This is a genomic window from Mesorhizobium sp. WSM4810 (genome assembly GCF_055811235.1).
The window spans coordinates 47,463-103,944 of record NZ_JBVVQV010000018.1 but is presented as its reverse complement, the minus strand read 5'-3'; the positions used below and the strand labels follow the sequence as shown (position 1 = coordinate 103,944).

52 protein-coding genes and 1 pseudogene (1 of these 53 running past the window's edge) are annotated in these 56,482 nt (G+C 62.3%); 16 read left to right on the top strand and 37 right to left on the bottom strand.

Annotation, left to right across the window (positions count from 1 at the left end; genetic code table 11):
• From AC0L3O_RS23695 to AC0L3O_RS23685, 3 genes and pseudogenes are all read right to left on the bottom strand, one after another.
• Positions 1 to 444: pseudogene (locus tag AC0L3O_RS23695) on the bottom strand (SLC13 family permease) (it extends 905 nt beyond the left edge of the window).
• Positions 445 to 669: 225 nt separating this feature from the next.
• On the bottom strand, positions 670 to 2,190 hold the full coding sequence (locus tag AC0L3O_RS23690) for a malonate--CoA ligase (protein ID WP_473533797.1): 1,521 nt from the start codon (positions 2,188 to 2,190) through the stop codon (positions 670 to 672).
• Positions 2,191 to 2,212: 22 nt separating this feature from the next.
• Positions 2,213 to 3,607 (bottom strand): malonyl-CoA decarboxylase, encoded by a 1,395-nt coding sequence (locus AC0L3O_RS23685; RefSeq protein WP_128245231.1) that lies wholly within the window; start codon positions 3,605 to 3,607, stop codon positions 2,213 to 2,215.
• Positions 3,608 to 3,806: 199 nt separating this feature from the next.
• Between AC0L3O_RS23685 and AC0L3O_RS23680 the strand changes: the two genes are divergently transcribed.
• From AC0L3O_RS23680 to AC0L3O_RS23670, 3 genes are all read left to right on the top strand, one after another.
• Positions 3,807 to 4,457 carry a GntR family transcriptional regulator gene (locus AC0L3O_RS23680; protein WP_128245230.1) on the top strand — a complete coding sequence of 217 codons (651 nt, stop codon included), beginning with the start codon at positions 3,807 to 3,809 and terminating at the stop codon, positions 4,455 to 4,457.
• Positions 4,458 to 4,725: 268 nt separating this feature from the next.
• Positions 4,726 to 5,199: a hypothetical protein gene (locus AC0L3O_RS23675; protein WP_473533798.1), complete on the top strand. Its 474-nt coding sequence runs from the start codon at positions 4,726 to 4,728 to the stop codon at positions 5,197 to 5,199.
• A gap of 103 nt (positions 5,200 to 5,302) precedes the next feature.
• Positions 5,303 to 7,378, top strand: a complete 2,076-nt coding sequence (locus tag AC0L3O_RS23670; RefSeq protein WP_473616778.1) for a sigma-54-dependent Fis family transcriptional regulator — start codon at positions 5,303 to 5,305, stop codon at positions 7,376 to 7,378.
• Positions 7,379 to 7,565: 187 nt separating this feature from the next.
• Here the strand turns inward: AC0L3O_RS23670 and AC0L3O_RS23665 are convergent, their stop codons facing one another.
• The 8 genes from AC0L3O_RS23665 to AC0L3O_RS23630 all read right to left on the bottom strand — a co-directional run bounded on the left by AC0L3O_RS23665 (position 7,566) and on the right by AC0L3O_RS23630 (position 16,546).
• The gene (locus tag AC0L3O_RS23665) at positions 7,566 to 8,609 is read right to left on the bottom strand and encodes an NAD(P)-dependent alcohol dehydrogenase (RefSeq protein WP_027156423.1); all 1,044 of its coding nucleotides are present in this window, start codon (positions 8,607 to 8,609) and stop codon (positions 7,566 to 7,568) included.
• A gap of 38 nt (positions 8,610 to 8,647) precedes the next feature.
• Complete coding sequence (groEL, locus tag AC0L3O_RS23660; protein ID WP_473616777.1) at positions 8,648 to 10,279, bottom strand: chaperonin GroEL; 1,632 nt, start codon at positions 10,277 to 10,279, stop codon at positions 8,648 to 8,650.
• Between the two features lie 77 nt (positions 10,280 to 10,356).
• A complete protein-coding gene (locus AC0L3O_RS23655; protein WP_473616775.1) occupies positions 10,357 to 11,157 on the bottom strand; it encodes an iron-sulfur cluster assembly protein in 801 nt (266 codons plus the stop codon).
• A 5-nt stretch (positions 11,158 to 11,162) separates the two neighbouring features.
• Positions 11,163 to 12,185: an amidohydrolase family protein gene (locus AC0L3O_RS23650; protein WP_128245224.1), complete on the bottom strand. Its 1,023-nt coding sequence runs from the start codon at positions 12,183 to 12,185 to the stop codon at positions 11,163 to 11,165.
• 73 nt (positions 12,186 to 12,258) lie between these two features.
• Positions 12,259 to 12,630: an MmoB/DmpM family protein gene (locus tag AC0L3O_RS23645; RefSeq protein ID WP_023799649.1), complete on the bottom strand. Its 372-nt coding sequence runs from the start codon at positions 12,628 to 12,630 to the stop codon at positions 12,259 to 12,261.
• A 17-nt stretch (positions 12,631 to 12,647) separates the two neighbouring features.
• Positions 12,648 to 13,706: an aromatic/alkene monooxygenase hydroxylase subunit beta gene (locus AC0L3O_RS23640; protein WP_023799650.1), complete on the bottom strand. Its 1,059-nt coding sequence runs from the start codon at positions 13,704 to 13,706 to the stop codon at positions 12,648 to 12,650.
• A gap of 50 nt (positions 13,707 to 13,756) precedes the next feature.
• A complete protein-coding gene (locus AC0L3O_RS23635) occupies positions 13,757 to 14,818 on the bottom strand; it encodes an NADH:ubiquinone reductase (Na(+)-transporting) subunit F (protein WP_128167864.1) in 1,062 nt (353 codons plus the stop codon).
• Between the two features lie 54 nt (positions 14,819 to 14,872).
• The gene (locus AC0L3O_RS23630; RefSeq protein WP_287237061.1) at positions 14,873 to 16,546 is read right to left on the bottom strand and encodes an aromatic/alkene/methane monooxygenase hydroxylase/oxygenase subunit alpha; all 1,674 of its coding nucleotides are present in this window, start codon (positions 16,544 to 16,546) and stop codon (positions 14,873 to 14,875) included.
• 557 nt (positions 16,547 to 17,103) lie between these two features.
• Between AC0L3O_RS23630 and AC0L3O_RS23625 the strand changes: the two genes are divergently transcribed.
• From AC0L3O_RS23625 to AC0L3O_RS23610, 4 genes are read left to right on the top strand one after another with little or no spacing between them, the layout of a single operon-like run.
• Positions 17,104 to 17,580, top strand: a complete 477-nt coding sequence (locus tag AC0L3O_RS23625) for a hypothetical protein (RefSeq protein ID WP_473616774.1) — start codon at positions 17,104 to 17,106, stop codon at positions 17,578 to 17,580.
• Positions 17,577 to 17,903, top strand: coding sequence for a hypothetical protein (locus AC0L3O_RS23620; protein ID WP_473616772.1), 327 nt, complete (start codon positions 17,577 to 17,579; stop codon positions 17,901 to 17,903). The genes AC0L3O_RS23625 and AC0L3O_RS23620 overlap by 4 nt, the downstream gene beginning before the upstream one ends.
• Positions 17,904 to 17,917: 14 nt before the next feature.
• Positions 17,918 to 19,045, top strand: coding sequence for a WD40 repeat domain-containing protein (locus AC0L3O_RS23615; RefSeq protein WP_473616771.1), 1,128 nt, complete (start codon positions 17,918 to 17,920; stop codon positions 19,043 to 19,045).
• A gap of 32 nt (positions 19,046 to 19,077) precedes the next feature.
• Complete coding sequence (locus tag AC0L3O_RS23610; protein ID WP_473616769.1) at positions 19,078 to 19,251, top strand: hypothetical protein; 174 nt, start codon at positions 19,078 to 19,080, stop codon at positions 19,249 to 19,251.
• A 273-nt stretch (positions 19,252 to 19,524) separates the two neighbouring features.
• On the opposite strand, the gene AC0L3O_RS23605 is transcribed toward AC0L3O_RS23610, so the two are convergent.
• Both AC0L3O_RS23605 and AC0L3O_RS23600 read right to left on the bottom strand, forming a co-directional pair.
• On the bottom strand, positions 19,525 to 21,693 hold the full coding sequence (locus tag AC0L3O_RS23605) for an amylo-alpha-1,6-glucosidase (RefSeq protein WP_473616768.1): 2,169 nt from the start codon (positions 21,691 to 21,693) through the stop codon (positions 19,525 to 19,527).
• A 77-nt stretch (positions 21,694 to 21,770) separates the two neighbouring features.
• Positions 21,771 to 22,865: a glycosyltransferase family 4 protein gene (locus AC0L3O_RS23600; protein WP_473616767.1), complete on the bottom strand. Its 1,095-nt coding sequence runs from the start codon at positions 22,863 to 22,865 to the stop codon at positions 21,771 to 21,773.
• Between the two features lie 175 nt (positions 22,866 to 23,040).
• Here AC0L3O_RS23600 and AC0L3O_RS23595 point away from each other — a divergent pair, with 175 nt between their 5' ends.
• From AC0L3O_RS23595 to AC0L3O_RS23565, 7 genes are all read left to right on the top strand, one after another.
• A complete protein-coding gene (locus AC0L3O_RS23595; protein ID WP_023799660.1) occupies positions 23,041 to 23,187 on the top strand; it encodes a hypothetical protein in 147 nt (48 codons plus the stop codon).
• Between the two features lie 58 nt (positions 23,188 to 23,245).
• Positions 23,246 to 23,446 (top strand): hypothetical protein, encoded by a 201-nt coding sequence (locus AC0L3O_RS23590; RefSeq protein ID WP_473616765.1) that lies wholly within the window; start codon positions 23,246 to 23,248, stop codon positions 23,444 to 23,446.
• Between the two features lie 324 nt (positions 23,447 to 23,770).
• A complete protein-coding gene (locus tag AC0L3O_RS23585) occupies positions 23,771 to 24,526 on the top strand; it encodes an ABC transporter ATP-binding protein (RefSeq protein WP_128167870.1) in 756 nt (251 codons plus the stop codon).
• A complete protein-coding gene (locus AC0L3O_RS23580) occupies positions 24,519 to 25,265 on the top strand; it encodes an ABC transporter ATP-binding protein (protein WP_128167871.1) in 747 nt (248 codons plus the stop codon). Before AC0L3O_RS23585 ends, AC0L3O_RS23580 begins: the two co-directional genes overlap by 8 nt.
• 53 nt (positions 25,266 to 25,318) lie before the next feature.
• Complete coding sequence (locus AC0L3O_RS23575; RefSeq protein ID WP_473616794.1) at positions 25,319 to 26,506, top strand: ABC transporter substrate-binding protein; 1,188 nt, start codon at positions 25,319 to 25,321, stop codon at positions 26,504 to 26,506.
• A gap of 69 nt (positions 26,507 to 26,575) precedes the next feature.
• Complete coding sequence (locus tag AC0L3O_RS23570; protein WP_023799665.1) at positions 26,576 to 27,463, top strand: branched-chain amino acid ABC transporter permease; 888 nt, start codon at positions 26,576 to 26,578, stop codon at positions 27,461 to 27,463.
• A complete protein-coding gene (locus tag AC0L3O_RS23565; protein WP_473616764.1) occupies positions 27,463 to 28,446 on the top strand; it encodes a branched-chain amino acid ABC transporter permease in 984 nt (327 codons plus the stop codon). Before AC0L3O_RS23570 ends, AC0L3O_RS23565 begins: the two co-directional genes overlap by 1 nt.
• A gap of 95 nt (positions 28,447 to 28,541) precedes the next feature.
• On the opposite strand, the gene AC0L3O_RS23560 is transcribed toward AC0L3O_RS23565, so the two are convergent.
• From AC0L3O_RS23560 to AC0L3O_RS23505, 12 genes are all read right to left on the bottom strand, one after another.
• Positions 28,542 to 29,396, bottom strand: coding sequence for a PCC domain-containing protein (locus AC0L3O_RS23560; RefSeq protein ID WP_473616763.1), 855 nt, complete (start codon positions 29,394 to 29,396; stop codon positions 28,542 to 28,544).
• Between the two features lie 10 nt (positions 29,397 to 29,406).
• Complete coding sequence (locus AC0L3O_RS23555; RefSeq protein WP_023799668.1) at positions 29,407 to 30,165, bottom strand: SDR family NAD(P)-dependent oxidoreductase; 759 nt, start codon at positions 30,163 to 30,165, stop codon at positions 29,407 to 29,409.
• A 10-nt stretch (positions 30,166 to 30,175) separates the two neighbouring features.
• Positions 30,176 to 31,801 carry an acyl-CoA synthetase gene (locus AC0L3O_RS23550; RefSeq protein ID WP_473616761.1) on the bottom strand — a complete coding sequence of 542 codons (1,626 nt, stop codon included), beginning with the start codon at positions 31,799 to 31,801 and terminating at the stop codon, positions 30,176 to 30,178.
• On the bottom strand, positions 31,798 to 31,977 hold the full coding sequence (locus AC0L3O_RS23545) for a hypothetical protein (protein WP_128167876.1): 180 nt from the start codon (positions 31,975 to 31,977) through the stop codon (positions 31,798 to 31,800). Before AC0L3O_RS23545 ends, AC0L3O_RS23550 begins: the two co-directional genes overlap by 4 nt.
• Positions 31,974 to 32,825 carry an IclR family transcriptional regulator gene (locus AC0L3O_RS23540; RefSeq protein WP_287172635.1) on the bottom strand — a complete coding sequence of 284 codons (852 nt, stop codon included), beginning with the start codon at positions 32,823 to 32,825 and terminating at the stop codon, positions 31,974 to 31,976. Before AC0L3O_RS23540 ends, AC0L3O_RS23545 begins: the two co-directional genes overlap by 4 nt.
• Before the next feature lie 8 nt (positions 32,826 to 32,833).
• A complete protein-coding gene (locus AC0L3O_RS23535; protein WP_287258575.1) occupies positions 32,834 to 33,637 on the bottom strand; it encodes an SDR family NAD(P)-dependent oxidoreductase in 804 nt (267 codons plus the stop codon).
• Between the two features lie 80 nt (positions 33,638 to 33,717).
• Complete coding sequence (locus tag AC0L3O_RS23530) at positions 33,718 to 34,734, bottom strand: TRAP transporter substrate-binding protein (RefSeq protein WP_128167878.1); 1,017 nt, start codon at positions 34,732 to 34,734, stop codon at positions 33,718 to 33,720.
• Positions 34,735 to 34,763: 29 nt separating this feature from the next.
• The gene (locus tag AC0L3O_RS23525; RefSeq protein WP_031255137.1) at positions 34,764 to 36,608 is read right to left on the bottom strand and encodes a TRAP transporter large permease; all 1,845 of its coding nucleotides are present in this window, start codon (positions 36,606 to 36,608) and stop codon (positions 34,764 to 34,766) included.
• Positions 36,609 to 36,899: 291 nt separating this feature from the next.
• Complete coding sequence (locus AC0L3O_RS23520) at positions 36,900 to 38,477, bottom strand: ABC transporter transmembrane domain-containing protein (protein WP_473475174.1); 1,578 nt, start codon at positions 38,475 to 38,477, stop codon at positions 36,900 to 36,902.
• Positions 38,456 to 39,538, bottom strand: a complete 1,083-nt coding sequence (locus AC0L3O_RS23515) for a P-loop NTPase family protein (RefSeq protein WP_473616760.1) — start codon at positions 39,536 to 39,538, stop codon at positions 38,456 to 38,458. Before AC0L3O_RS23515 ends, AC0L3O_RS23520 begins: the two co-directional genes overlap by 22 nt.
• Before the next feature lie 122 nt (positions 39,539 to 39,660).
• Positions 39,661 to 39,855: a hypothetical protein gene (locus AC0L3O_RS23510; protein ID WP_287258589.1), complete on the bottom strand. Its 195-nt coding sequence runs from the start codon at positions 39,853 to 39,855 to the stop codon at positions 39,661 to 39,663.
• Positions 39,842 to 40,075 (bottom strand): AbrB/MazE/SpoVT family DNA-binding domain-containing protein, encoded by a 234-nt coding sequence (locus tag AC0L3O_RS23505; RefSeq protein WP_287258351.1) that lies wholly within the window; start codon positions 40,073 to 40,075, stop codon positions 39,842 to 39,844. The genes AC0L3O_RS23510 and AC0L3O_RS23505 overlap by 14 nt, the downstream gene beginning before the upstream one ends.
• A 153-nt stretch (positions 40,076 to 40,228) precedes the next feature.
• Between AC0L3O_RS23505 and AC0L3O_RS23500 the strand changes: the two genes are divergently transcribed.
• The gene (locus AC0L3O_RS23500; RefSeq protein ID WP_091589922.1) at positions 40,229 to 41,173 is read left to right on the top strand and encodes a lipid kinase; all 945 of its coding nucleotides are present in this window, start codon (positions 40,229 to 40,231) and stop codon (positions 41,171 to 41,173) included.
• A gap of 131 nt (positions 41,174 to 41,304) precedes the next feature.
• Here the strand turns inward: AC0L3O_RS23500 and AC0L3O_RS23495 are convergent, their stop codons facing one another.
• From AC0L3O_RS23495 to AC0L3O_RS23480, 4 genes are all read right to left on the bottom strand, one after another.
• Positions 41,305 to 41,559 (bottom strand): hypothetical protein, encoded by a 255-nt coding sequence (locus AC0L3O_RS23495; RefSeq protein ID WP_167366272.1) that lies wholly within the window; start codon positions 41,557 to 41,559, stop codon positions 41,305 to 41,307.
• Positions 41,560 to 42,069: 510 nt separating this feature from the next.
• The gene (locus AC0L3O_RS23490; protein ID WP_287258349.1) at positions 42,070 to 42,855 is read right to left on the bottom strand and encodes an ABC transporter ATP-binding protein; all 786 of its coding nucleotides are present in this window, start codon (positions 42,853 to 42,855) and stop codon (positions 42,070 to 42,072) included.
• On the bottom strand, positions 42,849 to 43,916 hold the full coding sequence (locus AC0L3O_RS23485; RefSeq protein WP_027156395.1) for a FecCD family ABC transporter permease: 1,068 nt from the start codon (positions 43,914 to 43,916) through the stop codon (positions 42,849 to 42,851). Before AC0L3O_RS23485 ends, AC0L3O_RS23490 begins: the two co-directional genes overlap by 7 nt.
• Positions 43,906 to 44,988, bottom strand: a complete 1,083-nt coding sequence (locus tag AC0L3O_RS23480) for an ABC transporter substrate-binding protein (RefSeq protein ID WP_287258573.1) — start codon at positions 44,986 to 44,988, stop codon at positions 43,906 to 43,908. The genes AC0L3O_RS23485 and AC0L3O_RS23480 overlap by 11 nt, the downstream gene beginning before the upstream one ends.
• A gap of 161 nt (positions 44,989 to 45,149) precedes the next feature.
• Here AC0L3O_RS23480 and AC0L3O_RS23475 point away from each other — a divergent pair, with 161 nt between their 5' ends.
• Positions 45,150 to 45,938, top strand: coding sequence for a class I SAM-dependent methyltransferase (locus tag AC0L3O_RS23475; protein ID WP_473616759.1), 789 nt, complete (start codon positions 45,150 to 45,152; stop codon positions 45,936 to 45,938).
• A gap of 44 nt (positions 45,939 to 45,982) precedes the next feature.
• Here the strand turns inward: AC0L3O_RS23475 and AC0L3O_RS23470 are convergent, their stop codons facing one another.
• Genes AC0L3O_RS23470 through AC0L3O_RS23435 form a run of 8 tightly spaced genes read right to left on the bottom strand, consistent with a single transcriptional unit; the run spans position 45,983 to position 56,263 of the window.
• Positions 45,983 to 47,605 carry a GMC family oxidoreductase gene (locus AC0L3O_RS23470; protein WP_473530587.1) on the bottom strand — a complete coding sequence of 541 codons (1,623 nt, stop codon included), beginning with the start codon at positions 47,603 to 47,605 and terminating at the stop codon, positions 45,983 to 45,985.
• Positions 47,602 to 49,116 carry an FGGY-family carbohydrate kinase gene (locus AC0L3O_RS23465; protein WP_473616757.1) on the bottom strand — a complete coding sequence of 505 codons (1,515 nt, stop codon included), beginning with the start codon at positions 49,114 to 49,116 and terminating at the stop codon, positions 47,602 to 47,604. The genes AC0L3O_RS23470 and AC0L3O_RS23465 overlap by 4 nt, the downstream gene beginning before the upstream one ends.
• Before the next feature lie 25 nt (positions 49,117 to 49,141).
• A complete protein-coding gene (locus AC0L3O_RS23460) occupies positions 49,142 to 49,984 on the bottom strand; it encodes a class I fructose-bisphosphate aldolase (RefSeq protein ID WP_473616756.1) in 843 nt (280 codons plus the stop codon).
• Positions 49,957 to 51,693, bottom strand: a complete 1,737-nt coding sequence (locus AC0L3O_RS23455) for a glycerol-3-phosphate dehydrogenase/oxidase (protein WP_473616755.1) — start codon at positions 51,691 to 51,693, stop codon at positions 49,957 to 49,959. Before AC0L3O_RS23455 ends, AC0L3O_RS23460 begins: the two co-directional genes overlap by 28 nt.
• Before the next feature lie 18 nt (positions 51,694 to 51,711).
• Positions 51,712 to 52,707 (bottom strand): aldo/keto reductase, encoded by a 996-nt coding sequence (locus AC0L3O_RS23450; protein WP_473616753.1) that lies wholly within the window; start codon positions 52,705 to 52,707, stop codon positions 51,712 to 51,714.
• On the bottom strand, positions 52,704 to 53,684 hold the full coding sequence (locus AC0L3O_RS23445) for a sugar-binding transcriptional regulator (protein ID WP_128167893.1): 981 nt from the start codon (positions 53,682 to 53,684) through the stop codon (positions 52,704 to 52,706). The genes AC0L3O_RS23450 and AC0L3O_RS23445 overlap by 4 nt, the downstream gene beginning before the upstream one ends.
• 28 nt (positions 53,685 to 53,712) lie before the next feature.
• On the bottom strand, positions 53,713 to 54,702 hold the full coding sequence (locus AC0L3O_RS23440) for an ABC transporter permease (RefSeq protein WP_128172110.1): 990 nt from the start codon (positions 54,700 to 54,702) through the stop codon (positions 53,713 to 53,715).
• Between the two features lie 19 nt (positions 54,703 to 54,721).
• The gene (locus AC0L3O_RS23435) at positions 54,722 to 56,263 is read right to left on the bottom strand and encodes a sugar ABC transporter ATP-binding protein (protein WP_473616752.1); all 1,542 of its coding nucleotides are present in this window, start codon (positions 56,261 to 56,263) and stop codon (positions 54,722 to 54,724) included.
• Positions 56,264 to 56,482: the final 219 nt, after the last annotated feature.

Below are 56,482 nucleotides of genomic sequence, written 5' to 3'. Positions count from 1 at the left end.
CGCCCGCCTGTGCACCGTGAATAACCATCAATCCCATCATGACCGGATTGATGCGGTACTGGAACGCAAAACCCAGCGCCACCGGGGCCAGGATGGCGACCGCCGCAGGTCCGAGCGCACCGAACCCGGTGATGACGGCCGCGACCAGGAACATGACCCAGGGAATCCACGCCACATGTCCGCGCACCAGTTTGACCGCGCCCTCGACCAACCAATCGATAGTACCGTTGATCTGGGCGATGGCGAACAGGTAGGTAATGCCGACCAGTGTCAGGAAGAGGTCGCTCGGGAAGCCAGCAAATATTTCCGCCGGCTTCATCGCCATGACGAGCGAGCCGACCAGAAAGGCGCATGCGAAGGCGAGCGCGCCCATATTGATCGGCTGCATGGTGGCGATCACGAAATGCCGATCAGCAGCGCAATCGACAGAATCTGGATGTTCATAGCTTCCTCCCTCGGGAAACGCCTTCAGGCGCCCGTTCTCATTTCCATCGGTGGTAAATCAGCCTGCGTTGGTCTCGCTCCCAAGCACCAACGCAGGGTCGTCAGCGCCTCCTAGAGCCGGATGATTTCAGGTCAAGTCGACCTGAAATCTGAATCCGGCTCTAAATCAAAGAGATAGAGCATGATGTCGTCCGAAAACCGCTTCACACTTTTCGGCATCATGCTCTAGGAGGCGGGCATGTAAAGGTTGCTGAACCGGTCGCGCAGAAGGTTCTTCTGCACCTTTCCCATGGTGTTGCGCGGAAGGTCCTCGGCGAAGATCACCCGTTTCGGCTGCTTGTAGCGCGCGAGGCGGTCGCGCAGCGCGTTCAGCACGGCCTTTTCGTCCATTGTGGCACCGGGCTTGAGCACCACGATGGCCGTCACCCCCTCGCCGAAATCCGGATGTGCAATGCCGATGACCGCACTCTCGGCGACGCCGTCGAGTTGATCGATCTCACCCTCGACTTCCTTCGGGTAGATGTTGTAGCCGCCGGAGATCACCAGGTCCTTGTCGCGGCCGACGATGTGGAGATAGCCCGCCTCATCGATCTTGCCGAGGTCGCCGCTGATGAAATAGCCGTCCTTGGTGAACTCCGCCGCGGTCTTTTCAGGCATCCGCCAATAACCCCGGAAAACGTTCGGGCCCTTGATCTCGATCATGCCGGTTTTGCCTGGTCCGAGCGTCTCGCCGGTGGCCGGATCGGTGACCCTCACCGACACGCCCGGGAGTGGGAAACCTACTGTCCCTGCCCTTCGCTCGCCGTCATAGGGGTTTGAGGTGTTCATGTTGGTTTCGGTCATGCCGTAGCGTTCGAGAATGGCGTGACCGGTGCGCTGCTTGAATGCGGCGTGCGTTTCAGCGAGCAACGGTGCCGAGCCGGAGATGAACAGCCTGATATTGGCGACCGTCTCCCGGTTCAGGCCCTCATGCTGAAGCAACCGGACATAGAAGGTTGGCACGCCCATCATCAGCGTCGCCCGCGGCATCAGAGCAAGGATTTCCTCCGGATCGAACTTTGGCAGCAGAAACATCGAGGCGCCGGCGATGAGTGTGACATTGGTCGCCACGAAGAGCCCATGCGTGTGAAAAATCGGCAGCGCGTGGATCAGCCGGTCGGCTGCCGTCACCTGCCAGCATTCGCGCAGTGCTATTGCATTGGACAAAAGGTTGTCGTGCGTCAGCATTGCGCCCTTGGAACGGCCGGTGGTTCCAGATGTGTACAGGATCGCGGCGAGATCGTCAGGCGCGCGCGCCGCGTCGAGAAAATCGTCAGACTCGTCCCGGGCCAACTCCATGAGCGATCCGGCGCCGTCCGCATCGAGCGTTTCGACAATCGCGCCGTAGCCGTGCGCGATCCTCTCGACATCAGTTCGCGACTTCGAGGAGACGATGACGAGCCGCGGTTCGGCGTCACCGATAAAATAGTCGAGTTCAGTCAGCGTATAGGCGGTATTCAGCGGCAGATAGATCGCCCCGCAGCGCACGCATGCGAGATAGAGCATCAGAGCCTGCGGGCTCTTGTCCACCTGGACCGCGACGCGGTCGCCCGGGCGAACGCCGAGCACATCAATTGCGCTGGCGATCTGTCCGGAGAGCCGCAGCGCATCTGCATAGGTCCAACGCTGACCATCAATAGTCTCGATGAAAATCGACTCGCCTGACTTGGCGGATGCTCGCATGGCGTCGAACAGATGATTGCTCATTGAACTCCTCCCAATCTGCTTATTAGGTTTTCTGCATTTCGGTGCGGCGTCGACGAACCGGGGCCGCGATATCGGTGTCGGTCGAAGCGGTTGCCGCCAGTTTTCTCACCTCCGGCGAAGCGGCTATTTCGCCATGCTGCGCCAAGGCTTCGTGGTTCGCCTCGATGTCGTCCAACTTGTAAAAGTAGTTGACCATCAAGCCGTGGGACTGCCGCATCGCCTTGGCGGAGCGATCGGCGAGGAAGTTCAGCCGTTCAAGGCGAGCGCCGTTGCCCAAATGAAAACGCGCCACAGGATCGACCGGCCGTCTGCCGGTGGCTCGTTCCCTAATGAAATAGCGTGCGGCGAGCGGGAGAAGCACCGCTTCAACGGCCTGTGCCTTCTGCGGATTGTCCGCCCAGCCCGGATCGTCCAGCAGCTCGAGCGTCTTGAGGGTCCGATCATCGAGGCTGGCATCGGCCGCCTTGCGCAGTCTTGCCAGCCAGCCAGCGAAACCCGGAACCGGCGACAGCGTCACAAAGGTCTTCAAGCCGGGCAGGTCGCGGCGCAAATCCTCCACCACCTGCTTGATCAGAAAATTCCCGAAAGAGATGCCACGCAGTCCGTCCTGGCAGTTGGAGATAGAATAGAAGACAGCGGTGGTGGCGTCCTGGGCCGTGATCGGCGAACGGTTTACATCGAGCACATCAGCGATGGCAGAGGGAATCGCCCTGGTCAGCGCAACCTCGACGAAGATCAGCGGATCGTCTGCGAGACGCGGGTGGAAGAACGCAAAGCATCTGCGGTCGGCTGGAGCTAGCCTCCGCCGCAGCTCCTCCCAGCCGGCGATTTCATGCACCGCCTCGTATCTGATGATCTTCTCCAGGATGTCAGCTGGCGTGGACCAGTCGATCGGACGCAGGGTCAGAAAACCGCGGTTGAACCATGAGCCGAACAGGTGGGCGAAGTCGGCATCGACAGCGCGAAACGGTTCCGTCGCATCCTTCATGGCCAATAGGCGCTCGCGCATCTCCACCAGCCTTGCCGTGCCTTTGGGGGCCAGGTTCAGTCTGCGCACCAGTTCCTGGCGACGCGGCTCGGCGGCCTGGTGCAGTTCGATGACGGCGTCCGAGCTCCTGTCGCTGCGGTAGCGCTCGATGGCTTTGTCAAGCTTGGCGATGTCTGGGCCGAACTGTTCGTGCAGCATACGCACGAAGTCTTGCTGACCGGCCGCGTCCAGTTGGGCCCAGCGCTGAAGGACCTCGGCGGCCAATGCCATGCCCGAGGCCTCGCCCCGGCTCGACAACAGCATGTCGCAGAGTGTTTCGATATTCGTCTCGGCTTGGACCGGTTCGCTGCGCGCCCCTGCCGCAACCAGCCTGCGGCCGCGATCGGTAATGCTTTGCACCATATCGCTAAAGAACGAGATGCCTGCCATGTCGGAGTCCCTCCTGGCAAAAAAATCGAAATCGGCGCAAGCAGACCCGCCGCGCGGCCTCGACGCGTGCCGGTGCTCGGATGCGTCCACCCATTTGTGTGCGACTTGCCTTTTGTGGTATTGTTCTTAAACGTCCTTGTACGCAAAGTCAATGTTCTTGCATACAAGATTTATCATGCTGCATTGGAAGGCCCAGAAAATGTCGGAGAATGTCGTTCAGCGCCTACGTGACGAGATTGAAAACGGCATAATCTCGAACGACTTCGCCCCCGGTGCACGACTGGACGAGGTGCAATTGGCAACACGCTTCGGCGTCTCGAGGACGCCGGTGCGCGAGGCGCTGATGCAGTTGAACGCAATCGGGCTGGTGGAGATTCGGCCGCGCCGGGGTGCCGTGGTGATCGATCCGGGACCGCACCGCATTTTCGAAATGTTCGAGGTGATGGCGGAACTTGAAGGCTTGGCCGGTTCGCTGGCCGCGCGACGGTTCACCGATACCGATCGCACCACCATCCTGGCCGCGCATGCAGATTGCGAGCGTTCGTCTTCGGCCGGCAACAGCGACGCCTATTATTACGATAACGAGCGCTTTCACAAAGCTATCTACGCTGCCAGCCACAGCGGTTTTCTGGCCGAGCAGTGCGTCGCGCTGCACCGCCGCCTGCAGCCCTACAGGCGTCTCCAACTGCGCGTGCGCAACCGCGTTGCCACGTCATTCGCCGAGCATGGCGCGATCGTGGAAGCAATCCTCGCTGGCGACGCGGAGCAGGCGCGCACGCTCCTACGGCAGCATGTCAGCATCCAGGGCGAACGCTTCAGCGATCTTGTAGCGACGCTGGCGAGCAGATAGTCCGTCACAAGTCGAGCCTCTCGCCTTTCACCGTCGCCTCAATGAAGTCAAGCCGCATGCCGAGGCCGGCATGGCAGCGGGCGTGCATCTGAGCAAGCGGGCGTTCCGGTTATCGGAAATCCCGTGTAGCAGCCGCCTGCTACCAGCAAAGCAAATTTTGGCCCTAACTTGATATGAATGGCGAACTTCGCCGAGGCGGTGTAGGGTTCACCGCAAAAGAAGAATTGAGCCGTAGAAACGGCGACGCGGAGCGAATCTGGGAGGATTCATGGTCGAGATTATCTCCAAGCGGGATGGCCCGCGGCGCGAGGACGCACACGTCAAAAGACTGATCGAGCAGAACCGCTCGACCATCGTCCGCCTTGCCGACCAGATCAGCGGTGGCGGCTATTCAGCTTCCAGGAAGCCACGACAGCAACCAAAGGCGGAAGGTCTGATCATCCATGTTGGCGGCGGCGCGGCACCGGTTGCCGAGGCCAAGCCGTCCATCCAAGTCACCATGAACGGCCGCGTCATTTCGAAGGATCGGAACACCGGCCGTCAACTTCATCACATCGGCGATATCCGCGACCGCGGCGGCGACCAGGTCTTCGTGCTGGCAACAAAGCAGAATGGCTTCTTCTCGCCGGTCGACGAAATCGTTGCCGAGGCGCTTGCCGACATGGACGGATCCCGCCTCGCTGCCACCTATACCGAAGAACAGCTTGCCTTCGACATCGGCGCCAAACTCGGCATCAGCTGATCAGGCTAACGCCTGGGCGTGCTTCTTCACGTCCAACTCGCGGCAGCCTACGAACTCGACAGCATACAGAAATGGCATGCCTCAAAGGTTCTGTGATGACTGAATGAAACGCGAGATAGCCCCCAATCAGATGAAGATCGATGCCCTTCCGGCACGTAGGTCGCTGGCCACCGGCCAAATGGCTCTGAGCAACATCGACTATGACGAGCATGCCACCATGCGCGCCTGGGAAAGTTTCCTGGCTGACGAGCCCAAATGCGCCGGCGATGCTGTCCACCCAAGCCACGTCCGCTCCCTCATTCACGATTCCTGGTATCGCAGTGCCACCGGCGGCATCAACGCTCAAGGCATTGAAGCGCCGCTGAGCAGTGATCGCGACGAAATCGAATATCTTACCCGGGCCAATGCAGAACTGCTTTCGGCGGCGCGGCGGTCGTTCGCATCGCTTGGCCAGTTACTGGACGGGACCGGCGCGATGCTGGTTCTGGCCGACAGCGACGGCGTGCTGATCGACGCCATCGGCGACAAGAAGACGCTGCATGACGGTATGGATATCCACTTGGCCATCGGCGGCAAATGGAACGAGGATGCCGTCGGGACGAACGGCATCGGTACGGCGCTGTGGACCGGCGAGCCGACTTTCGTGCATGCGGCCGAGCATTTCTGTGCCGGCATCAAATCCTGGACCTGCGCCGGCGCGCCGATTCGCGACCCGCTGGACGGCAAGATCATCGGTGTGGTCGACCTGTCAGGCTATTCGCCGATCTTCAGGCCGCACAACACCGCGCTCGTCGCCGCGACAGCCCGGCAGATCGAAAAGGCATTGGCCGAACAGCAGCAGGAACAGCGCACGCGCCTGCTCGAAGCTTTCATTTCATCGGCTCCCGGCTACCGCCGAAAGGACGGGCTGGTAATCGTCGACCACCGCGGTCGTGCCATCTTCTGCAACAATGTGCCTGATGGCGAGGCCACTGAGATGATGGACGGCCCGATGGAGCCAGGCCGTGGCCGCTGGCTGATGAACCTTCCGTCCTCCGGCTCCGAAGCCGACCTTGCCAGGACGCTGCCGGCCCATCTGCGATCCTGCCATATCACCCCGCTCAAGCTCGATGGCGACCTCCGCGGCGCGGCGCTGGTGTTCCCCTCCGTGCCGGCAGTCTCCAGTGCGGCGGTGGTCCACCGGGAAGTGAACAAGCATCTTCAGGATGCTGTCGCCATGATCGTCGGCGAAAGCGAAGCGCTGCATGCCGCCATCGACGTCGCCCGCCGCGTCGCCCGGTCGAGCAGCGTAACATCGCTGTTGGTCGAGGGTGAAACAGGGGTCGGGAAAGAGCTGTTTGCGCGGCTTGTCCATGCCGGCGGCCGGCGCACGGCGAACGATCCGTTCATCGCCATGAATTGCGGGGCGATCACCAGGGACCTGTTCGGCAGCGAGTTGTTCGGCCATGTCGCCGGCGCCTTTACCGGCGCCTCGCGTGAAGGCAAACCGGGGGTTTTCGAGCTCGCCCATGGCGGCGTCCTCAGTCTCGACGAGATCGGCGAATTGCCGCTCGAGATCCAGCCGTTTCTGCTGCGTGTCCTGGAAGAGCGCGTGGTCAACCGCATTGGCGACAGCCGGGGCCGCCCGGTGGACGTGCGCCTGGTCGCCTCGACCAATCGCGATCTCAAGCACGAAATTGCCACAGGCCGATTCCGCCGCGATCTCTACTATCGAATTGGCGCGGTTTCGATCACTGTTCCACCGCTGCGCGAGCGTGGCGAGGATGTGCTGCTGCTGGTCGAACATTTCAACCGGCAGATCGCCACCGCAGCGGGCGAGGACCCGCTGGAATTTTCCCAAGAAGCGCTCGATGCCCTGCTCGCCTATCAATGGCCGGGCAATGTACGCGAACTGAGGAACCTCATCGGGCGGTTGCATGTCCTGGCGCGGGGCCGAGATATCGGGCTCCACGATCTCCCCGGTGAAATCGCGGCGCCCAGCGCCACGTCCGATGATGGCAAGACCCTGTCGGCCGAGTCGCCTGGAGGCACACTCATCGAGGCGGAACGCCAGGCGATGAAGAACGCATTGGCGGCCGAGGGCGGCAATCTCAGTCGGGTCGCGCGGCGGCTCGGTATTTCCCGGCCGACACTCTATCGCAAACTCGACCAATACGGCATCCGCCGCGGTTTCCTCTAGAATCAGAACCCGTCACCGGCACAAAAGCGCCGAGCGGCATTCGCGCCACTGGCTGGGGAAAGTCATGCCAATGGTCAGCGAAATTGCCACAGCCGCGCCGATCTTGGTGATGCCGCCCGGACCCTTTCTCTCCCTCTAGATGTGACCGGACACCGCACCCGACCGCGCGAAATCCGGCCCATATATTTCAGGGCACGATGACGCCGCGGCCGGTGAACCGGCGGTTCTTGAAATCGTCGAGCGCAGTGTTGATGCTGGCAAGGTTGTATTCGGTGTAGTGCATCTTCACCTTGCCGTCGGCGTTGAGCTCCATCAGTTCGACAAGCTCGGTGAAATTGCCGACCAGGCTGCCGCCGATGTTGATCTCCTCGATGACGAGATGGGCGGTCGGCACATTGATATTGCCGCCATAGCCGACGACGAACAGTTGCCCGCCCTTGCGCACCATCTTCCAGCAGATGTTTTCGACGCCGAGCTCGCCGACGAAATCGATGACCACATGGGCGCCTCCGCCGGTGATCTGGCTGACCTCCTCGATGACGTTCGGCCCGCCATCGAGGACGAAGTCGGCGCCGAGATCCTTGGCCAGCACCTGTGCTGCCGGCTCGCGATCGACGGCGATGATGCGGCAGCCCGAGATCGCGTGCAGCGATTGCAGCGCGATGTGGCCGAGCCCGCCTATGCCGAGCAGCACACAATAGCTCCCTGGTCGCAGCAGTTTGGCGGCGCGCTTGGCGGCGCGATAAGCGGTGATGCCGGCGTCGGCAAGCGGCGCCACCTCGATCGGCGTGACGTTGGCGTTCAGCTTGATCAACGAACGCTCGCTGGTGATGAAATACTCCGCGAAACCGCCGTTCATGCCGAGGCCCGGAAATTGGCCGTTATCGCAGTACATATCCTCGCCGTGGCGGCAGTTGAGGCAGATGCCGCACGAGCGGAAGGGGTGGCAGATCACGGCGTCACCGCGCTTGACCGACCTGACGCCGCTGCCGACCTCCTCGACCCAGCCTGCATTTTCATGGCCCATGATGTAAGGCAGCAGCGTCCCCTCTGGATCCATGGTCGGCTTCCACACACCCTCGATGATGTGGAGGTCGGTTCGGCAGAGGCCGGCAGCACCTACCCGCACTATGACCTCGTCGGGAGCGGTAATGGTCGGCGCCTTGACCTCCTCGACCCTGAGCTGGACGTTCATATGCGGGTCGTATTCGTACAGTCTGGCAGCTTTCATCGTCGTATCCTTTCAACGTCGAGATTGTTCGGATTGCTTCAGGCGCGGCCGAGCTTTTCAGAGCCGCCACCGCGAGCCGGTCCGGCCGTCGGGTCCTCGTCCTCGGCGAGATGGCCGATCAGCGTTTCGGTGGTCAGGATCAGCCTCGCCACCGAAGCTGCGTTGGCGAGTGCTGTGTAGGTGACGCGGACCGGATCAATGATCCCTGCCTCGAACATGTTCTGGTAGCTGCCGGCAGACGCGTTGTAGCCGTAGCCGCCGTTGATGCGCGTGACTTCCGCCACGACCGCTTCGGGATCGGCGCCGGCATTGACGGCTATGCGCCAGAGCGGCCGCGACAGCACCGATCGCACCAGGCGCACGCCTTCGGCGACATCGCCGTCGACGTCTGCCGCCACCCTGTCGAGCAGCGGCGCGATCTGGGCAAGCGCCGAGCCACCTCCGGCGACCACGCCCTCTTCGGATGCGGCGCGCACCGCATTCAGCGAATCCTCGATGAGCTGAATGGTTCGCTTTTGCTCGACCGGCGTGACACCGCCGGCATAGAGAATCGCGGTGCCGCCAGAAAGCTTGGCCAGGCGTTCGCGCAACTTGTCCTGATCGATATTCGGCGGCGAAGCTTCATACTGCCGCTGCACCTGAGCGCGACGCGACGCGATTGCCGCGTGGTCGCCGCCGCCGCGGATGATCGAGGTGTAGGACGAACTGGTCTTCACCCGGTCAGCCGTTCCGAGATCGTCGGCGGTGATGTCCTCCAGCCGACCGCCGAGGTCGCGCGCGATCACCTTGCCGCCGGTGATGATCGCCAGATCCTCCATCATCGCCTTGCGCCAATGGCCATATTCCGGCGGATGGACAACGAGGTATTTTCCAGGTCCTTGCTTGCCGAGCAGCGTTACCACGACTTCCGGCGACATTTCCTCGGACACGATCAGCAGCGGCCGACCATCCTCGGCGGCAATGCGGCGAGCCGCATCCAGCGCCTCGGGCTGCTTGATCTTGAGATCGGTCATCAGGATGTACGGCCGTTCGAGAACAGCCTCCATCTTCTCCTGGTCAGTCACCATGTGATGAGAGAGATAGCCGCGGTCGAAGGACATGCCCTCGACCACATCGAGCGTGGTCTCGGTGGTGACGCTGAAGTCCGTGGTGATGACGCCTTCGGCCCCCACCCGCTGGTGGGCTTCCGCCACCAGTGCGCCAAGCTTGGTATTGGTCGCCGCAATGTTGGCGACCGAGGCGAGAATGCCGTTGCCCTTAGCCGGTTTGGCCGAAGCCTTGAGCGCCGCCACCACCGCTGTCACGGCAAGGTCGATGCCCTTGCACAGATCGACGGATTTCACGCCGCGTTCATTCGCCTCCACACCGCCCTGGATGAGAGCGTTGGCGAGCACGATGGCAGTCGTGGTACCGTCGCCGGCGACCTCGTTGGTTTGCATCGACACTTCGCGAACGACCTGCGCGCCCATGTTTTCGAAACGGTCGTGCAATTCGATCTCGGAGGCGATGCTGACGCCGTCACGGGTCACCATCGGCGTGCCGATCGGCCGATCGATCATCGCGTTCATGCCTTTGGGGCCGAGCGTCGGCTCGACGGCAGCGGCCAGCCGAAAGACGCCACGGGCGAGAGCACGACGGGCGTCGGAGTTGTGAAGCATTATTTTGGGCATGATTCCTCCTTCCGCCTTACGGGCGGGTTGTTGGTTAGGGGCCTCGTGCGAGGGAGGCCGTTGTTTTCGGCTCTACTTCAGGCGGTCGGCGCGGCTCGTGCCGGCACGCGATCCATGATGAAATCGACCAGTGTCGGTTCGCCGTCGACCACATACAGTTCCTTGTATCTGGTCTGCTTGAGCCCACGGCAAAGCGCGCCGTTGAACTCCATATTGACGCGCACACCGCGCAGTTCAGCGAGATGGGCGCCGAGTCCGGCAGTCTGTATGCGTTGCCCTTCCCAGGTCACGAAGACAGGATCATCCGCCCGGCGGCCGGGAAAACGCTCGATCAGAGCCGCCCGGTATCTCGGCTTCTGTTTGGCCGCTTCGCCCGCCTCGAGCCGCGCGACGTCGTATGCCGGCAGGTCCATGCCGAGGATTTCCCGATCCGTCAGACCATGCTGCCGAAGGCCCCGCAAAACCGCCTCCTGGCGCCGCTTGAATGCCTTCATCCTGAAGGTTTCGCGCAAGGCGCCGAGACCCTGATCCTCGGCAAGTTCAGCGAAAATATCGCCGAACGTCTTGCCGGCTGCCATGCCGCGATTGACCTCTTCCGCGAACATGTGGTCGTGCAGCTTGACGCGATAGGCCGGCGACCATGAGAGTTGGTCGAGCGCCTTGCGGACGCCGTCCAGCATCAGGAACGCGAAGTTGGGCGAGCACCAGTAGGTCGGCAGGCGGAAATCTATCTCCACGCTGCCATCGCCCGTCATCACGGCTCGCTCGACGAAGCCCATCTCGGTAATCGGTTCGTCGAGTTCGGGGTCGTTGACCTCACCAAGGCACCGCCAGAGCTCCTTCTCGCGGTTGCCGGAAACGCTGGCGGCGGTTGCCATGGCCCCTACTCCGCCGCGATGCTGAAGGGCGAACTGGCGAGCGCCTTCTTCTTGGCTGCGATGTCGATGTTGTAGAGACGCGCGGCATTAAGACCGAGGATCTTCTCCTTGATCTCGTCGGTCAGCTGCACGCCGCGTTCTGCGGCGATGTCGTCGGGGATCTGGTAGGCCCAGAATTTCTCGACCAGCCAGCGTGGCGTCCAGATCGCGTAGTCGGAACCGAACAGGATTTTCTCCGGCCCGATCCAGAACAGCAGTTCGGCGATGACTTCGCCGAAATAGCGCGGGCGGGCATGGATGAAGGGCAGCGCTACCGCAAGCCCGCCATAGACGTTGGTTTCCTGCGTCGCGATCCAGCAGAAATCGTCGAGGCGCGGCAGGCCGCAATGCTCGATGATCCAGTTGAGGCCCTGGAAATCCGTCGCCGCATGATCGACGTCATGCACGTCGAACGCATCCTTCGAGAGCGGCAGGATCGTCGGGCCCTTGTGGACGTGGATGTTCCTGATGCCGAGCTTGTCGCAGAGTTCAAAGCATTTGTAGGCATCGGGATCGGTGAGCTTCCAGCCCTTGGAGGCGCCGTTCCATTCGGCCGTGTACATCTTCACGCCCTTGACGTCGTAGGTCTCCTTGAGGAAATGGATGTACTCAAGCGCCTTCTCACCGTCGCGCGGATCGAAGGCGCCGTTGACGATGAAACGCTCCGGATAACGCTTGGCCACCTCGGCGTTGCGTTCGATCGTGTTGAAGCCGTTCTTGTAGAAGTCCTTGAGATAGGTCGACTGGACGATCGCCATGTCATCTGGACCGTCGATGAACAGGTCGCGATAGAGATCGTCGGCACTGTATTTCTCGAACTTGCTCTTCTCCCACAGCTGGTCCTTGGGGCTCATCCCCGTGTGATAGGCGTAGAAGCAATCGATAAACTGCTTGCCGTGAATATTCTTCTGGTTTTCCGGGCTGCCGTCCCAGAAATGGGTGTGGCCGTCGACCACGAAAATATCCTTGCCTTCCGGTGTCCTAAACATTCTTTCCTCCGCAAGATGCGTGTTGATCGGTTCGGCGTGCCGCAACCAGCCGGCACGCCTGATTTTTTGCCGGCTATTCGATGTATTCGAACATCTCGTCCATGTTGCCGAACAGGATCACGGTGTTGTCGTCGATGCGCACCATCCGCCCGTAGTGGGTCGAGCTGTTGACCTCGAACGTTTCCGCCGTCATCTCGCGGCCGAGATATTCGCTGATCTCGTCCATCTTGAAGATCAGTTTGCCGGTGCCGTCGATCCGGATCATCGCCGGTTGGTAGGTTACGGTCACGTTCGGCTTCAGGCCCATGAATTCAGCGATGGCCCTGGCTTCCACCGAGTCGTTCATGGTGACGCCGCACTGATGCGAAATCGTCTGTTCGAAGGTGATGTCCTTCATCGCCCTGAAGATGTTGGATTGCGATGCGTCGCGTGCTGCAGTTGACATGACGGTTTCTCCTTGTGTCAGCGCTTGAGGCCAAGTTCGCGGAGTATCTGACCAATCCGTTCCTCGGATTTGGCACGGACATCCGCAAAGGCGACCGGCTTGGAATGCGGCATCGACCAGATCGGCTGCAGGCCGGTGGCTGCCTTGTCGGCGAGCGCGCCGTGTTTCTCGACCCAGCCCTGGAAGAGCTTCTTGTTCGCCGCGCCGTGCTTCTCGTCGTTGGCGAGCATGTGCATGAGGTCGATCGTGTTGGCGAGGTTGCGTTCGTAGTCGGCCTCGGCGGCCGAGATCACCGCAGGCGTTATGAAGTCGTGGTTGGCGGCAGCGATCTGCATCAGGAAGCCTGAGCGGAATGCCTCCCCGACCAGCGGCTCGAAGACGATGTTGATGGCGAAATACTGTTCGAGATAGTCGGTCGCGCCCATGATGGTTTCGACCGCCTCGCGGGTACCTTGCCAGTTGTTGTCCTCGAGCCAGGCCTTCTTGCCAAGTTCGTCGTCCCAGCCGGGAAGGTCCATGCCGATCTCGGCAAGGTAGAGCGTGATGTCCTGGGCAAGCCGCAGCTTGTAGGACGAGTTGGTCAGCGTCGCGTTGTTGATCATCTGGGTGTAGCCGTAACGCTGCGCCTGCATCAGCGAGGTGCCGAGCCCGAATTCGGAGTGCTTCCAGGCGCCGAGCTGCGTCTGCAGAATCTTGACCCAGGCCTTGTCGAAGGTCTTGGGCGCCCCCGACTTGCGGGCGTTGTTGATGACGCTCTGCACCATCGTCTCGATTTTCGACTGGCGCTGGTAGTGCGTGCGTTCCCATTCCTGATCGGGGGCGCGAAAGGCATGCCAGTTGGAGCTCTGCGCAGCAGTGTTCTGCTTGACATAAGCGCCCTTGCCGTCGGCAAAGGAGATGATCCAGTCCTGGATCAAGTAACGCTCCGGGTCAGGCTGCACGTCGACCGTCATGTCTTCGTAGTGCGTGGCGCGCTGGCCCTTCGGGTCGAAATACCGGTACTTCCGGCTGTCGGAATCGGCAAAGATCGCCGCGCCGGCGGCTCCGGATCCGACTGAACTCGAGATAGCTGGCATAGTCTTCACTCCCTTGTTGCAGTTGTGGTTGCAGTTGCGTGGCCGTCCCCTCAGTGGGTCGGCGTAGCACCTGTCGATGTGGTGAACTTGTCGAAGAAGATCCGCTCGGTCTCGAACCCGTTCATGAATAGAACCGGCTGAAGCGCATCAATCATCGGTGGCGGGCCACAGGCATGGACATCGCCCTGCCCGTCGACCGCAAGTTGCTTGAGCTTGGCATCGACACTCTGGTGTACGAAACCGCGTTCGCCTTCCCATTCGGCGTCATCAGTCGCGTGCGACAGCACGGGAATGAAAGTGACATCCGAATGCTGGCCGACCAGCTCGGCGATCCTGTCGAGATAGAACAGGTCGTTGCGGGTCCTGGCACCGTAGAAGAAATAGACCGGACGTTTCTCGCCGCTCTTCAGATGGTCGTTGAGGATCGACCAGATCGGCGACATGCCCGAGCCGGCGCCGACCAGGACTAGGGGTCCTTGCCGTTCTTCCCGACGGAAACAGGTTCCGTAGGGTCCGACGACGGTGACTTCGGCTCCAACCTTGATTCCTCCGGAATCGAGTTCTCCAGAGAACTTTCCCTCAGGGTATTTTTTGATGATGAAGCAGAGTTTTTCGGTTTGGTCCGGCGTATTTGCCATGGAGAACGAGCGCGTAATCGTCTCCCCTTTTTCCGTGGTAACCGTGATGTCGACATATTGCCCCGCCCAGAACTTTATCGGCGAGCCGAGTTCGATCTCGATGCCGCGAATGTCGTGGGTCAGGTGCTCGATCAGAGCAATCCGGCCGTTGAACGTCTTCACGGCGATCGCTTTCGCCAAAATCTCCTCGTCGTAGTTGAGAAGCTCGACTTCCAGATCGGAGTAGGCGATGCAGCGGCACAAAAGGACGTGGCCGCTCTCCTTCTCCATGTCGTTCAGCGCGAAAGTCGAGTATTTCAGCATGTCGACTTCGCCTTCGAGCAACACGCTCTTGCAGGCCGAGCATTGCCCTTCCTTGCAGCCGTGCGGCAGGGCGATGCCCTGGCGGAAAGCGGCGTTGAGTACCGTTTCGCCATTTTCGACATCAAATTCGACGCCGACCGGGCTGAGCCTGACCGTGTGGGTTTCCGACATACGGACCTCCAGTGAAAGGAAGGGGCGGGACGAACCCGCCCCCCTTTGGCCTGATCAGTTGCAGGGATTGATCGTGAAGCCGGCCCGGTATTCCGCCAGGTGCTTCTCACGATCCGCGGGTGACATGGCACGCAGCGCGTTGAGCGGCGACCCGAGCTTGTTGCCTCGCACGTCGTCCAGCGTCCACATCTCCTTGTCGGCGAAACGCATATGCGGCTGCGGGACCAGCGTCTTGCCGTCAGAGCGGACGAAGTTCAGGTCCTTGATGGCATCGGCCAGATCCCAGCCGTCATAGAGCGTCTCCCATTCGCGCTTGCCGCTGAAGCGGCCCATCGCGGGCGTCGGACGGCCCTGATATTCGTCGGCGAACGCCACGGTGGCAGTCCACTTGTCGAGTTCGTGGGCGAAGGTGTGCAACTGGCCGTCGATCTCGCCGACCACCATGTCCTCGCGGATCAGGCAGGGAACAAGGCAGGACCAACAGCGATGCGGATAGACGTAGCCGACGTCGCTGTTGAACAGCAGTACCTTCTCGCCCTTGTGGCTGAGCTTGGCGTACCATTTCCAGAAGTCGCCGAATTCGGCGTACCAGCCCGGATATTTGTGCTCGAACCACTCGAAGTCCTTGTCGGTCTGGGCTTCGATGCGCCAGAAGTTGACCGGCCAGCCGACCGCGAAGAACTGTCCGACCTTGTGGACATAGTTCTTCTTGGTAATGCGTTCCCAGGCCGCCTGGACGTCGTCGTGATGGACCTTGATGCCGTATTTCTCGAGCGGCAGCATGTAGGTGCGGTAGTAATCCTCATAGATCCAGCGGTGCCACATTTCCGCGTAAGACTCCTTGTTCTTGTCGCGGTTGGTGGTGCCGTATTCGATGAAGGTGCCGATGGCCGCATCGACGATCGCGTGGTTCTGCCAGAAGGCATAGCGCAGGTCGCGCTCGAGCAAGAGGTGATTTTCCGGCTCCTTGAGCGCCGCCATCAGCAGTGAGTGGCCATTACCGATATGCCGGCTCTCGTCGGACTGCACCGACAGGAAGACGGTCGGCAGCGCATAGTCGCCGTTGCGGGCGGCTTCCGAAGGCATGGCGACAAAGAGCGTGTTGGTAAAGGCGGTCTCGGCCACCACGGTCAGGTACATGCAGGCGGCAGTCATGGTGTCGCCGGTGATGAAGCCTTCAGCGAACTGCCGGCCGATGGTCGTGGCGTAGCATTTTCCGAAGGCTTCCTCGGTGATGTCGAAGCCAGCCGGATCTATGTAGTTCTCCATGTACCATTTCTTCAGGTTCATCTGGATCGTCGAGTGCCGGAACTCGTCGATCATCTGCATGGTGAAGCCGGTCCTGAGTTCCTCGCCGGGTGCGATACGAGCGACCATCGCCATCGAGCGGGCGGCGGAGATTTCCGGGAAAGGAATGATCGCCAGGAAGAGCTTCATCCACTCGACCCAGCGCGGTTCCACATTGCGGAACATGTCGCCGCGCAGCGCCGCATCCAGCGCGCCGTAGACCCGGTTGTCCTTCTCTTCCTGCATCGGGAAGTAGGACCGCAGGACCTGCTTCATCGGGTCGCGCGGCGTCTTGTTGATCTTGTAGTCCGTCGGAAACGTCATCGCTTCCTGGACGTAGGAAGGATTCCAGCCGAGATCGGCAATCTTCTTGGTTGCCTCGCCGACGGAGATTCCGCGTTGCGAGGTAATCTTGTTGAGCGTCAGAGACGTCATGGTCATAAGCCTCCACCAGGTTTGAGCCGCAGGTCCCTTGACCCCCGGCATGGAGCGGCGCACAGCACCGCTAGTGAGAGTGCGAACGGCACGACAAAGGGTTGCGCAGTCAGGCGCGACTCATGGTCCGGCCATTCAAGTGGATCGCGGCAAAGGTGTTAGAGTCTGCAGGGACCGCGGCGCCAACCGCATATGCGATGGGCGTATCGAAGCGGACGTGACCTGCTTCCTCCGTTCCTTCGTTCTTTTGGCACCGCGTCAAAGCGCGATGGGCTTCTTGTGGAAATGTATAAAGCAAGCGCCGTGCCAATTTGAAAATGGCGCCCGTGCCTGACGCTAAAAACAAATCGCAGCCCTTTCGGCACATGAAGAGGACGGCAACTGTAACGTTCTTTTACAGTTGTAACGTACGCATGTAATATTTAATATCTATTCGCAATTGCGATATATCAAGTTAGCATTCGCAGCAAATTTGAAAAACACACATCATCTATTTTATTCTTGTCTTTCTCTACTATTTGAGGCCGATGGCTCACGGACGGGCCTCGCACTGGAGAAAAACCGTGGCGAACGACAAAGACAGCCGGAGGGAGCCCGAGCCAGTGTCCGGTCAGACCGACGGCGTCACCGGCGATCTTGTCAGGCTGATGCCGCGCGATCTGGTCTTTGTCATGCGCTTCATGGGCGAGAGCCAACATCGCCTCCAGAGCCACTTCCAGGACTTCATCCGGGCCGAGCTTGCCGCCGGCGGTGTCACCACGGAAACGCATCCGATGATCCATCTGTTCATCAAGAACCATGCGATCCTGTTGCGCGACTTCGTGTTTTCCGGCGTTTCGCTGTCGCGGCAGTTCCGCGTCGAGGAGATCGAGCGCCTTACCGGCGATACGACATCGATGATCCGCGTCGACATCTGGGATCAGCTCAAGAGCCACATCGAAACGGCCGAAAAACAGTTCCAGTCGCAGGCCGGCACATTGCCCAAATTGCTGTCGGCTTTCGAAAAACCACCCGGACCGACGGCTGGGACCGAAAAATGATGGAGGATCCGATGGGGCAAACTACCAGGCGTGACATGTTGCTCGCCCGCCGGCTCGATCTTGTCGCCAACGTCTCCGCGCTGACTGCCGATGCGCTGCGGCTCAATCAGAAACGCGCCGGTATCGAGATGGAGGTGCTGCGCCTGGAACTCGAAATCGGCAGGAGCGGCGCCAGCGCGCAACTGGTGCAGGATTTGCATGAGGCGGAGGAGAGAGCCGCGGCGGTCATGCAGGAAGGCGCGAGGTGCGAGCAACGCATCGCCGCCGCGGAAGCCGACGTCGAGGACGTCGACCGCAGCCTCACGGCGACGGTGGGTAACTGACGAAGGGAAGGGTCATGAACCAGCACGCGATACAGAACCTGACCTTGTTCGACCTGCTGGCGCGAAGCTGGCGTCGCCCGTCGGCGATCGCCAACCTGCGCTTCAGCGCCGATGGCTCGGCTGTCGCATGCACCAGCGTGGACGGAACGGTCGCCATAGCCGCGGTCGCGGACCAGGAGCCGCCGGAATCGCGGATCAGGGTGAGCGGCGATCTCGGCCAGACGACGATCCGCCCGCGGGAGAAGCCACCGGCACCATTGATCGCCACCGCTGCGTTGGGGGATGGAGACGTCCCGCTCGCCAGCTATTTTTCCTTCGGCTTCCTCGTTGGAACGGCGGCTGGCGAAGCGGTGCATCTGGCCGCGGACGGCAATGTGATGGAGACGCTGGTCAAGATCGACGGGCCGGTCGTCGCCGTCGACCACAACCCCCGGACGGCCATCACAGCCGTCAGCAACGGCCAGGATGTCTTCCTGGCACGCGGCCAAGGCGATGCAGTACGACTGCGACACGATGCGACACCGTCCACGGATGCGCTAGCCTTTTCGCCAGGCGGAAGGCGCCTAGCCTGCGGCCGGGATGATGGACTATCGATCTGGGCGGTCGACGGCGACGCTACCCCGATACGCGACGTTTCTTTTTCGGCGCGCCCGGTGTCGATCCGCTGGAGTGGCGATGGCACATGGCTGGCCTGTGGGCTCGAAACAGGCGGCTTTGCCCTGGTCAGCATGACCGATGATCGCTACGGCATCGTCGCGGGATTTCCATCGCCGGTCAGGACACTGTGCTGGAGCCGGCCGGAGCATGCGCTGTTTGCGTCGGGCGCCTTCCGGATCGCCGGCTGGTCGATGACGGCTCCGCCACTTGACGGCGACACCTCGGGCGCGCTGGAGACCGGCCGAGCCGGGCTGGTTCCGGTCGAGACAGTGGCTGCGCACCCGGAGAAAAAACTGATTGCGGCCGGCTATGCCAACGGCCGGATCACCGTCGCTCAGATCGGCGCGCGAGACGAACTCCTCGTCAGGCCGCTGGGCAGCGCGGTGACCGCGCTTGTCTGGTCCGGCGACGGACGCCATCTAGCAGTGGGCGCAGCCGACGGCACCGCCGCGATCGTCACCTTTCCCGCACAGATGTTCAAATAGCAAAGGCAGGCCGCATGCAAAAGGAGCACAAAATGCAAACCGAACCCACCCCCGAGGACGAGAGCAAGGACGAATTCTTCGAACGGCTCGCCAAGCTGTCGGAAGAAATGGTGGCCAAACACGGCAAGGATTTCAGTATGGGCGCATTGGTGCTTGCCGCCCGCTGGATTGCCGAAAACCGCGTCGGCCAGTTGAATACCAACTAAACTCACGACCAATCAATGCGCTCGAAAAGCCAAAGCTCCGAAGGAGCAACAGGCGGAGTCTCCGTACAGGTTTTGCGCTGGGCTGGCTGTGTATGCCATTCCTTCAGATTGCGACTTACCCTGGTCGAGGCTCACCCAGGCGCGACTCAATCCAGCGCTCGCAGATGCCGCAGGTATCACCCTACAGTCGGTGCGCTGGCGATCGGCGCAGGTACCAGTTGCGCCGTAGTCATTGATGGCCGTGTCCATCACGGAGCGCATGGGGAGCCTTAGTTATGAGCGCACCACCAGAGGCACCAGACCCTCATGGCGGTGGTCGAGATAACACACAACACGGTCGCCAATGCGCTCGAAGATGAGATCGACTTTCGCCTCGCCGATGGCCAGGTGGCGGATAACGATGTTGTCGATGCCGATCGGCAGCCGCGGGCGTTCGACGGTGATTTCGCGTTTCCAGCCGTCAACCCGAATGCCCAGGCAAGCCTGCAGCATCATGAAAGCGGCGCCAGCCGACCACGCCTGCGGCAGACAGGCGACCGGGTAGGCCACCGGTGAATCGCTGGCGGCACGCGTAAAGCCGCAGAACAGCTCTGGCAGCCGCATATTGAAACGGACCGCCGCCTCGAACATACCGCTCATCAGCTTCACGACGCTGTCGCGCTCGTGATAGCGGGCGAGACCGGAGGCGCAGAGCGCGGTGTCGTGCGGCCAGATCGAGCCATTATGATATGACATCGGGTTGAATGGGATCTCGTCGTCGGCCAGTGTGCGAACGCCCCAACCGCTATGGAGATGACCAGAGAGCAGCTGGGTGGCGACTGACTGAGCCCGTTCCGCGCTCGGCAGCCCGACGTAAAGCAGGTGACCGGCATTGGACGTGCGAACCGCGCATTGCTTGCCTTCTCCGTCGATTGCCAAAGCATAGAAATCGCGGTCCGGCATCCAGAAATGCGTCTCCACCGCCTGACGGATCCTCTCTGCCAGGGCGCTCCAGTGCGCCGCCTTGGCGTCGTCGCCGCGCCTGGCGGCCAGCGCCGCCATCCCTAGATATGCAGCGAAGGCATAACCTTGCACCTCGACCAATGCGATCGGCCCTCTGGGGATGGTGCCGTCGGCATGGAATACGGCATCGGAACTGTCCTTCCAGCCTTGGTTGAACAGACCCGTGTCGGCCGCCCTGTTGTAGGTCACAAAACCTTCGCCGTTGCGGGCTCCGACTTCTTCCATCCAGGCAGTGGCAGCGCCCAGCGAGTCCCACATACGGTCGACGAACGCCTCGTCCCCGGTGCGTTCGGCGTAGGATGAAGCCAGATAGATATAGAGTGGCGTGGTGTCGACGCCGCCATAGTAGCGGCCGAACGGCAACTCGCGCAGCACCGCCATTTCGCCCTTGCGGGTTTCATGCATGATCTTGCCAGGTTCGGCATCGTCGAACACAGAGGTCTCGGTCGACTGATAGTGGGCCAGGAAGGCCAGCACCCCACGAGCAAGGTCCGGATTGAGCCAGAGCATCTGCAAGGCGGAAATCACGCCATCGCGGCCGAAAGCCGTCGAAAACCAGGGGATGCCGGCGTAGGGGTATGGCCCGGTCTCCAGATCGGTCGTCAGCAGCGCGATGTCGGCGCGCGTGCGTGTCAGCCAGTCGTTGAACACGCGGCCGGAGCTGAACACGGTGGCGCCCTGCCGGCGCTTTGAGCGCATGGCAAAGCGGGCTCGCGCAGCGGCGGCGCGAAAGCGGTCGCTGGAGGGGGTCTCTTCGCTGTGGCCGACCTCCAGGTACAATGCTCTGGCGCCGCGCCTTGCCACGCGAATGACGAAATCGGCGTGGTTGGGGTGGACCTCGTCGGGTCGGATCGAAAAGGCGATGACCGACTGACGCGCCACATTGTCGAGGCCTTCATATCGGAACGTCACGCTCGCCTCGCCGACCAGCGCGTCATGGGCGCGGCCGCGGCGGCTGCGCGTGGTGCCGCGCACCTCGAACATATCACGGAAATCGGCGTCGAAGCCGAGCCGGACGGGCAGAACCACCTCGCGCGCGGAGTAGTTGGTGAAGGTAATGCGCTCGAACATGCGATCCTGCCAGATGAACCGCGTCCGATCAATGTGGACGACGCCCGGCAAGGTTTCGCTGCCATTCGGCCCAATAGTGGCCAGGTTGGTGAGATTGGCGGTGAACAGGATATTGTCCTGCGACAGCGAGGCGCCGAGCAGCGACGGCATCCGGCCGCCGATGAACAGGCGGAAGCGCGACAAAACACGCGTGTCGTCACGGAAAAGCCCGTCGCCGGTGCCGCGTATGTCGCCGTAGCTGTCTGCGACGACGAAGCAATCCTCGTGTTTCAGCGCAAATTGCCGATGCGGCTCGCGCGGCGCCGTTTCGTCGATTGCCGGCAGCGCCACGGCTGGATCAATCTTGCGATCTTCGAGTTGAGTGGTCATGGTCAACCCCTCCCGTCCAGAAGCGACCAAGGCGGCTCAGGCGCTGATTCGAGCAGCCGAGCCGTCGCCTTGCTCGGTCAGGTAGACATAGTCATCATTGCGGCATTTTTAGCGCGCTCGTTTTGAGAGCCAAGTGCTTTCGTTATGTCCTCCGAGAGCGAGCCATAGATCGCCACGTAGTCGCGGCACATGCGCTCGACCGTGAATCGCTCTTCAAAAGTCCGTCGCACCTGCGCACGATCGAGGCCGTTTATCCGCCGCACCGCATCCACAGCTCCGTCTGCTGTGTCGACGATCAACCCGGACAAACCATCGTCGATGACCTCCGGAACGGCACCGCGCCTGAACGCTATCACAGGCGTGCCACAGGCCATCGCCTCGATGGTTACGAGTCCGAAGGGTTCTGGCCAGTCGATAGGGAACAAAAGCGCTGCCGCATTGCCCAAAAAGTCTGCTTTTCGCCGTTCGTCGATCTCGCCGATGAATTCCACGTTCGAATTTCGAAGCACCTGGGGTTCGACCGTCTCCTTCCAATAGGATTGGTCTACCTTGTCGATCTTGGCGGCGATCTTCAGCGGCATTCCGCTACGCGCAGCGATCTCAATAGCCGTTTCCGGCCCCTTTTCCGGAGAGATGCGGCCGAGGAATGCGAGATAGCCCGAGGCTTTCGGGCGAAACGGCAGAAGATCGCGAGGCAGACCGTGATACACCGTTCCGGCCCAACGGACAGGCGGCATGGGCCAGCGTTGATCGTAAGAAATCGAAACCAGCGGAATGTCATCAAACATCGAATAAAGCTGAGCCAGGTCGGGGAGGTCGAGCCGTCCATGGAGCGTCGTAACGGTTCGCTCGGCAAAGTCCTGGACCACCGGGAAGTGGAAAATATCGATGTGAAAATGCAGCACGTCGAATTCATCGGCCCGCCTGCGCACCTGTTCAAGCATCATCACGTGGTGGGGAATGTCGTGCCGAACCCTGGGATTCAGGCGCAATGCAATATCGCAACACGGGACCAATTCGGCAGAGGTGCGTGAATCACCGCTGGCGAACAAGGTCACGTCATGCCCCTGTCGAACAAGCTCCTCAGTCAGATATGAAACTATCCGCTCGGTCCCGCCATAGGTCCGCGGCGGCACGGCTTCGGTAAGGGGGGCGATCTGGGCAATTTTCATCTGCAACACTTCTCGAAAGCGAAGGTCATCCTTCAAAAAGCTCCGACGGCAATCCCCTTCCTCGCGTTCATTGCAGTGCGGTCCTCCCGGGCCAACTCTCGAAGGGTCGATATGTTCCCGGCGGGAACAATCGCCGCGTCAGGCGAGTTCAACTAGGGACCAAAGGAGAACCAGAATGGCTACGAAGCTTCAGGACACAAAAGCCGTCAAGGGATCGAGCAGCGAGCACGGCGGCAACCGCGCTGGCAATCAGGACAAGAAGGACAAGCCGCAAAAGAGCAGCCAGGCTGCCGGCAAGGATCCAAGGCGTGGCAAGGACTAACCGACGCCCTGCCCCGGAGGCGGACAATAATGGCTGCGACCATCGAGAGGAGTGACACATGGCAAAGACAAACTTGTCTGCGAAAACCAACCAGCCTGTATCGGGAAAGAGGGCAAGCGGCAGCGACAAGGCCAAGCTACCGGCCAAGGGCGGCGCCCAAGCCAGGAACGCCCAGGAATGGGGCGGCGGATCGAAAGCGTCGAAAGGCAAGATCACCCGGGCAGACCGGGAAAACCCCAACTCAAGCCAGCGCAGCTAAGCTTTTCGCATTCATCTAATCAGTCGGCCCAATCAGTCGGGGCGGAATTTCGAACTGCTCGGCCGGATGGGTTCGGATTGGGGTTGGGTTCGGATCCCGGCACGTCTCGCCGGTCGTTGGCGCCGCTTCGACATTGCAATTCGAAAATGATCGAAGGCTCCGTGCCACGGCGCCGGTAATTGCGGCCTTGACGCGATGTGCATTAGGTCGTTTGTTGCGGGCGGAAGTGCCACGGGAGGAAACCATGGAAGTCACCCCGGGGGCGGATGGCCTCGCAGCGCGGTTCCACGTTTTCACGCCGATGACCGGCGAGGGCTGCCGCGCATGAATTCCGGAGCGATCCTCGAAGCAGCGGGATTGACTAAGGAATTTGGGGGCTTTGTCGCTGTCAACAATGTCAACCTGACGGTGGAGCGAGGATCGGTCCACGCGCTGATCGGCCCCAACGGCGCAGGCAAGACGACCCTCTTCAACCTGCTGACGAAATTCCTCCAGCCAACGCGCGGCGCGATCCGCTACCAAGGCCGCGACATCACCAGGATGCAGCCGGCCGACATCGCGCGGCTGGGCCTTGTGCGCTCCTTTCAGATATCGGCGGTGTTTCCGCACATGACGGCACTCGAGAATGTCCGCATCGCGCTGCAGCGCCGGCGCGGCGACAGTTTCGATTTCTGGCGCTCCGAAAAAGTGCTCTCCAAGTTCGATGGCGAGGGTGCGGCGCTTCTCGCCGATGTCGGCCTGACCGCGTTTTCAGACATCCGCGCCAGCGATCTGTCCTACGGCCGCAAGCGCGCGCTTGAAATCGCGACGACGCTGGCGCTGGACCCTGAAATGCTGCTTCTCGACGAGCCCATGGCCGGCATGGCGCAAGAAGACATCGAGCGCATCTCGGCGCTGATCCGGCGCATCTCCAAGAACCGCACCATTTTGATGGTTGAGCACAATCTGTCGGTCGTCGCCTCGCTGTCGAACCGCATCACTGTGCTCGCTCGCGGCAAAGTCCTCGCCGAAGGCGACTATGCTGCGGTTTCCAAGGATCCGCGCGTTATCGAAGCCTATATCGGGGCCGGACATGCCTGAAGTTGAACTTGCAAACAGGCCGGCTGCTGGCCCCTCGACGAGACCCCTGCTTCGCGTCGATGGCCTGCAGGGCTGGTACGGCGAGAGCCATGTGCTTCACGGCGTCAGTTTCGAGGTTGGCGAAGGTGAAGTGGTGACGCTGCTCGGCCGCAATGGCGCCGGCAAGACGACGACGCTGAAGGCGATCATGGGAATTCTTTCCAGGCGCTCGGGCTCGGTCACGTATGAAGGTCGGGAAACGATCAAGCTGCCGTCGCGGTTGATCGCACAGATGGGCATCGCCTACTGCCCCGAGGAACGGGCGATCTTTTCCAGCCTCTCTGTCGAGGAGAATTTGATGCTGCCGCCGCAGGTGCGCCCCGGTGGGCTCACCGTCGAGCAGATTTTCGAGCTCTTCCCGAACCTGAAGGAACGGCTTTCGAGCCAAGGCACCAAGCTATCGGGCGGCGAACAGCAGATGCTCGCCATCGGCCGGATCTTGCGGACGGGCGCCAAGCTCTTGCTGCTCGACGAGCCGACCGAAGGGCTTGCGCCGGTCATCGTGCAGCAGATCGGCCGCACCATTGCCCGGCTCAAGGACGAGGGATTCACGATCGTGCTCGTCGAACAGAATTTTCATTTCGCCGCGTTGGTCGCGGACCGTCACTACGTGGTGGAACAGGGGCGCGTGATCGACACCATCCCCAACCACGAGCTCGACGCCAACATCGACAAGCTGCACGCCTATCTCGGCGTCTAGACATCATCAACGGCGCGTTGCGCCGCAATCGGAGGGAAGTAGCGATGAAAAAAATGGGATTTGTCCTGGCTTCGACGGCGAGCCTGCTGATGGCCGGCGCGGCCTATGCCACAGATGTCAAGATCGGCGTTCTGAATGACCGTTCCGGCATCTATGCAGACATCGCTGGCGAAGGCTCGGTCATCGCGGCCCAGATGGCGGTCGAAGACTTCAAGGCGACGGACAAGGGCATCAATGTGTCGATCGTCTCCGCCGACCACCAGAACAAGCCGGACGTCGGCTCGAACATCGCCCGCCAGTGGTACGACACCGAAAATGTCGATGTGATCGCCGATGTGCCAACCTCGTCGGTGGCGCTCGCCGTCAACGAGATCACCAAGGAGAAGAACAAGATCTTCCTCGCCTCGGGTCCGGCCTCGTCCGACCTCACCGGCAAAGCCTGTTCGCCCAACACCGTCCACTGGACCTACGACACCTGGGCGCTTGCCAACGGCACGGGCTCGGCCATGGTCGCACAGGGCGGCGATAGCTGGTTCTTCGTCACAGCCGACTACGCCTTCGGCCACGCGCTCGAGCGCGATACGACGGCGGTCGTCGAAGCATCGGGCGGCAAGGTTCTCGGCGCCGTCCGTCATCCTTTCCCCGGCCAGGATTTTTCGTCCTTCCTGCTGCAGGCACAAGGGTCGGGCGCCAAGGTCGTCGGCCTCGCCAATGCCGGCGGCGACACGATCAACGCGGTCAAGCAGGCGTCGGAATTTGGCATCACCCAGGGAGGCCAGGCGCTCGCCGCCCTGCTGATGTTCATCAACGACGTGCATGCGCTTGGCCTCGAAGTGGCGCAAGGCCTCGTGCTCACCAGCGCGTTCTACTGGGACAAGAACGATCAAACGCGGGAGTTCTCTGCCCGTTTCCAGGAGCGGAATGCCGGACAAAAGCCTTCGATGATCGAGGCCGGAGTCTACGCTTCTGTCCTGCATTACCTTAAGGCCGTCGAGGCCGTCGGCGACAAGGATGCGGCCAAGGTGATGGCCAAAATGAAGGAAATGCCGACCGAGGATCCGCTATTCGGCAAGGGCACCATCCGCGCCGACGGGCGCAAGCTGCACGACATGTATCTGTTCCGCGTCAAGAAGCCGGACCAATCGAAGGCTCCATGGGACTATTTCGAGACGGTAGCCACCATTCCGGCCGACAAGGCGTTCCGCCCGCTCGCCGAAGGCGGCTGTACGCTCGTCAAGTAAGCGAGCCTCGCCAACGATGCGCCGAACAGCTCGGCGCGTCGTTTTGTCGATAAGTCAGCTGGAGCGACCATGTTCGAACTGCTTGGAATTCCGCCTCAGGTCCTGTTCGGGCAATTGCTGCTCGGGCTGATCAATGGCTCCTTCTATGCGGTTCTGAGCCTCGGGCTGGCGGTCATCTTCGGTCTCCTGAACATCATCAATTTCACGCATGGCGCCCAGTACATGCTGGGCGCCTTCGGCGCCTGGATGCTGCTCAACTATCTTGGCGTCGGTTACTGGTGGGCTGTGTTCATCGTCCCGCCGATTGTCGGCGTCACCGGCATCGTGCTTGAGCGCGTCCTGATCCGACGGCTCTATCACCTCGACCATCTCTACGGGCTGCTTCTCACATTCGGCCTGGCGCTGATCATCGTCGGCTTCTTCCGCCAGTTTTTCGGCGTATCCGGCCTGCCGTACCCGCCGCCGCCGCTTCTGAACGGCGGGTACAATCTCGGCTTCATGTACCTGCCCAATTCGCGCGCCTGGGTGATCGTGGCTTCCCTCGTCGTGTGCCTCGCGACCTGGTTCATCATCGAAAAGACCCGGCTTGGCGCCTATCTCAGGGCTGCGACCGAGAACCCGACCATGGTCGGCGCGTTCGGCATCAACGTGCCGCTGCTGGTCACACTCACCTATGGTTTCGGCGTCGCACTCGCGGGTTTCGCCGGCGTGCTCGCCGCGCCGATATATGCTGTCAATCCGAACATGGGGGCAGACCTGATCATTGTCGTCTTTGCCGTCGTCGTCATCGGCGGCATGGGCTCGATACTGGGCTCGATCCTCACCGGCTTCGGGCTTGGGCTGATCGAGGGCTTGACCCGCGTATTCTATCCGGAAGGCTCGGCGGTGGTGATCTTTGTCATCATGGCGCTCGTGCTGCTGGTCAAGCCCGCGGGTCTGTTTGGACGGAGTGTGTGATGACAACCGACACCAACCCGATCGCTATGGCGGCCATAACGTCGGTCGGCGCTGCGGGCATGCCCCGTCATCACCTTGCGATCTTCGCCGCGCTGTTCGTCTTCCTCGTCGCCGCGCCATTTCTGCTCTATCCGATCTTTGTCATGAAGGTGCTGTGCTTCGCGCTGTTTGCCTGCGCCTTCAACCTGTTGCTCGGCTTCGGCGGTCTCCTGTCCTTCGGCCACGCGGCCTATTTCGGCATGGCGAGCTACGTCTCGGCCCATGCGGCAAAGGTGTGGGGCCTGACGCCTGAACTTGCCATTATCGCGGGCACGCTGGTGGCAGCCGTGCTCGGTCTCGCCATCGGCTCGCTCGCCATTCGCCGCCACGGCATCTATTTCGCCATGGTGACCCTGGCTTTTGCGCAGATGATCTATTTCTTCTCGCTGCAGGCGGCGTTTACCGGCGGCGAGGACGGCATCCAGGCCGTGCCGCGCGGCCATCTGTTCGGGCTGATCGACCTGAGTTCGAGCGAAGTTCTCTATTTCTTCGTGCTCGCCATCTTCTTCGCCGGCATATTGCTGATCTATCGGATCATCCATTCGCCGTTTGGCCAGGTGTTGAAGGCGATCCGCGAGAACGAGCCGCGCGCGATCTCGCTGGGCTATCGGGTCAACCGCTACAAGCTCGCCGTATTCGTGCTGTCGGCCACGCTCGCCGGCGTCGCCGGCGCAACCAAGGCCATCGTGTTCCAGTTGGCGTCGCTTACCGACGTCTACTGGACGATGTCCGGCGAAGTCGTGCTGATGACGCTGTTGGGCGGCATGGGCACGGTGTTCGGACCGATCGTCGGCGCGGCAGTCATCGTCACGATGCAGAACTACCTCGCCACATTCGGCGACTGGGTCACGATCGGCCAAGGCATCATCTTCGTTGTCGCGGTGCTGTCGTTCCGGGAAGGCATCGTTGGGGTCCTGGCAAAATGGATGCGAAAACCGCTCTGACCGGGTCGTGAAACCTAAATTTCGGATGATCCTGATCCACGGTCGACCAAGTGGGGCCGCAGCGACACGGCACACAGCGTGGTCAGCATCCTCAACTAGGCAGATTTCTCATCGGATGCGACAACCAGCAGTTCGAACGTCACGCAGACGGGGTTAGCGTCGCGGCGAAGGCGACCTGAGCTTATCACACCGTCCATGCCGACCAGCGCGATGTCGAGCGTGCAACGACCGGAGCGCACGGCGCCGTCCGTGACGAGAACTTCCGTCGCATAGGAGAAGACCGCCGAGCCGTCGTCGAAATCCGCGCCGACCAGGCTGCCGATGCCCTGGATCGAGGCGTGGTCAAAGCCGTGCCGTCGGCAAAGGGCTTCGATCGCCTGGCCGATATCCTCGTTGGGCCTTACCGTGCAGATGGCGGCGCGGCGGCCGCGGCGCTCACCCAGGAGCGGAGCCCTGATCGGCGCGAAAAGGCGAAAATTCGTCTCGGCGTCGTCGCGCACGTCGAACAGCGCGCCCTCGATACCCCAGGCGGTGACCTCAACCGGCTCCGCCAAGCGCGAGTCGAGCGGCAGGAGATGGCCCATGCGGCGCACGCCGTCGGGGGTGCGCCAGATGCCATGGCAATGAAAAAATGCCCGCTCGTCGCGCCGGCCGGCGACGAGGCCCGCATCCTCGATGACCGTTATGCCTTCCGGTGCGAATGTATCGCTGTACCACGCGGCGTGCGTGCCATCTGGAGAGGCGGCGGGGACGACGTAGCGCATTGGGTCAACCCGCGCGTTGCGCAGGCGGATATATCCGCTGCTGAATCCGGCGACCGCGAGGGCCTGCGCCACGGCGTCATTGATCGAGCTGCCGGCTTCAAGCCGCAGCGTCAGCGACTCTGCGGCGCAGGGCATCGCTGCGAAACGTTCCGATGCGATCGGACCGGGATGGCGGATGCTGCGCATCGGAGCCATCTCAGGCGACAAGGCCGGCATGGATGAAGCCGCCATCGACGGCGAGAATCTGGCCGTTGATGTAGCTGGCCTCGTCTGAAATCAGGAAAGCCACCGCTCCCGCGATCTCGCGCGGCGTGCCGTAGCGGCGCTGCGGCACGCGCTCCAACCACTGCCGACGAACATCCTCGGTGTGGACAGACTGCGTCAATGGCGTTTCGATCGGCCCGGGTGCGACGGCGTTGACGCGGATGCCATCGACGCCGAGCTCATTGGCCATGACGAGCGTGAGCAGATTCTGACCGCCCTTCGATGCGCCGTAGGCGCTGCGGCCCTTGTTGCCGCAAAGACCAGAAACAGAGGTGATATTGACAATCGCCCCCGGCAGCTCCCGTTCAAGCCAGTAGCGCGCCGCAGCCCGCGAGACAATGAACGTTCCGGTGAGGTTCACGTCGACAATCCGGCGGAAATCCTCGACGCTGGTCTCGACCGACGGCCGGTCCATCGCTATGCCGGCGCAGTTCACGACCGCGGCGAGGCTGTGCGCGGCGGTGATCCGGCCGATGGCCTCGTCGACAGCCGCTTCGTCGACGACGTTGCAGACGATGCCGCGTTCCTCGCTGAGGCCGAGATCCGTGCAGGCCGAACCCAGCGCTGGCGCGGCGAGGTCGAGGAGGAAGACCTCGAAGCCGCGCTCGGTCAGCAGGCGCGCCGTCTCAAGGCCGATGCCCGATGCGCCGCCGGTGATCGCCACGGCGCGGCTTTGGTGGCTGCTGTTCATCGCCTGCTCCTCATGCCGAGAGCTTCGGCTCGGACGGTCCCAACTCGCCGCGGCGCTCCAGCTCTTCGCGAATCAACTTCTTGGCGATCTTGCCATAGGCCGATTTGGGCATCGTCTCCCACCACACGAAGCGCTTGGGCATCTTGTAGCGGGCGAGCTTGCCTTCCAGCCAGCGCTCAATCGCGATCGTTTCGCGCACAACGCCGGCGCGGGCGACGCAAACCGCGACGCCGACCTCGCCCCAGACGGGATCGGGAATGCCGAGAACAGCGGCTTCGCTGATGTCGGGATGGAGCAGGATCTTCTCCTCGATCTCGCGCGGATAGATGTTGGAGCCGCCGGAGATATACATGTCGGACGAGCGGCCGGTGATGTAGACGAAGCCGTCCTCGGACATGTGGCCCAGATCGCCGGTGCGGAACCAGCCGTTGCGGAACGCTGCGGCGTTGGCTTGCGGGTTGTCGTAATAGCCGGCGAAGACTGCAGGCCCGATCACGCAGATTTCGCCGGTTTCGCCCGGCGAGACGGCATTGCCGGCGTCGTCCTGGATCTCGACCTGCATGGCTGTGCGCTCGAAACCGCAGGTTCCGATGCGCGCCTGCGGGCCATCCTCGACGGAATGATAGGAAGGAGGCTGCACAGTGATATTGCCCGTGACTTCCCCCAGGCCAAAATACTGGACCAGAACCGGCCCGAGCTTCTCGAGCGCCCGCTTCTGGTCGGCGCGGTACATCGGCGCACCGGCATAGATGACATAGCGCAACGAGGAATGGTCGAACCGGTCGACGCTGTCGTCCTCGACCAGCATCTTGAGGATGGTCGGCACGGTGAAGGCGTTGGTCACCCGCCATTCTTCGACCAGCGCCCAGACCGTCGGCACGTCGAGCTTGTCGGTTGGCAGCAGGATAGACTTGGCGCCGTGCGCCACCTGCACGAGTTGATGAATGCCGGCCCCATGCGACAGCGGCGCCACCACGATCGAGGCGTCGTCGCGCGTCGTGGCGGGCATCAGGTCGCACAAATGATTGGTGATGACAAAGCCCATCTGGCCATGCGTGAGCACGGCGGCCTTTGGCCGGCCGGTCGTGCCGGAGGTGAAGAAGAACCAGCAGGGATCGTCGCGATCGACGGCGACGCTGGCAACGGTCCGGCCGGCAAAACGGGCGGCGACGGCGTCGTAGTCATCGCCGAAGTCGGCCGCGCCGATCGACAGGACGAAGTCGATCCCGGGGGCTGTTTCCCGGCAGGCAGCAGCATGAGCCGGGAAGCCCGCGCCGCAGATCAGGCCACGCGCGCCGCTCGCCTTGGCGAGGTAGGCGACTTCGTCCGGCGACTGGCGGTAGTTCGCCGGCACCCAGACGGCCCCGAGCCGGAAGCAGGCGAACATAGATTCGAACATCTGATTGCAATTGGCCGACTGGACGAGGATTCGATCGCCCTTTGTCACGCCGAACGCGTCGCGGAGTGCAGCGGCCATCGCGTTGACGCGCGCTTCCATCTCGCGCCATGTCCACTGCCGCTCGCGCCAGACGAAGCCAATATCGTGCGGATTGCGGCGTGCCGCCTGGGTCAAAAAATGCGAGAGGTTCATGACGCGCGTGGAGGAAGGCGTCACGCCGCCTGCAGCCATGGTCATGACTTCGCGCGCTCCAGCGAAGACACGTAGACGAAGATGGCGGCGACGTCGCAGGGCTCGACACCGGCATGAGCAAGCGTGGACGCCGCTGCCGTCGCCATCAACTGCCCGGTGTTTTCCAATTCCGACTTTCCTAACGCGGAATGCGCCCGTCCGTCGGTGTGAGCCTCCGTCATTGTGACAACCTCCTGGTGCGCGGCTTTAAAGTGGGGTGCTCGCGCATATGCGCGCGCGAGGCGAACATCTGGGCAAGCCGTTCCTCGACGCGCTTTGCCTCCAGCATGAGATATCCGACGAGTTCGATTTGCCTCGCCGGCTGCATCCGGCTGTCGATCGCCGCGATCGACAGCGCGCCGACTGGCCGTGCGTCGGCGCTGCGAAGCGCAACCCCAACGCCCCAGGAATTGGCGACGATGCGGCCGGGATTGAGCGAATAGCCGTTGGCGCGCGTCGTCTCTACATCGCGCCGGATCTGCTCGACCGGCAGCATTGGGTAGTCGGATTTGAGCACCGCGTCGTTGGCGGCAAGCACCGCTTCCACTTCCTCGTCGGGGAGTGCGGCGAGCATGGCGAGCGAGCCGGCGCCGACGCCCAGTGGATGCTCGAAGCCGGCCTGCAGCGCGTGGGTCCTGACCGGATAGGTCCCCTCCTCGCGATAGAGGCAGACTGAGTATGTGTCGCGGCGGACCGAGAGGAAGCTGGCATCCTCAGTCTTCTTCGAAAGGCGCAGCAGACTTTCCATCGAGACCTGAAGCAGGCCGAAACGTCGCGAGGCGAGGCTGCCCAGCACGTAGGCCTCCTCGCCGAGATAATAGCGCCGCGTCGTCTCGTCCTGCTCGATCATTCCCGCGCGCATCAGCGCCAGCAGCAGGCGGCGCGTTGTCGGCTTGTTGAGCCCACTTTCCTCGACGATATCGGAGAGCGAAACACCGCGGTCGGCGTGCCGGCCGACCATCGAAAGAAGGCTGAGCGCCCGGTCGACGCTCTGCGAGCCGGTCTGATCGCGGTCTGGGGGCGGCGCCATGTCCATGGTCAGCGGAGCTCGCAGACGGCGCAGCTTTGGCCGCCATCGACAGGCAGGCAAACGCCGGTGACGAAGCGCGCCTCCTCGGAGGCAAGAAACACGGCCGCCGCAGCGACGTCCCACGCTGTTCCCATCCTGCCCATCGGCACCATGGCGTTGCGGGCGGCCACCATCTCGTCAGCCGAGCCGTATTGGCTGGAAATCTGCTGATAGATCATCGGCGTGTCGATCAGGCCCGGCATGATGCAGTTGGCGCGAATACCTTGCCGGGCATATTGCATGGCCAGCGCCACAGTGGCCTGGTTCACCGCGGCCTTGGCCGCATAATAGGCGAAATAGGGATAACCGACGTAGCGTATCGCGGCGAGTGACGAGATATTGACGATCGCACCGCCGCCGCCCTTGAGCATATGCGGCAACACCGCCTTGGCGGTGCGGTAGACCGATCCGATATTGAGATCGAGGGCGGCCTGGAACGCGTCCTCATCGAGTTCAATGGGACCGCCCATTTGGGTCACGCCCACGTTGTTGTGCAGGATGTCGATGGCGCCGAACGCCTCCATTGCCGCCGCTGCTGCCAGTTCGACTGAGGCCAGATTGGTCACGTCGGCCGACAACGCGATCGCCTGGTTGCCTTCGTCGCGGATGATTTCAGCGGTTTCAGCGGCGGCCGCCGCAGCGAGATCGACGCAGGCGACGCGCGCGCCTTCGCGCGCGAAGGCGACCGCGGCTGCCTTGCCGTTGCCCCAGCCGGGTCCGGACGACCCGGCGCCAAAGACGATTGCGGATTTTCCCCTGAGCCGGTCGACCACCATGGAATTCCTTACAAAAATCGCGGCAGTTATCGGGCGGTTGAGCCACATGCCCTGCCCGCCCGGGAACTGCCCTGCGCTCAGGTCAGGCTGGCGCCAACAGCCTTTTCCAGGATGGCCCAGGCTTCGTCGCCGTACTTGCCCTTCCACTCGGAGTAGAAGCCGGCGTCCTTCAGCGTCTGCCGGAACGGGGCCGCATCCGGATGGTTGATCTTCATGCCCTTGGCGGCGAGCTCCTGCTCAAGCGTGGCATTGAGCTTGGCGACGTCCTCGCGCTCCTTCACGCCGGCCTCGTTGAGGTTCCTGGCGACGATCTCGCGCATGTCCTGCGGCATCGCCTCCCAGGCCCGCTTGTTGGCGAGGAACCAGAAGCCGTCCCACATGTGGTTGGTGACCGAGCAGAACTGCTGCACCTCGTAGAGCTTGGCCGTCGAGATGATGGCGAACGGGTTTTCCTGCCCGTCGACAATCTTCGTCTGCAGCGCCGAATACACTTCGGCGAAGTTGATGCTGGCCGGCGCCGACTTGAAGGCGGTGAACATCGAGGTCCAGAGCGGGCTGACCGGGACGCGAATCTTGAAGCCTTCGAGGTTAGCGGGCGTCTCGATCGGGCCGACGGAACTGGTGATCTGGCGAAAGCCGTTGTCCCAGATCTTTTCCATGACGACCAGGTTCGATTTCTCGATCTCGCCGCGCACATATTTGCCGAGGTCGCCATCCATCGCCGCCCACACGGCGTCGTAGTCCGAGAAGGCAAAGCCGATGCCGCTGATCGAGGCATTGGCGACGAGCGTGGAGAGGATCAGCGGCGACAGCGTAAAGAATTCGACGCCGCCCGAGCGCACCTGGCTCAGCATGTCGGTGTCGGCGCCGAGCTGGTTGCTGGGGAATATCTGGATGGCGACGCGGCCGCCGGTCTCCTCGCGGATCTTCTCGACGGCATCCTGCGCGCGCAGGTTCATCGGGTGGGTGAGCGGCAGGTTGTTGGCGTATTTGTAGTTGAACTCCGCCGCCTGCGCCCCGGCGTAGCGGATGGTGCTCACGAGCGGGATGGATGCGGCTGCGCCTATCATCAAGCTGCGGCGGGTGATGGTCATCGTGTTTCCTCCTGGTTGAATCCGAGTGGTTAGAGATAGGCTACCGACAGCGCCGGGACGGCGGCGATCAGCAACAGGCCGGCAAGCAACGCACCGAGGTAGGGCCAGATGGCGCTCATAGCCTCGTCGGGCGAGACGTCGCCGATCTTGCAGGCGATGTAGAAGCCGATGCCGATAGGTGGCGCCATGAGTCCAATGTTCATCGCCGTCACGACGACCATCGAATAGTGCACGTCGTTGATACCCAGCCGAGCGGCGATCGGAAACATGATCGGCGCCATCAGAACGATCGCTGGCAGACCTTCAAGGACGCAGCCGAGAACCATGAAGACGGCGATGGTGACGAGCATGAAGGAGAACCAGCCTCCCGGCAGGTCGGTCATGTAGATGGCCAGTTGGTTGGCGAAGCCGGTTTGCGTCAGCGCCCAGGCCATTGCCGAGGCGGTGCCGAGAATGAGCAGGATGGCGCCGGACAGCGCCGCCGTCTCGACCAGCATGGCGTAGAATTTCTTGGCGCCGATGCCGCCATAAAACAAGGCGCCGATGACCAGCGCATAGAGCACGGCGATTGTGGAAACCTCGGTGGCGGTGGCGACGCCGCCGCCGACGGCGCCGCGGATCAGGAAGGGAAGCACCAGTGCGGGGGCGGAGACGAGCAGCGTCTTCCAGACGAGCGAGAACGGAGCGCGATGTACGCCTTCCATGCTTTCGCCCGAAGCCTTCCAGCGCGCGAGCACCGCAAGGACGAGCAACAGAACCACGGCGATGACGAAGCCGCTGGTGAAAAGCGCGGCGATCGAAACGCCGGCGACCGAGCCGAGCACAATCAGCACGATCGATGGCGGCACCGTATCGGCCATCGCAGCGCCGGTTGCGAGCAACGCGATCATCTCCTTGGGCTTGTGGCCGCGCCGCTTCATTTCGGGGAAAAGTGCCGGAGCGACAGTCGCCATGTCGGAAACCTTCGAACCGGAAATGCCCGAGACCAGGAACATCGAGCCCAGCAGCACGTAAGACATGCCGGCCTTCACATGGCCGAGCAGCGACGCCATGAATTCGACGATCGCCTTGCCCATGCCTGTCGCGTCGAGCACACAGCCGAGCAGGACGAAGATCGGCACCGACAGCAGGATGAGGCTCGACATCCCCTCGTCGATGCGGCCGACAAGCACGATCATCGGCACGTGCGTGCTGAAGGCGATGAAGGCGATCGTGCCGACGCCGAAACAGAAAGCGATCGGCACACCGAGCAGAAGGCAGACCGCCACCACGCCGACGAGAAAGATGACGATGTTGGCGTAGCCGAGCGTGAGGAACAATGGCGAAAGCAGCCAGCCGACCACGGCCAGTGCGGCAATCACTGCGACAGCGGCGGCCAGGTTGGCGAGCGTCGCTGCGCGGATCGCGTGGCCCACGGCGATAACCGACATCAATGCCAGCCCGGCGACAATTGCCGAGGCGCGGAAGCTCATCGGAATGTTGAGCGCTGCCGAGGTGACGTACCACTCTTCCTGTACATACTGGCTTGCCGGCACGATCAGCGCGAGCAGCACCGTCGCCACGACGAGCAAAGCGAGGGCGTCCACGAAGTGGCGGCCGCGCTCGGGGATCAGGTTGAGGAAGATGGTAAGACGCAGATGCTCGTTGCGGTCGATGGCGATCGCCGAGCCGAGCATGGCGAGCCAGAGAAAGGAGATGGAGGCGGCCTCATCGATCCAGACGATCGGCAGCGATAGCACGTAGCGCGAGATGACGCCGGCGAGCAGCAGACCGATGACGAAGACGAGCAGGATCGAGGCCACCGCCTCGACCGGCCACATCAGCCGTGACCCTGGCCGCGCATCCAGCACCTCGGCCGGCGTATCGATGATCATCGTGTTGTTGCTGGCGGCTGCCATGCTTCAAGCTCCTCCGCTCGGACCAGGCAACAACGCCTGCTCACGCCGAAATCGGGAACGAGGCGATCTCCTCCCGCTCATTCCAGATTTTCGCACACAGGTCTATATCATGGACCAATTATTTCGCATAACCGATTTTTGCCATGCGATCGGCTGTATATCAGCGACTTGCGGCGAAAACGCGATCCATATTGTGGATCGATGTCGCTAGTCGCGACTATTTATGGTTGCAACAAGACATGTGGCAGCGCCGAGGCAATCTCCCGATCACTCGCAATCGAGAAGCCAGGTATCATCGAATTCCATGCCCGCAGTGGCTGCTTCGCACGAGACGATCACTGTCGTTTGCGCGGCACGCGCGTGTGCAAGAACGGCCGCAAGCAAGTCCCGGTCCTTGCAGACATCGATGTCGTCGATAAGGAGCACGGCCGCTGATCGAACCAGCGCTCGTGCGGCACGGATCCGGGCGGCCTGCATGGCACTGATTTGAGGGGGCTCCAGTCTCTGGCCGCTGTCTGGCGGTCCATCGACTGCCAGGCCGCACAGCGAGGCCGTGGCGATTATCTCTTCCTGCGGGGTCGCTGAGGGCGCTCCCAGGGCTATATTGTCGACCATTGTAGCCCGCACCAACGGGATCGCCGGCGACAAAAGGGTGATTGCCCGCCGCCGGTCGCGCCGCGAAATCTTGTCGACAGGAATGTCATCGAGGAAAATCGCCAGGCCGCTGTTTTCCTCAAAACCTGCGATGCTGGAAAAAAGCGCGCTGCGTGCTTCAGGCGTATCACCGCCAAGCAGGATCGAGGCGCCGGGCGCGGCATCCAGCACTTTTGACGGCGTGCCGTTTCGGCAATGAAATTCGATGCGCAGCCGCCGGCCTGACGTCGAGCGCGGCAGGGGAACTGGATTCACAGCATCCGCAAGCACCGGCCTTGCCAGGATGGAGGCAATCCGGCGGCGGGACTCGACATAGGCAAGCCGATAATCGGCGGCGCGAGCGAGGTCGGAAAGCTGGCCAACCGTCAGTCCGGCGAGGAGCAATAGCGTGCTGAGATCGCCAACCAGCATCGCCGGGCGGCCCGAAAACGCATAGGCCACGAGAATGACGACGATCACGGGCATGACGAAGTCGCTGGACGCGCGCGCAGCCCCCGACCACCCTGCCCGGCGAACGAGCCACATGTTGAGCGCTTCCGACATCCGGTCGATCTTGCGTGTGGACGTTCCGCTTTTGCCGAAATGGGCAAACGCCGCCCGGGCGGCAACGATGTCGCCGAGACGACCGGCAAGCCGTCCCCGCCTCCGCCGGCTTTCGCGGATGGCCCGGTGAAGAAACGGCAGGGCAACAAGACAGACGATCGACCAGGCAAGAACGCCGCAAAGCAGGAACGGCGCAACCCCTGGGGCAAGCCAGAAGGCGCCAACCACGATGAGAACGACGGAAGGACCCGCAACAAAGAGGGAAGCCACGCCGTCGGCCAGCCAGGATCTGATGGCGGAGAGGTCGGTGACGAGGCGGGTCATTACCAGGCCGAGACCGGTCCGGCCGGCGCCAGGCGGCAACGCGAAGAGTTGCTCGACCAGCAGTCTGCGGACCTCGCGCACATAGTCCAGTGCAAAAGCTGCCCCCTGTCGGCGCTGCATCACCCCGAGTGCGAAGAGGGCGATGCCGAGCGAAAGGCTGGCCACGATCAGCCTGCCCTGCCCGAGCGGCTGCGGTTCCCCGGAAACCGCCGCACCGACGATGGCGACAAGAGCGAGCGACGTGGCGGCCTTGGCAAAGCCGATGGCGACAAGAACCGCAAGGGCGACCAGTCGCGTGCCGATCAGGATTCCTGGTAGAGGCATTGTGCACCTCCAGCGATCACCATCAGGCGCGGGTTCAACATCCCTGAGACTATGCTTGCCGCGGTCGCCGGATCGGTGAGTTCCTTGACGCCATAGACAAGGACGTTGGCAGCGCCTGCTTCCCGGCGCGCCAGCGGCGAGCAGGTCAGGACCCCGCTGAGCCCGAGCACGTCGTATCCAAGCTCGCGCAGCCTTTCGCAGCCCGCCACCGCCCCCATCGCATCGCCTGCGGCAAACAGCACGCCGCCGGTCAGCTCGCAGAATTTCGGGGACTTTGCCAGCGCGGCCGTCTCGGACTGGAATAGCCCATCCGCGACCTCCAGAACCGCGATCTCCGCCCCGATGGCGGCAAGAGAATGCAGCAAATGCTGCGCGCCCTCGACGATGGCATCGATTGGGGCAAGATAGGTCGTGGCAAAGCCGGCATCAGTAAAATCAAGAGCGGCGCATGCTCCGGCATCCATCATCGACCAGAGATCATTGCCGGCTCCGGTTCCGGTCACCTTTGCCGCACCAACTGCGAAACCTGCCCTGGTCAAACCACGCACGAGGCTTGCAGCTGTTGTCGTCTTGCCCGAATTCATCGACGTTCCGAAGACAACGATTGTCGGCGGGGTGAGCCGCACCGGCTGCGGCGCGACCGCAAAGTCTGCAACGTTCAGAACGCGGCCGCATGAGTTGGTGACGAGGCCGAGCGGCACGATCGCAGTCGGAGACATGGTCTTGTCGTGCCATGCCAACGCCCGCGAAGCCACTCCGCCTGCCGCCATCATATGGCACGGTCCGAGATCTGCCGGAACGATCGCCTCGAACTGATCAGGGGCGTAGCGGTTGCCGTAGGCCAGGACGACTTCGTCCGTCGCGGCAAGTGCCGCCTTGCGTCCCGAGGGCAGCTCGACCGACTTGTGGTGACCGAGCGCCTCGATCCGCGCGAGCACCAGGTCGCCTGCCTTCGGTTCGGCGGGAGGCGAAAGCAGCATCCGCATGCGCTCAGTGGGAATTCGGCGGGTCGTGAAAGCCCGCTTGGCCTTCGCGATGCGTTCGCAGTCAAGAATTTCCATTGTGGTCTCTCCGGTCACCAAGGGGGCGCTGTTACCTGGGGGAGAACGCGGTCGATCCAGGATTATTCTCGGTGGAGTTGCAATTCTTTTCGCCACGATGGCGTAGACCCAAGCCGCGGGGACTACGCACACGCCGCGCGAAGCAGCGGACGAGAAACAGGCGTGCGGTCATAGCGGACGGCAAGTTCGGCATAGACCGCATCGTTGATCAGCAACGGCCCATTGAGGCTTGCCGCCTCAAGCCGGACGATCGACCAATCCGCCCAGTTCGCATCGTCCGTTACAGGATCGAGCCGACCAGCGTCACGCGTCGCCACGCGTCAGCGCCAGGATCGCGTCGGTGTCGAGGCCCTTGCCGGCATGGCCGCGCAATTTCGCAAAGCGGCTCGCGGGCTGCTTCATGTCACTACGCACAATCACCACATTGCCGTCATCGGTGCGGCGGAAATCAACCTTGCTGCCCGGAACGATCCCGAGCAGGTCCCGGACCGGCTTCGGGATGGTCACCTGTCCTTTGGCTGTGACTGTGTTGGTCATGTCGCACCTTGGTAGTACCCATTTTTCGGTAGTATTATGTGGACCGAATTTCAACCTCCACAAGCGGCTGCCGAAGCCGTGATTTTGTGGCTTGTTTCGCCGGGCGCGCCTGTCGACGTCGTAATCCGCAGCCACGCACCCTATCTACGCCGCATGAATGACATCACGAACAGACGCGCGCTTCTACTCATCAATCCAAAGGCACGACGCGGGCAGGAATCTCTCGCACCGGTCGTCGAGCGGCTGGAAGCCGGAGGGCTCCGCGTCAGCGTCGAGACATTTGAGGCACTGCCCGAGATAGCACGCGACATCGTGCGCCTTCGCCATAGGGCCGATCTTGTGATCGTGTGCGGCGGCGATGGCTCGGTGTCCTCGGCGGCGGTCGCGGTCATGGAAAGCGGGCTGCCGATGGGCATCATTCCGATGGGGACGGCGAACGATCTGGCGCGCACCCTCGAAATACCGTTGGATCTTGGGAAGGCGGCCGACGTGATAGTAGAGGGCGGACGACGTCTGATCGATATCGGGACCGTCAATGGCCACGCTTTCTTCAACGTCGCGAGCATCGGCCTCAGCACCGATCTTGCCCAGGGGCTGGATCCGGCGCTGAAAAAGCGTTTCGGCAGGTTTGGCTATGCCCTGGCGGCCATGAAAGTGTTGACCAAGGCCCGCCACTTTGAAGCAAGGATTACCGAAAAGGGCGCAACGACCGAAGTCGAGACTTACCAGATAGCGGTCGGCAACGGCCGCCACTATGGCGGCGGCAACGTCGTCGAGGAGACGGCGGAGATCGATGACGGCCATCTCGACCTGTACAGCCTGGAAATGACGAATCTCTGGAAGATGGCGCTCTTGTTGCGCTCGTTCCGCTCGGGCACGCACGGCGCCTGGAGCGAGGTTCGCACGGCCAGATGCGTCGAGTTCGACATCGAGACGAAAAGGCCGATGCCGGTGAACACTGACGGTGAGATCGTCACCTCGACCCCGGCGCATTTCAAGGTCCACCCGAAGGCGATTTCGGTGTTCGCGCCTGCCGCCGCGCGCATACAGCCCCGCACAAAGGTGCTTGGTGACGCGGTCAGCGCAAACAGCGGCTAGACTGGCGATCAAGCGCGCGTCGAACAAACCCAATCGCCCGCGGTCATCTCTCGATCAGAAGTCGGCGCCCATGGAAGAACGCCGCGGGCTGATCGGGCAACAGCAACATAGCCTTCCGGGCATGTCTTCGATCATTGCTTGACGAACGCGCCCGTGTAGGTCTGGCCGGCAAGCCTGACGGTTCCCGCCAGGGTTCTGTCGGGCCGCATGACAAAACTGACGTCTGCGCCACTCGGCAGGCGCTCAAGCTTCAACGTAGTCCCCACAATTTTTCCAGTGCCGGCGGCCTCTCCCGGATGGTTGTCGCCCAGAGTTCCCCACGCATAGGTGACCGTCACCTTTCCATTGGAAGAAATCGTCTGAACAGCAAGTTTGGCGTCATACATCCCCTCCAATCGTCCGGCCCATAGACCCGAAAAAGCAGCATATTTTGTCGGGACGGTCTTGGCAGGCGGAGTGACCGCCACGGATTGATCAATAATTGCCGAGCCGGAAGGAACAGCGGCAGGATCCGAGGCGGTTTGGGCCGGAATGGGTCCAGGTCCTAACGGAGGTTCGACAGTGGGTCGCGGCGTTTCAGGCGCCGATTGGCACGCGGTTATGGCAAGCGCCGCGAAGCCAAGCATTGCGTTGCACATTCGGCGTGCCATCATCTGGTGCCCCGGCCATCTCTAAATCTAGCGCAGGCTAACCTTATCGCGCGTTTTCATGACCTCTGTCTACCCAAGGTATCTCGTAGAACAGCAGCTCGTCGAAGGACGTGCAGTGGTCGTGAGTGAATGCCTACATTCGTCGCCAAAGCAGCCGCGATGGTGATCGAAAACGTATTTGATTCAAAGATTTACGCCATAATTTCGATCTATTTTCTAGGCTTTTGGCTTTCGACCACAGATGCCTTAGGCTGCTATCGATGCAGTCGCTGCCGTTTCGGCGGCAACGCCGTCCACCATGACATGACTAATACCCCGCGAGCAGCGCTCGATTCTGGCCTCGACGCGGTACACACCACGCAAAAGCGCCGGCGTAACGACATCTTCCGGCGTGCCGCAGGCGACCATCCGCCCCTCGGCGATGACGATGCATTTGTCGGCGAAGCGCAGGGCCTGATTGAGGTCGTGAATTGCGATCAGCACTGCAATTCCGTGCTTGCGCGCAAGCCCGCGCATGAAGGTCAGCACCTCGACCTGCCGGTGCAGGTCAAGCGCGGACGTCGGCTCGTCCATCAGCAGGATTTCAGGTTCGCGAGCCAGGGTCTGGGCGATGCTTACCACCTGCCTTTGCCCGCCGCTCAATTCTCCGACGTTGCGAAAGGCAAGATCCGAGATGCTGAGCGCGGCCAGGATGCCGTCTATGAGTGCGAGGTCGCCGTCGCTGACCGACCATGCCGAGCCCTGCTTGCGGGCGAGCAGAATCGATTCATAGACGGTCAGCACCGCGTTGGCTGCCGTATCCTGCGGCATATAGCAGATGCCGTCCGGCCCCTTCACCGCTCCCTCGAGGCAGACGCGTCCCGGGCCCTTCAGAAGTCCTGCGATGCGCTTGAACAGCGTCGACTTGCCCGCTGCGTTGGGTCCGATCACGGCGACAACCTCGCCACCCCGGAACATGGGAGTTGAAACATCCGAAAGGACGAGCCGCGCCCCGTGGAAGGCTCCGAGACCATCGAGCCTGATCGTTACCATGAGCGCCTCACATTCGAGAGGATCAGCGAGATGAAGAAGGGAATGCCGATAAGCGAGGTGACGATGCCGATCGGGAAGATCGTGCCTGGAACGAGCGACTTGCTGGCAACCGAACTCGCCGAAAGGATGAGCGCCCCCGAAAGCGCCGAGGCGGGCAGGAAGAAGCGCTGATCTTCTCCGATCAGCATGCGGGCGATGTGCGGACCGACAAGCCCGATGAAGCCGATCGTGCCGACGAAGGCGACGGGAATGGCAGCAAGGAGGCTCACCATCATCATGGTTTCGAGCCTGAGGCGTGCGACCTTGACGCCAAAGCTCGCGGCCTTGTCTTCGCCTAGCCGCAGCGCCGTCAGCGCCCAGGCGCGGCGCACGAATATCGGAAGTGTTGCAAGAAGGATGAGGCTGGTAATGATGAGCTTGGGCCAGGTGGCTTTGGTGAGGCTTCCCATCGTCCAGAACACGACCGCGGCGAGCGCCTGCTCGGAGGAAAGATACTGGACGAGCGACAGCAGCGCATTGAAGGTGAATACGAGCGCGATGCCGAGAAGCACGATGGTTTCGACCGTCACGCCGCGCTTGAGGCTCAGAAGGTGGATGACGAGCGCGGTCAGCATCGCCACCACGAAGGCGTTGAGCGGCACGATATATTCGATCGCGGCCGGGATCAGCGCGACGCCGAAGGCGAGCGCGAGGGCTGCGCCAAAGCTGGCCGCCGCCGAAATGCCGAGCGTGAACGGGCTGGCGAGCGGATTGTTGAGGATGGTCTGCATCTGCGCACCGGCGACCGACAGTGCTGCGCCGACGACTACTGCCATGAGCGCGATGGGAAGCCGGATGTCCCACAACACGACGCGCACCTGAAGCGGCACACTGCCGGGAGAAACCAGGGCGAGCACCACCTGGTCGAGGCTATAGCTTGCGGGCCCGAGCGCGAGGTCGATGCAGAGGCTCAGCAACAGCGCCAGGGCGAGCCCCGCCAGGATCAGTTGCTTGCGCAGGACAAGGGCGCGGTAGAGCCCGCGCCCTTGTTTGGCTGACAGTGCGGCCGGTTCACTGCTCATCGGAGAGCGAGACCCAATGGCCAGGCCTGTACCCGACCGGCAGGAACTTCTCGTGCAACTCCTTGAAGGTGGCCTCGGCGTCGAGATCGGCGAACAGGTCGGGATGCAGCCATTTGGCCATCTGCTGTATGGCGACGAACTGATAGGGGCTGTTGTAGAACTGGTGCCAGATGGCGTGGACCTGCCCGTTCTCCACCGCCTTGATGCCGGTCAGCGCGGGCCGCTCGGTCAGGCCCCTGAGTTTCTTCAGTGCCGCGGCTTCGTCGGCGCCGGGACCGACGTCGACCCATTTGCCGCCCGGCACATAGGCCTCCCAATTGCCGCCCGTCACAATCACCTGGTCGGGATCGCTGGCGATGATCTGTTCGGGATTGAGCGCGCCAAACGTGCCCGGGATCAGGTCGGCCGCGATATTGGCCCCGCCGGCCATGTCGACGAACTTGCCAAAATTGTCGTTGCCGAAGCTCATGCAGCAATCATCGGAATAGCCCCCGGCGCGATCGATGAACACGGTCGGGCGCTTGGGGTTCTTCTCTGCGATCACATCGGTGACGCGCGCGATCTGGGCCGCGCGGTAGGCGATGAACGCCTCGGCCCGCTGTTCCTGGCCAAGCAGCTTGCCGATCAGGCGCATGCTCGGCTCGGTGTTGGTGAAGGGTTGCTCGCGGAAATCGACATAGACCACCGGAATGCCGACGGCGGCGAGCTTCTCGATGTATTGCGCGTCCTCGGTTGCCTGCTTGGACTCGATGTTCATGATCATCACGTCCGGGTCAAGTGCGATGGCCTGCTCGATGTCGAAGGTGCCGTCCTTGAAACCGCCGAAGGTCGGTATCGCCGCCATCGACGGGAATTTTTCCAGATAGACGGCGTAATTGTCCGGATCGGCCTGGGAGAAATCCTCGCGCCAGCCAACGATGCGCTTGAAAGGGTTGTCGGTATCGAGCGCGGCGATCAGGTAGATCTGCCGGCCTTCGCCGAGGATGACCTTCTCGACCGGCGTCTTCACCTCGACCTTGCGGCCGGCAATGTCGGTGACGGTCTCGGCGCGCGCGCCTGGGGTAAGCGGCATCAAGGCCGCGAGCGCGACCGCGGCCGCAAATATCGATTTCAAAATCATTGGGCTCTCGCAATTCAGTTGCCGGCCCCGCTTATGAAACATGAATTGCATAATCAAGATTTTTCTTTTAGAGCAATTCCAATGTAGCCGCTTTGGGGAGTGCGTTTCGGGCAATGACGGCTCACGCAAACTATTCGCTGCGCGACGAGATTCGGGACTATTGGTCCGACCGCGCCGAGACATTCGACCTGCAGGTCGGCCACGAGATTTTTTCCGAGCAGGAGCGTGCCGCCTGGCACGCGCTCATAACCAGGCACATTGGGCCAGGCGCCGGGCGGGCGTCTCTGGATCTCGCCTGCGGGACTGGCGTCATTTCGCATCTGATGCACGATCTGGGCTTTGTGGTGACAGGCCTCGACTGGTCGGAAGCCATGCTTGCCAAGGCGCGCGCCAAGGCACAAAAACGCGGCGCCGATATCCGCTTCATCATGAGGGATGCAGAACGGACGCTCGAGGACAAAGCGAGCTACGATGTCATCGTCACCCGTCACCTGGTCTGGACGCTGCTCGATCCGAAGGCGGCCTTTGCCGAATGGTTCTCGCTGCTGAAGCCCGCCGGCAGGCTGCTGGTCATCGACGGCGATTTTGTCAGCCGCAACTGGGCGACGCGTATGCGGGAACTTTGGGAGAAGCTCACGGCCGGCAAGTCCCAGGTCTCGGACGATGACGGCGCCGCCATGGCCAGACGCCACCGGAATGTTCTTGCTCGTGTCTATTTCTCAGGCGGCGCACGGGCGGAAGAGATTGTTCGCTTGCTGGCCGAAGCCGGGTTCGATCAACCTGTCGTCGACTGGAAACTGGGCGCGATCCATCGTGCCCAGGCTCGACGGATGAGTTGGCCCAAGGCGCTCGAACGCGCCACTCAGCATCGCTTCGCGATCTGCGCGACAAAGCCGCAGTAAAGCTCCTCGGCGCTGCCGGCGTCGGTCGCTCCATGCGCCGAGGATTATTTCTCCTGGTTGGCGTCCTGCAAGATCATTTCCGATGCCTTCTCCGCGATCATGACCACTGGAGAGTTGGTGTTGCCGGAAACGATCGCCGGCATGATCGAAGCATCGACGACGCGCAGGCCAGAAATGCCGTGCACCCGCAGCCGGCCGTCGACCACTGCCGTCGAGCCTGCGCCCATCTTGCAGGTGCCGACCGGGTGGAAAATCGTCGTGCCGATATCGCCGGCCTTGCGGACGAGATCTTCGTCGCTTTCATAATGTGCGCCGGGCAGCATTTCCTCAGGCGCGTAACGGGCAATGGCGCGCGCCTTCATCAAGCGGCGGACGTGGCGGAGCGATGCCACAGCCGCAGTCCTGTCTCCCTCGGTAGACAAATAGTTCGGCCGGATCTTCGGAGCCGCCTGCGGATCGGACGCCTCCATGTGGACGGTGCCGCGGCTTTCCGGTCTGAGATTGCAGACCGAAACCGTGACCGCGGGGAAGCGATGCAGCGGCTCGCCCAGCCGGTCAGTGCTCAACGGCTGGACATGGTATTCGAGATCGGGCGTCTCCAGGCGTGGGTCGCTCCTGGCGAAGATACCAAGCTGGCTCGGCGCCATCGACAGCGGTCCGCTGCGACGGATAGCGTATTCGACGCCCATAGCCGCACGGCTGAACAGATTGTGGTAGCGCTGGTTTAGCGTCGAGGCGTTGGCGACCTTGAAGACTGTGCGGATCTGCAGATGATCCTGCAAATTCTCGCCGACGCCTTCCAGCGCGTGGCGAACCGGGATTCCTGCTGCGCCAAGCACGGCAGGTCGGCCGACGCCGGAAAGCTCGAGCAGCTTCGGCGAATTGATCGCGCCGGCGGCAAGGATCGTCTCCCCTGCCCGCGCACGATGCAGTTGGCCGCCCATGCGAAAGACAACGCCGGTGACGCAAGCTCCGTCGAAATCCAGCATCTCGGTCTCGGCGCCGGTGACGACGCGCAAATTCGGCCGTCGCAGCGCGCTGCGCAGGAACGCCTTAGAGGTATTCCAGCGCACGCCTTTCCTCTGGTTGACCTCGAAATAGCCCGACCCTTCGTTGGTCCCGCCGTTGAAATCCTCGGTCCGGGGGATGCCGAGTTCCTCGGCAGCATCGCGGAAGGCATCCAGGATTGGCCACGACAGGCGCTGGCGCTCGACGCGCCATTCGCCACCGGCGCCGTGAAGGTCGTTGGCGCCACCAAAATGGTCCTCGGACTTGCGGAAATACGGAAGCACGTCATCCCAACCCCAACCGAGATTTCCGGCTTGCCGCCAGCCATCATAGTCGGCCGCCTGGCCGCGCATGTAGATCATGCCGTTGATCGACGAGCAGCCGCCCAGAAGCTTGCCGCGCGGATAGTTGAGCGCACGACCGTTCAGCCCGGGCTCCGGCTCGGTCTTCATCAGCCAATCGGTGCGCGGGTTGCCCATGCAGTAGAGATAGCCGATGGGAATGTTGACCCAGTGGTAGCGGTCGCTGCCGCCGGCTTCCAGAAGTAGCACGCGCATGCCTGGATTGGCCGACAGTCTGTTGGCCAGCACGCAGCCGGCTGAACCCGCGCCGACGATGATGAAGTCGTACTGTCCAAAATCGGCAGCGGTCTGTGTCAATTGGACGTCCGTTGGCTTGCCATCCTGTCCCATAGCGGACCCATGGCCTTGTTGATCTCACCATAGAGACGATAGCGCCGCTCGTAGACCGGTGCGATCGCGCAATTGGGCTGGTAGCATCGGTCGGGCGCGGTCATCGCGGCGGCGCCCGCAGAGAAGTCGGCAAATAAGCCGACGCCTGTCCCGGCTGCAATCGCAGCTCCCAGCGCACCTGTCTCACGGCTGCGCGCCACGGTCACCGGCACGTCCAGCACATCTGCGAATATCTGCGGCCAAACGGCGCTGCGCGAGCCGCCGCCCGAAAGAACCGCCTGGCTGACTATGGCTCCCGCTCGACGCAACGTCTCGACATGGCGCCGGTGCTCGAAGACGACGCCCTCGAACAGTGCGCGCAGCATATGAGCCCGCGTGTGCCAGCCGGCGATGCCGTAGAAACCGGCACGCGCCTTGCCATTCTGCTGCGAGCCGTAAAGGAATGGGTGGTAGATCGGCATGTCTCCCGCGGGATCGACGGAAGCAACAAGCTCGCTGCAGATCTCGAATGGCGATGCGCCTGCCGGGGGCGCATGCTCGAAGAACTCACGCACGATCCACTCGAGATTTGCGGCCGAAGTGGCGCTCGATTCGATGGCGAGGTAGCGCACCGGATCGAACGTCGACAGCATGAAGATCGACGGATCGCGGATCGGCTCCTGGGTGATAACCTGGTTGATGCTCCAGGTGCCGGCAATGATCGAGGCTGCGCCGGTGCTGGTGACGCCCGAACCGATGGCGCTGGCGACGACGTCGAACAGGCCGGCCACCACAGGCGTGCCCGCAAGAAGGCCGGTGGCAGCGGCGACATCGCGCGTGACATGGCCGGCGATGTCGGAGGCTTCCAGCACATCCGGCAGCAGTTCCATGCAATCGTCGAGACCGTAGGCGGCCAGCAACTCAGGCTCGTAGCGCCGGCCGGGCATGTGCAATAGCCCGCAGCCCGACATATCCGAGGTCTCGGTCGAGCGCGCGCCGGTGAGGCGGTTGACGATAAAATCCTTGCACAGGAAGACGGTGCCTATTTTGGCAAAAAGTGCCGGGTCATGGCGCTTGAGCCACGCCAGCAGAGTCGGCGTCTGCGCCGCCCAGGGCCGTTGCAGGCAGTGGATATAGGTCCGGTCGCCAACGCCTGCGGCCGCCCATTCGCTGACGATGCCGACGCCGCGCGTGTCGAGCGACTGGATGCCGAGCAACGGGGCGCCGCCGCGGTCCAGCGCGTAGAGCCCGTTGCCGTGGCCGGCGCAGCCGATCACCGCGATGTCGCGGGGGTCGATGCCCGACTGGTCGAGGCACTGGCGGATGACCTCGACGGCGTTGCGCCACAATTCGCCAAGGTCGCGCTCGACATGGCCGGGCTCTGGCATGCAGGAGCGGCCGTCGCGAGCGGCAAGTGCGAGTTCGCGACCGGCGGTGTCGAAGATGATGGCCTTGATGACGGTATTGCCCGCATCGAGACCAAGAATGTATCGCTGCATTGAAGCTCCTCCCAAGCTGCAAAGACTATTGTTGCTGGTAGAGCTCCCAGGCCGCCGCGCCATCGGCATTCTCGTGGATGATCGCCATCAGTCCCCTCACGACGGCGCGAGGGTTGGAATGCTGGTATATGTTGCGGCCATAGACCATGCCTGCCGCGCCTTGTGCCATCAGCGCCGCCGACTTGTCGAAGACGGCGCGCAAATCCTCCCTGCCCCCACCGCGCACCAGGACAGGACAGCGTGCCGCCGCCACCACCCGGTGGAAGTCGTTCGGATCGATGGTCGGGTCCGCCTTGATGATGTCGGCGCCCATCTCGCTGGCGAGCCGGGTCAGGGTGACAATCTTTTCGGGGTCGCCGTCGACCATGTAGCCTCCGCGCTCCGAGTTGGGCAGCATCGCCAGCGGCTCGATCATCAGCGGCAAGCCATATCTTTCACAGTCGGCGCGAACCCTGGCAATGTTGTGGACGCATTGCCGGAACAGGTCCGGCTCGTCGGGCAGCATGAATAGATTGACGACCACGCAGGCCGCGTCCATCTCCAGCGCGCCGATCAGCGGCTCGGCTTCGTTCTGCAGGATGGCCCACATCGAGCGATGGCGGGTTTTGTTGTATGGATTGCCCATGTCTATGCGCATGACCAATGCCGGCTTGTCCTTGCCGGGCAGGGACTGCAGCAGATCGGCCTGGCCATAATTCATCTGAATGGCGTCCGGCCCCGCGGCGACCAGCTGGCCGACGACGCTGGCCATATCCTCCAGCCCCTCCAGGAACGACGGCTCGTTGCATACGCCATGGTCGATTGCGACGTCGAGACAACGCGCCCCGCCGAACAGCCGGTTCATGCGGACTTTCTTGTTGATGCGCATTCGGCGCTCCTTCCTTGGTCTTTTTGCGATAGCTGGTCGAGATCGACGCCGTGCTGGCGCTGCAGCAGGGCGAGGAAATCGGTGCGCTCGAATGTCTTGCGCGCAGCGTCCCAGCTCTTTTCGACTGCGAGAATATCGAGAACCGCATCGAGAAGGTCGCAAGAGAGAGCACCGGTGATGGCAATTGTCGTGCGGCGGAGCAGCAGGTCCTCCAACTGCTCGACATATTCATTGGCGATGAGATACTGAATCTCCCGGACCGAGTAGTCGCTGCCAGGCAAGAGCTCATCCTGTCCCGCTGCCAAAAAAGCGGCGACGGCATCCGCCACGGTGCCGTAGCGCTCGAACAGGCTGCGCATACGGTCAAGCGACAGGCCATGCGCCGCCGCGCGTTCTGCGCACCATTTTTCGGGGGCCATGGGAAAATGCCGGCCGCCGCCGATGGGCATGTTTTCGGTGCCGACGATGCGCTGTCGGCACAATCGCTCGAGCACGATATCCGCTGCCAGTTCGCCGAACGACCGGAAGGTGGTCCATTTCCCGCCGATCATGCACAGCGTCGGCGGCACCATACCGGCGCCCTCGATGAGCTCGCAGAAATGATCGCGGGGAATGCGCCCGGTAAAACTGTCCCGGCTTATCGGTAGCGGCCTCACCCCGGTGAACTGAAAGACGATGTCGGTATCAGTGATCTCGATCCCGGGAAACACGAAGGACACGGACTGCCGGATGTATTGCCGCTCGTCGTCCTCGCAGCGCGCCTGGTCGGGATCGTCGGCACGGATATCCGTCGAGCCGACCAGCACATTGCCGAGATAGGGGAACAGGATGCAGATCCGGCCGTCCTCGTTCTCGTAATAGATCATGTGGCCGTCGAGCGCGTCGTGAAGCTCGAGACTGTCGACGATCAAATGCGAACCTTTGGTGCCGCCCATCAGCTTCGGCGCAACGGCTCCGATCGCCGAATTGGTCAGGTCGATCCAGCCGCCTGTGGCGTTGACGACGAGCCGCGGCTTCACGGCGAGCGTTTCGCCAGACAGTCCGTCGTTAAGCGCAAGGCCCGCGTCACCGAGCGATACGCGTGCATAGTTGAGCGCTCGAGCCGATGGCTTTTCGTTCATGGTGTCGCGCAGCATCTCGGTACCCAGCCGCTCGGGGTGGCTGACCCAGGCGTCAAAATATGTCGCCGAATTGCGGACAGCAGGGTTTATTGCGGGCCAGACCTCAAGTGTTTCAGCGCGGCTCCTGAACTTGTGCGTCGGGACGATACGCCGTGCGGCGGTGAAGAAATCATACATCGCCAAGCCGGTCTTGATGACCAATGCGCCGCGCCGACCGGGACGACGGCTTAGCCCAAGGAAGCGGAACGCGCCATTTGCCATGCCTGAGAACAGGTCGAAGATAGGCACTGTGGTTGGCAGTGGCGCAACGTAATGCGGCGCGTTCTTCAATAGCCGATCGCGTTCGAGCAGAGATTCGCGAACCAGCTTGAACTCGCCGTTTTCAAGGTAGCGCAAGCCGCCATGAACCATGCGCGAGAGGGCTGCGCTGGCGCCGCCACAATAATCGCCCTTTTCGGCGAGCAGGACATCGACGCCCTGCAAAGCGAGCTCGCGAAACACGCTGATGCCGTTGATGCCGCCGCCTATCACGAGGACGTCAACATCGGGGTTCTCGCGCAAGCCGGCGATCGTCTGGATGCGATTCATCTCAGGACGCGCTTTCGATCACGCGTCTATCGCTACGAGATGCCCGGCCACCGCCGCATCGATCGTCCCCAGTTCCGCCGCGCTCAGTAAAATCTCCCCTGCCCTGGCGTTGTCGAGCGCCTGCGTGGCCTTTCGCGCTCCACACAACGCGAAGGTTATGCCGGGTTGCGCCAGCGTCCAGGCGATGACGATCTGCGCCATGCTTGCCTGGTGGATCTCAGCGACCGGGGTCAGGGCATGTTTCAACGCGGCTACCTTGCGCCGGTTAGCCTGAGAGAAGCGCGGATTGTCTTTGCGCTGGTCGTCGCCGCTGAACTCGCGCGCCGGATCGATGGCGCCTGAGAGCAGGCCGAGTGCAAGCGACGAATAACTGAGTGCTGCAACTTGATGCTGGCGCGCGATCGGCAGCAATGTCTGCTCGATGTCGCGATCCAGCATCGAATATCTTTCCTGGATCGCGTCGAGCTGGCCAGCGGCGACATACTGCTGCAGCTCGGCAGCATTGAGATTGCTGGCGCCGATGGCGCGGATCTTGCCAGCGGATTTGAGGCGTTCGAGCGCTTCCATTGTTTCGGCAATGGGTGTCGTCGGGTCCTGCCAGTGGGTGATGTAGAGATCGATATAGTCGGTGCCGAGCCGCCGCAGGCTCTGTTCCACTTCATAAGCGATGCCGTCGGCGCCCAGATATCGGTTCACCGGCGTTCCATCCTGATCGAAGAAGTGGTTGCCCTTTTTCGAATGCCAGTTGAGGCCGCATTTGCTGGCGATGACCGCGCGGTCGCGCCGGCCCTTGATGGCCTTGCCGACGATCTCTTCGCTGCGGCCAAGACCGTAAGCCGGCGCGGTGTCGATCAGCGAAACGCCGGCATCGAAGGACGCCTGGATGGCGGCGATCGATTCTGCTTCATCCGTGCCACCCCACATCCAGCCGCCGATGGCCCAGGTGCCGAGTCCCACCGCCGAAGCGACAACGCCGGACTTGCCGATTGAGCGGGTGATTTGTCGAGTATTCATGCTGCATTTCCTTCGGCGAGCTCGAGGATCTTCAAGCCGGTGGTTTCGTCGGTGACGAGAGTGTCTAGGTGAGAGCCGCGCATGGCACTGAGGATCGGGACCACCTTGCTGGCGCCGCTTGCGACCCCGATCGACTGCGGAATGGTCGCGAATTCCTCGAGCGTCAGCGAGACCAGTGAGCGGTTGAGGCTGTAGTCCGCGAGCTTGCCGTCGCCGTCTATGAGATGGGCGAGCAGCTCGCCCGCCGCGCCCGAGCGCTCGATGGCCAGCCGGTCGGCGCTCGAGGACGGGTGCAGATCGTAGTAGCTCGAATCGTCAGCCAGGATGGAGCCGATGCCGACGACCGCAAGCGTTGCTTCGCGCGCCTTGTTGAAGACGTCCGAAACGGCCCGGACGCCCATCAGCATGTCACGTTGGGCCGGGCTGTCGGCAAACAGCGGTGCGTGAATCTGATAGGCGCGCCCGCCGAGTTTGTCGGCCATCAGAGACGCGACATGATTGACGTCGGTGTAATGCTTGCCCTGGACCAGGCCGGTCGCGGGAACAACCTCGACGTCGTAGCTGCGGCTCGGCTTGAGGCCGGCGACGACGGCACTCACCCCCTTGCCCCCGGTGATGGAAATCGTGTCGCCGTCCTTGATCGTCTCGAGCACCAGCCTGGCTGCGGCCTCACCGACACGCTGAAGCGCAGTCTGCGGATTGTCCGAAACGGAGGGAACGACGACGGCCCTTTGGAGTCCGCCGATCGCGACAAGTCGCGCCTCGATGTCGATCAGTTGCTCGACCGGCGACTTGATCTTGATCTCGACAAGCCCGAGTTGATGACCGCGTTTGATGAGGCGGTTGACGGTCGCATGCGAGATGCCGAGCTCCTTGGCGATTTCCGCCTGCGTCTTGGCTTCCATGTAATGAAGCACAAGCGCCTGATACATCTGGCGGACGATCGTGACGTCGTCCCGCGAATTGGGTGGTGACATGATGGATGCTCAACTCTCGCGCTGCTGCTCAGGACTTCCTGCGGTGCAGGAAGTGGTCGATCGATACCGCCGCGAGCAGGATGCATCCCTTGATCATGTCCTGCCAATAGACGGAAACGTCGAGCAGGATCAGCGAGCTTGTGACGACCGAGAGCAGCGCCATGCCCAGTATGGCGCCGAAAATGGTGCCCGAGCCGCCATTGAGCGATGCTCCGCCAATCACCGCCGCGGCGATGATGTTGAGCTCCATGCCAGCGCCGAAGGTCGGGGTCGCAGCGCCAAAGCGTGACATATAGATGATGCCGGCAAAGCCCGCGAGGGTGGAGCAGAGAACCGTGACCCAGAATTTGACCTGCTTGGTCTTGATGCCTGAAAATTGGGCCGCCTTCTCGTTGCTGCCGGTATAAAAGACCTTGCGGAAGGCCGTGGCACGCCGAAGCAGAAAATCGAATATGGCCACGACCACAACAAAGATGACGATGACATAAGGCACATTGCCGAAGCTGCCCTGGCCGATCGCCTTGAACCCGGGCGGCAGGGTGAACAGCGACAGCGGGGTTCCCTTGGTGATGACAAGACAGAGACCGCGCACGATCACCATCGCCGCCAGCGATGTGATGAAGTGATTGAGCCCGATAACGGTCACGAAGAAGCCCATCACCGCGCCGATCAGCGCGCTGGCGCCTATGCCGATGAGGCTCGCGGTCCACGGGTCCAGACCCATCAGGAACAGAGCGCCTGACACGACCATGGAGAAGCAGACCACCGACCCGACGGAAAGGTCGATGCCGCCGACGATGAGGAGTATCGTCATGCCGACCACGACGATGCCTTCAATCGAGAAGCTCATCAGCATGGCGCGGAAATTTCCCCAAGTCAGGAAATGCGGCGAAGCGAATGTCATGGCGATGCACAGCGCCAGCATGATAGCGATCAGCCCCGCCTCGCGCATCGACCCAAGACGCAGCCAGTTGCGCCCGCCAAGCCCGGGGGCGCTCGCCTTGATTTCAGCGTCCATGAGGGTTCCTCCGGTCTGTCTAAGCGACATTCTGAACCTGCCTTGCGTTTGATCGTTGCTGCCGGAGACCCGAAGCCAGCAGCATGATTGCCTCTTCGGTCAATTCGTCAGCCCCCAGTTCGCCGAAGATGGCACCTTCGTGTATGACAAGCACCCGGTCGCTCAGTCCGATCAATTCCGGAAGCTCGGATGAAATCACGATGACGCCGACGCCCCGCTCGGCGAGATCGCGAAGCAGGCGATGAATTTCCACTTTGGCGCCGACATCGACCCCGCGTGTGGGCTCGTCCAGAATGACCACCTTGGGGCCGACCGAAAGAAGCCTGGCGATGGCGACTTTCTGCTGGTTGCCACCGCTGAGCGTCGACACCTGTGTCTCTATGCCGCCCATGCGCACATTGTGGCGCACGACCAGGTCGGTGGCTTGCTTTGCCTCGGCGCGGCGATCGAGCAGCCCAAGCGGCGTGGTCAGCTTCCGAAGGTCGAGCGCGGAGATATTGGATGCAACCGACAGGTCGAGGAACAGGCCGGACGCCTTGCGGTCCTCCGAGAGGTAGACCAGGCCTGCGCGCACCGCATCGCTGTAGGTCCTGATGCTGATCGGCTCGCCGTTGAGTTCGACCGATCCCGACACTTTCGGGCGCAAGCCGCAAACGGTCTGGACCATCTCGCTGCGACCGGCGCCAATCAACCCGCCAACGCCAAGAATTTCGCCTGCTCGAAGCGTGAAACTGACGCCAGCGGAACCCTGTCGATAGGAGAGATTTTCGACCGACAGCACAGGGCGGTCGGTACGCCGTTCAGGCGAGAGCTTTTCGGGATAAAGCTGCGTGATTTCGCGCCCGACCATCTTGCGCACGACATCATTGGGAGTGACCGAAGCGATAGAATCGGTTGCTACGTATCTGCCGTCACGAAACACCGTGACGCGGTCGCACAGGCTGAAGATCTCCGCCATGCGATGGCTGATGTAGATGATTGAAATTCCGCGCGCCTTGAGATCGCGGACGATTGCGAAAAGGCGCTGCGCCTCGGTCTCGGTCAGCGCGGCCGTCGGCTCGTCGAGCATCAGCACCCGGCATTCGAGCGTCAGCGCCTTGGCGATTTCCACGAGTTGCTGGTTGGAAATAGAAAGATCGGCGACTGGCGTCTCGACCGGGATCGGTGCCAGCAGGTCCATTATCTTCTGCGCATCGGCGTAGAGCCGGCGAAAATTCATCAGCGGCGCGCGCCGATTGTTGACGGCCGCCATGAGGATATTCTCGGCCACCGTGGCATCCTGGCAGAGCGCGATTTCCTGATGGACGAGGCCTATGCCAAGCCGCTGCGCGGCGGATGGCGATGTGATGGTGACGTTCTTGCCTTCGAGACGAATGGCGCCTTCGTCGGGTTGCACAATGCCGGCGATGATATTCATCAGCGTGGACTTGCCCGCACCGTTCTCGCCGCACAGCGCATGAATTTCGCCGCGCTGCAGCGTGAAATCGACCCCGGTCAGCGCTTTGATGGCGCCGAACGATTTCGAGATGTCGCGGATTTCAAGAATGGCGGCGGCAGTCACTCCGTCCCCCTTCAGCGTTGAAATTGATGATATGGCCCGGGTCGAGGGGGGGGGGGGGGGGGCCCCCCCCGGGGGGGCCCCGCGGGGGGGGGGGGGGGGGGGGCCGGCCCCCCCCCCCCGGGGGGGGGGGGGGGGGGGGGGGGGGGCGGCCCCGGGGGGGGGGGGGGGGGGGGGGGGAGGGCGCGGGCGCGGCGGGGGGGCGGGGGGGGGCCGGGGGGG

Coding starts and splice junctions, on each gene's coding strand:
- AC0L3O_RS23690 (WP_473533797.1), bottom strand. CDS start 2,190: ATGAGCAATCATCTGTTCGACGCCATGCGAGCATCCGCCAAGTCAGGC.
- AC0L3O_RS23685 (WP_128245231.1), bottom strand. CDS start 3,607: ATGGCAGGCATCTCGTTCTTTAGCGATATGGTGCAAAGCATTACCGAT.
- AC0L3O_RS23680 (WP_128245230.1), top strand. CDS start 3,807: ATGTCGGAGAATGTCGTTCAGCGCCTACGTGACGAGATTGAAAACGGC.
- AC0L3O_RS23675 (WP_473533798.1), top strand. CDS start 4,726: ATGGTCGAGATTATCTCCAAGCGGGATGGCCCGCGGCGCGAGGACGCA.
- AC0L3O_RS23670 (WP_473616778.1), top strand. CDS start 5,303: ATGAAACGCGAGATAGCCCCCAATCAGATGAAGATCGATGCCCTTCCG.
- AC0L3O_RS23665 (WP_027156423.1), bottom strand. CDS start 8,609: ATGAAAGCTGCCAGACTGTACGAATACGACCCGCATATGAACGTCCAG.
- groEL (WP_473616777.1), bottom strand. CDS start 10,279: ATGCCCAAAATAATGCTTCACAACTCCGACGCCCGTCGTGCTCTCGCC.
- AC0L3O_RS23655 (WP_473616775.1), bottom strand. CDS start 11,157: ATGGCAACCGCCGCCAGCGTTTCCGGCAACCGCGAGAAGGAGCTCTGG.
- AC0L3O_RS23650 (WP_128245224.1), bottom strand. CDS start 12,185: ATGTTTAGGACACCGGAAGGCAAGGATATTTTCGTGGTCGACGGCCAC.
- AC0L3O_RS23645 (WP_023799649.1), bottom strand. CDS start 12,630: ATGTCAACTGCAGCACGCGACGCATCGCAATCCAACATCTTCAGGGCG.
- AC0L3O_RS23640 (WP_023799650.1), bottom strand. CDS start 13,706: ATGCCAGCTATCTCGAGTTCAGTCGGATCCGGAGCCGCCGGCGCGGCG.
- AC0L3O_RS23635 (WP_128167864.1), bottom strand. CDS start 14,818: ATGTCGGAAACCCACACGGTCAGGCTCAGCCCGGTCGGCGTCGAATTT.
- AC0L3O_RS23630 (WP_287237061.1), bottom strand. CDS start 16,546: ATGACCATGACGTCTCTGACGCTCAACAAGATTACCTCGCAACGCGGA.
- AC0L3O_RS23620 (WP_473616772.1), top strand. CDS start 17,577: ATGATGGAGGATCCGATGGGGCAAACTACCAGGCGTGACATGTTGCTC.
- AC0L3O_RS23615 (WP_473616771.1), top strand. CDS start 17,918: ATGAACCAGCACGCGATACAGAACCTGACCTTGTTCGACCTGCTGGCG.
- AC0L3O_RS23610 (WP_473616769.1), top strand. CDS start 19,078: ATGCAAACCGAACCCACCCCCGAGGACGAGAGCAAGGACGAATTCTTC.
- AC0L3O_RS23605 (WP_473616768.1), bottom strand. CDS start 21,693: ATGACCACTCAACTCGAAGATCGCAAGATTGATCCAGCCGTGGCGCTG.
- AC0L3O_RS23600 (WP_473616767.1), bottom strand. CDS start 22,865: ATGAAAATTGCCCAGATCGCCCCCCTTACCGAAGCCGTGCCGCCGCGG.
- AC0L3O_RS23595 (WP_023799660.1), top strand. CDS start 23,041: ATGGCTACGAAGCTTCAGGACACAAAAGCCGTCAAGGGATCGAGCAGC.
- AC0L3O_RS23590 (WP_473616765.1), top strand. CDS start 23,246: ATGGCAAAGACAAACTTGTCTGCGAAAACCAACCAGCCTGTATCGGGA.
- AC0L3O_RS23585 (WP_128167870.1), top strand. CDS start 23,771: ATGAATTCCGGAGCGATCCTCGAAGCAGCGGGATTGACTAAGGAATTT.
- AC0L3O_RS23580 (WP_128167871.1), top strand. CDS start 24,519: ATGCCTGAAGTTGAACTTGCAAACAGGCCGGCTGCTGGCCCCTCGACG.
- AC0L3O_RS23575 (WP_473616794.1), top strand. CDS start 25,319: ATGGGATTTGTCCTGGCTTCGACGGCGAGCCTGCTGATGGCCGGCGCG.
- AC0L3O_RS23570 (WP_023799665.1), top strand. CDS start 26,576: ATGTTCGAACTGCTTGGAATTCCGCCTCAGGTCCTGTTCGGGCAATTG.
- AC0L3O_RS23565 (WP_473616764.1), top strand. CDS start 27,463: ATGACAACCGACACCAACCCGATCGCTATGGCGGCCATAACGTCGGTC.
- AC0L3O_RS23560 (WP_473616763.1), bottom strand. CDS start 29,396: ATGCGCAGCATCCGCCATCCCGGTCCGATCGCATCGGAACGTTTCGCA.
- AC0L3O_RS23555 (WP_023799668.1), bottom strand. CDS start 30,165: ATGAACAGCAGCCACCAAAGCCGCGCCGTGGCGATCACCGGCGGCGCA.
- AC0L3O_RS23550 (WP_473616761.1), bottom strand. CDS start 31,801: ATGACCATGGCTGCAGGCGGCGTGACGCCTTCCTCCACGCGCGTCATG.
- AC0L3O_RS23545 (WP_128167876.1), bottom strand. CDS start 31,977: ATGACGGAGGCTCACACCGACGGACGGGCGCATTCCGCGTTAGGAAAG.
- AC0L3O_RS23540 (WP_287172635.1), bottom strand. CDS start 32,825: ATGGCGCCGCCCCCAGACCGCGATCAGACCGGCTCGCAGAGCGTCGAC.
- AC0L3O_RS23530 (WP_128167878.1), bottom strand. CDS start 34,734: ATGACCATCACCCGCCGCAGCTTGATGATAGGCGCAGCCGCATCCATC.
- AC0L3O_RS23525 (WP_031255137.1), bottom strand. CDS start 36,608: ATGATCATCGATACGCCGGCCGAGGTGCTGGATGCGCGGCCAGGGTCA.
- AC0L3O_RS23520 (WP_473475174.1), bottom strand. CDS start 38,477: ATGCCTCTACCAGGAATCCTGATCGGCACGCGACTGGTCGCCCTTGCG.
- AC0L3O_RS23515 (WP_473616760.1), bottom strand. CDS start 39,538: ATGGAAATTCTTGACTGCGAACGCATCGCGAAGGCCAAGCGGGCTTTC.
- AC0L3O_RS23505 (WP_287258351.1), bottom strand. CDS start 40,075: ATGACCAACACAGTCACAGCCAAAGGACAGGTGACCATCCCGAAGCCG.
- AC0L3O_RS23500 (WP_091589922.1), top strand. CDS start 40,229: ATGAATGACATCACGAACAGACGCGCGCTTCTACTCATCAATCCAAAG.
- AC0L3O_RS23495 (WP_167366272.1), bottom strand. CDS start 41,559: ATGTATGACGCCAAACTTGCTGTTCAGACGATTTCTTCCAATGGAAAG.
- AC0L3O_RS23490 (WP_287258349.1), bottom strand. CDS start 42,855: ATGGTAACGATCAGGCTCGATGGTCTCGGAGCCTTCCACGGGGCGCGG.
- AC0L3O_RS23485 (WP_027156395.1), bottom strand. CDS start 43,916: ATGAGCAGTGAACCGGCCGCACTGTCAGCCAAACAAGGGCGCGGGCTC.
- AC0L3O_RS23480 (WP_287258573.1), bottom strand. CDS start 44,988: ATGCCGCTTACCCCAGGCGCGCGCGCCGAGACCGTCACCGACATTGCC.
- AC0L3O_RS23475 (WP_473616759.1), top strand. CDS start 45,150: ATGACGGCTCACGCAAACTATTCGCTGCGCGACGAGATTCGGGACTAT.
- AC0L3O_RS23465 (WP_473616757.1), bottom strand. CDS start 49,116: ATGCAGCGATACATTCTTGGTCTCGATGCGGGCAATACCGTCATCAAG.
- AC0L3O_RS23460 (WP_473616756.1), bottom strand. CDS start 49,984: ATGCGCATCAACAAGAAAGTCCGCATGAACCGGCTGTTCGGCGGGGCG.
- AC0L3O_RS23455 (WP_473616755.1), bottom strand. CDS start 51,693: ATGAATCGCATCCAGACGATCGCCGGCTTGCGCGAGAACCCCGATGTT.
- AC0L3O_RS23450 (WP_473616753.1), bottom strand. CDS start 52,707: ATGAATACTCGACAAATCACCCGCTCAATCGGCAAGTCCGGCGTTGTC.
- AC0L3O_RS23445 (WP_128167893.1), bottom strand. CDS start 53,684: ATGTCACCACCCAATTCGCGGGACGACGTCACGATCGTCCGCCAGATG.
- AC0L3O_RS23440 (WP_128172110.1), bottom strand. CDS start 54,702: ATGGACGCTGAAATCAAGGCGAGCGCCCCCGGGCTTGGCGGGCGCAAC.